Annotated in this window: 72 protein-coding genes, 1 rRNA gene and 1 other annotated feature (1 of these 74 cut by a window edge); of the genes, 3 read left to right on the top strand and 70 right to left on the bottom strand. The window is 49.0% G+C overall.

Going from position 1 to position 55642, the window contains the following annotated elements; translation table 11 throughout:
• The 3 genes from cwlD to ACZYR9_RS20920 form a co-directional block, all read right to left on the bottom strand.
• A protein-coding gene (cwlD, locus tag ACZYR9_RS20930) for an N-acetylmuramoyl-L-alanine amidase CwlD (RefSeq protein WP_488980398.1) crosses the window boundary here: on the bottom strand, positions 1-288 show its beginning. Its footprint begins 471 nt before the window's first position; only the first 288 of its 759 coding nucleotides appear in the window; it begins with the start codon at positions 286-288; its stop codon lies off the left edge, out of view.
• 71 nt (positions 289-359) lie between these two features.
• Positions 360-1535 carry a sulfate adenylyltransferase gene (gene sat, locus ACZYR9_RS20925; protein WP_488980397.1) on the bottom strand — a complete coding sequence of 392 codons (1176 nt, stop codon included), beginning with the start codon at positions 1533-1535 and terminating at the stop codon, positions 360-362.
• A 35-nt stretch (positions 1536-1570) separates the two neighbouring features.
• The gene (locus ACZYR9_RS20920; protein ID WP_488980396.1) at positions 1571-2263 is read right to left on the bottom strand and encodes a phosphoadenylyl-sulfate reductase; all 693 of its coding nucleotides are present in this window, start codon (positions 2261-2263) and stop codon (positions 1571-1573) included.
• 228 nt (positions 2264-2491) lie between these two features.
• On the opposite strand from ACZYR9_RS20920, the gene ACZYR9_RS20915 reads away from it, so the two are divergent.
• Positions 2492-3412: a mechanosensitive ion channel family protein gene (locus ACZYR9_RS20915; protein WP_488980395.1), complete on the top strand. Its 921-nt coding sequence runs from the start codon at positions 2492-2494 to the stop codon at positions 3410-3412.
• A gap of 65 nt (positions 3413-3477) precedes the next feature.
• On the opposite strand, the gene rpsI is transcribed toward ACZYR9_RS20915, so the two are convergent.
• From rpsI to cysE, 55 genes are all read right to left on the bottom strand, one after another.
• On the bottom strand, positions 3478-3870 hold the full coding sequence (rpsI, locus tag ACZYR9_RS20910) for a 30S ribosomal protein S9 (protein WP_488980394.1): 393 nt from the start codon (positions 3868-3870) through the stop codon (positions 3478-3480).
• Between the two features lie 18 nt (positions 3871-3888).
• Positions 3889-4326, bottom strand: a complete 438-nt coding sequence (rplM, locus tag ACZYR9_RS20905; protein ID WP_488980393.1) for a 50S ribosomal protein L13 — start codon at positions 4324-4326, stop codon at positions 3889-3891.
• A gap of 168 nt (positions 4327-4494) precedes the next feature.
• Positions 4495-5253: a tRNA pseudouridine(38-40) synthase TruA gene (gene truA, locus ACZYR9_RS20900; RefSeq protein ID WP_488980392.1), complete on the bottom strand. Its 759-nt coding sequence runs from the start codon at positions 5251-5253 to the stop codon at positions 4495-4497.
• A 107-nt stretch (positions 5254-5360) separates the two neighbouring features.
• A complete protein-coding gene (rplQ, locus tag ACZYR9_RS20895) occupies positions 5361-5726 on the bottom strand; it encodes a 50S ribosomal protein L17 (RefSeq protein ID WP_010498832.1) in 366 nt (121 codons plus the stop codon).
• Between the two features lie 47 nt (positions 5727-5773).
• A complete protein-coding gene (locus tag ACZYR9_RS20890; protein WP_488980391.1) occupies positions 5774-6718 on the bottom strand; it encodes a DNA-directed RNA polymerase subunit alpha in 945 nt (314 codons plus the stop codon).
• Between the two features lie 127 nt (positions 6719-6845).
• A complete protein-coding gene (rpsK, locus tag ACZYR9_RS20885) occupies positions 6846-7241 on the bottom strand; it encodes a 30S ribosomal protein S11 (RefSeq protein WP_013921137.1) in 396 nt (131 codons plus the stop codon).
• Positions 7242-7260: 19 nt separating this feature from the next.
• Positions 7261-7629 carry a 30S ribosomal protein S13 gene (gene rpsM / locus ACZYR9_RS20880; RefSeq protein ID WP_488980390.1) on the bottom strand — a complete coding sequence of 123 codons (369 nt, stop codon included), beginning with the start codon at positions 7627-7629 and terminating at the stop codon, positions 7261-7263.
• A gap of 16 nt (positions 7630-7645) precedes the next feature.
• Complete coding sequence (rpmJ, locus tag ACZYR9_RS20875; protein ID WP_003333770.1) at positions 7646-7759, bottom strand: 50S ribosomal protein L36; 114 nt, start codon at positions 7757-7759, stop codon at positions 7646-7648.
• An 89-nt stretch (positions 7760-7848) separates the two neighbouring features.
• Positions 7849-8067: a translation initiation factor IF-1 gene (gene infA / locus ACZYR9_RS20870; protein ID WP_009676800.1), complete on the bottom strand. Its 219-nt coding sequence runs from the start codon at positions 8065-8067 to the stop codon at positions 7849-7851.
• Between the two features lie 2 nt (positions 8068-8069).
• Positions 8070-8378, bottom strand: a complete 309-nt coding sequence (locus ACZYR9_RS20865) for a hypothetical protein (RefSeq protein ID WP_488980389.1) — start codon at positions 8376-8378, stop codon at positions 8070-8072.
• A gap of 8 nt (positions 8379-8386) precedes the next feature.
• Complete coding sequence (map, locus tag ACZYR9_RS20860) at positions 8387-9139, bottom strand: type I methionyl aminopeptidase (RefSeq protein ID WP_488980388.1); 753 nt, start codon at positions 9137-9139, stop codon at positions 8387-8389.
• On the bottom strand, positions 9139-9789 hold the full coding sequence (locus ACZYR9_RS20855; RefSeq protein ID WP_488980387.1) for an adenylate kinase: 651 nt from the start codon (positions 9787-9789) through the stop codon (positions 9139-9141). The genes map and ACZYR9_RS20855 overlap by 1 nt, the downstream gene beginning before the upstream one ends.
• 87 nt (positions 9790-9876) lie before the next feature.
• Positions 9877-11178 carry a preprotein translocase subunit SecY gene (gene secY, locus ACZYR9_RS20850; protein ID WP_488980386.1) on the bottom strand — a complete coding sequence of 434 codons (1302 nt, stop codon included), beginning with the start codon at positions 11176-11178 and terminating at the stop codon, positions 9877-9879.
• Entirely contained in the window at positions 11178-11618 is a 441-nt protein-coding gene (gene rplO, locus ACZYR9_RS20845) for a 50S ribosomal protein L15 (protein ID WP_488980385.1), read from the bottom strand. Before rplO ends, secY begins: the two co-directional genes overlap by 1 nt.
• A gap of 33 nt (positions 11619-11651) precedes the next feature.
• Positions 11652-11840 carry a 50S ribosomal protein L30 gene (gene rpmD, locus ACZYR9_RS20840; RefSeq protein WP_488980384.1) on the bottom strand — a complete coding sequence of 63 codons (189 nt, stop codon included), beginning with the start codon at positions 11838-11840 and terminating at the stop codon, positions 11652-11654.
• Positions 11841-11850: 10 nt separating this feature from the next.
• Complete coding sequence (gene rpsE / locus ACZYR9_RS20835) at positions 11851-12348, bottom strand: 30S ribosomal protein S5 (RefSeq protein WP_488980383.1); 498 nt, start codon at positions 12346-12348, stop codon at positions 11851-11853.
• Positions 12349-12378: 30 nt separating this feature from the next.
• The gene (rplR, locus tag ACZYR9_RS20830) at positions 12379-12747 is read right to left on the bottom strand and encodes a 50S ribosomal protein L18 (RefSeq protein WP_488980382.1); all 369 of its coding nucleotides are present in this window, start codon (positions 12745-12747) and stop codon (positions 12379-12381) included.
• Positions 12748-12809: 62 nt separating this feature from the next.
• Entirely contained in the window at positions 12810-13352 is a 543-nt protein-coding gene (rplF, locus tag ACZYR9_RS20825; RefSeq protein ID WP_488980381.1) for a 50S ribosomal protein L6, read from the bottom strand.
• A gap of 31 nt (positions 13353-13383) precedes the next feature.
• Positions 13384-13782, bottom strand: coding sequence for a 30S ribosomal protein S8 (gene rpsH, locus ACZYR9_RS20820; RefSeq protein ID WP_488980380.1), 399 nt, complete (start codon positions 13780-13782; stop codon positions 13384-13386).
• A gap of 33 nt (positions 13783-13815) precedes the next feature.
• The gene (locus ACZYR9_RS20815) at positions 13816-14001 is read right to left on the bottom strand and encodes a type Z 30S ribosomal protein S14 (RefSeq protein WP_010498863.1); all 186 of its coding nucleotides are present in this window, start codon (positions 13999-14001) and stop codon (positions 13816-13818) included.
• A gap of 57 nt (positions 14002-14058) precedes the next feature.
• A complete protein-coding gene (rplE, locus tag ACZYR9_RS20810) occupies positions 14059-14601 on the bottom strand; it encodes a 50S ribosomal protein L5 (RefSeq protein WP_488980379.1) in 543 nt (180 codons plus the stop codon).
• A gap of 30 nt (positions 14602-14631) precedes the next feature.
• Positions 14632-14985, bottom strand: coding sequence for a 50S ribosomal protein L24 (rplX, locus tag ACZYR9_RS20805; protein ID WP_488980378.1), 354 nt, complete (start codon positions 14983-14985; stop codon positions 14632-14634).
• 75 nt (positions 14986-15060) lie between these two features.
• Entirely contained in the window at positions 15061-15429 is a 369-nt protein-coding gene (rplN, locus tag ACZYR9_RS20800) for a 50S ribosomal protein L14 (protein WP_054818720.1), read from the bottom strand.
• Between the two features lie 41 nt (positions 15430-15470).
• On the bottom strand, positions 15471-15734 hold the full coding sequence (gene rpsQ / locus ACZYR9_RS20795) for a 30S ribosomal protein S17 (protein WP_488980377.1): 264 nt from the start codon (positions 15732-15734) through the stop codon (positions 15471-15473).
• 24 nt (positions 15735-15758) lie between these two features.
• Positions 15759-15959 (bottom strand): 50S ribosomal protein L29, encoded by a 201-nt coding sequence (gene rpmC / locus ACZYR9_RS20790; protein ID WP_488980376.1) that lies wholly within the window; start codon positions 15957-15959, stop codon positions 15759-15761.
• Positions 15949-16383 carry a 50S ribosomal protein L16 gene (gene rplP / locus ACZYR9_RS20785; protein WP_488980375.1) on the bottom strand — a complete coding sequence of 145 codons (435 nt, stop codon included), beginning with the start codon at positions 16381-16383 and terminating at the stop codon, positions 15949-15951. Before rplP ends, rpmC begins: the two co-directional genes overlap by 11 nt.
• Before the next feature lie 2 nt (positions 16384-16385).
• Positions 16386-17051 (bottom strand): 30S ribosomal protein S3, encoded by a 666-nt coding sequence (gene rpsC / locus ACZYR9_RS20780; RefSeq protein ID WP_488980374.1) that lies wholly within the window; start codon positions 17049-17051, stop codon positions 16386-16388.
• A gap of 13 nt (positions 17052-17064) precedes the next feature.
• A complete protein-coding gene (gene rplV / locus ACZYR9_RS20775) occupies positions 17065-17400 on the bottom strand; it encodes a 50S ribosomal protein L22 (RefSeq protein WP_488980373.1) in 336 nt (111 codons plus the stop codon).
• Between the two features lie 48 nt (positions 17401-17448).
• Complete coding sequence (gene rpsS / locus ACZYR9_RS20770; protein ID WP_488980372.1) at positions 17449-17733, bottom strand: 30S ribosomal protein S19; 285 nt, start codon at positions 17731-17733, stop codon at positions 17449-17451.
• 39 nt (positions 17734-17772) lie between these two features.
• Positions 17773-18603, bottom strand: a complete 831-nt coding sequence (gene rplB / locus ACZYR9_RS20765; protein WP_488980371.1) for a 50S ribosomal protein L2 — start codon at positions 18601-18603, stop codon at positions 17773-17775.
• A 31-nt stretch (positions 18604-18634) separates the two neighbouring features.
• A complete protein-coding gene (rplW, locus tag ACZYR9_RS20760) occupies positions 18635-18925 on the bottom strand; it encodes a 50S ribosomal protein L23 (protein WP_488980370.1) in 291 nt (96 codons plus the stop codon).
• Positions 18925-19548 carry a 50S ribosomal protein L4 gene (rplD, locus tag ACZYR9_RS20755; protein WP_488980369.1) on the bottom strand — a complete coding sequence of 208 codons (624 nt, stop codon included), beginning with the start codon at positions 19546-19548 and terminating at the stop codon, positions 18925-18927. Before rplD ends, rplW begins: the two co-directional genes overlap by 1 nt.
• Positions 19549-19572: 24 nt before the next feature.
• On the bottom strand, positions 19573-20199 hold the full coding sequence (gene rplC / locus ACZYR9_RS20750; protein WP_488980368.1) for a 50S ribosomal protein L3: 627 nt from the start codon (positions 20197-20199) through the stop codon (positions 19573-19575).
• A 54-nt stretch (positions 20200-20253) separates the two neighbouring features.
• Positions 20254-20562, bottom strand: a complete 309-nt coding sequence (gene rpsJ / locus ACZYR9_RS20745; protein WP_062410373.1) for a 30S ribosomal protein S10 — start codon at positions 20560-20562, stop codon at positions 20254-20256.
• Positions 20563-20862: 300 nt separating this feature from the next.
• Complete coding sequence (gene tuf, locus ACZYR9_RS20740) at positions 20863-22053, bottom strand: elongation factor Tu (RefSeq protein WP_488980367.1); 1191 nt, start codon at positions 22051-22053, stop codon at positions 20863-20865.
• A gap of 34 nt (positions 22054-22087) precedes the next feature.
• Positions 22088-24163, bottom strand: a complete 2076-nt coding sequence (fusA, locus tag ACZYR9_RS20735) for an elongation factor G (protein WP_488980366.1) — start codon at positions 24161-24163, stop codon at positions 22088-22090.
• A 35-nt stretch (positions 24164-24198) separates the two neighbouring features.
• Positions 24199-24669: a 30S ribosomal protein S7 gene (gene rpsG, locus ACZYR9_RS20730; protein WP_488980365.1), complete on the bottom strand. Its 471-nt coding sequence runs from the start codon at positions 24667-24669 to the stop codon at positions 24199-24201.
• Positions 24670-24714: 45 nt separating this feature from the next.
• A complete protein-coding gene (gene rpsL, locus ACZYR9_RS20725; RefSeq protein ID WP_210019539.1) occupies positions 24715-25134 on the bottom strand; it encodes a 30S ribosomal protein S12 in 420 nt (139 codons plus the stop codon).
• Between the two features lie 130 nt (positions 25135-25264).
• On the bottom strand, positions 25265-25516 hold the full coding sequence (locus ACZYR9_RS20720; protein ID WP_488980364.1) for a 50S ribosomal protein L7ae-like protein: 252 nt from the start codon (positions 25514-25516) through the stop codon (positions 25265-25267).
• Positions 25517-25668: 152 nt separating this feature from the next.
• Positions 25669-29289 (bottom strand): DNA-directed RNA polymerase subunit beta', encoded by a 3621-nt coding sequence (gene rpoC, locus ACZYR9_RS20715; protein ID WP_488980363.1) that lies wholly within the window; start codon positions 29287-29289, stop codon positions 25669-25671.
• Between the two features lie 116 nt (positions 29290-29405).
• The gene (gene rpoB / locus ACZYR9_RS20710) at positions 29406-32960 is read right to left on the bottom strand and encodes a DNA-directed RNA polymerase subunit beta (RefSeq protein ID WP_488980362.1); all 3555 of its coding nucleotides are present in this window, start codon (positions 32958-32960) and stop codon (positions 29406-29408) included.
• 341 nt (positions 32961-33301) lie between these two features.
• Entirely contained in the window at positions 33302-33898 is a 597-nt protein-coding gene (locus tag ACZYR9_RS20705; protein WP_488980361.1) for a class I SAM-dependent methyltransferase, read from the bottom strand.
• A gap of 84 nt (positions 33899-33982) precedes the next feature.
• Positions 33983-34345: a 50S ribosomal protein L7/L12 gene (rplL, locus tag ACZYR9_RS20700; RefSeq protein ID WP_488980360.1), complete on the bottom strand. Its 363-nt coding sequence runs from the start codon at positions 34343-34345 to the stop codon at positions 33983-33985.
• A 44-nt stretch (positions 34346-34389) separates the two neighbouring features.
• Positions 34390-34899: a 50S ribosomal protein L10 gene (gene rplJ, locus ACZYR9_RS20695; protein WP_488980359.1), complete on the bottom strand. Its 510-nt coding sequence runs from the start codon at positions 34897-34899 to the stop codon at positions 34390-34392.
• A 119-nt stretch (positions 34900-35018) separates the two neighbouring features.
• Positions 35019-35181: a sequence feature (ribosomal protein L10 leader region), on the bottom strand.
• Positions 35182-35234: 53 nt separating this feature from the next.
• A complete protein-coding gene (gene rplA / locus ACZYR9_RS20690; RefSeq protein ID WP_488980358.1) occupies positions 35235-35927 on the bottom strand; it encodes a 50S ribosomal protein L1 in 693 nt (230 codons plus the stop codon).
• 83 nt (positions 35928-36010) lie between these two features.
• Complete coding sequence (rplK, locus tag ACZYR9_RS20685) at positions 36011-36436, bottom strand: 50S ribosomal protein L11 (RefSeq protein ID WP_488980357.1); 426 nt, start codon at positions 36434-36436, stop codon at positions 36011-36013.
• 45 nt (positions 36437-36481) lie between these two features.
• Positions 36482-37015 carry a transcription termination/antitermination protein NusG gene (nusG, locus tag ACZYR9_RS20680; RefSeq protein WP_488980356.1) on the bottom strand — a complete coding sequence of 178 codons (534 nt, stop codon included), beginning with the start codon at positions 37013-37015 and terminating at the stop codon, positions 36482-36484.
• A 27-nt stretch (positions 37016-37042) separates the two neighbouring features.
• The gene (secE, locus tag ACZYR9_RS20675) at positions 37043-37255 is read right to left on the bottom strand and encodes a preprotein translocase subunit SecE (protein WP_488980355.1); all 213 of its coding nucleotides are present in this window, start codon (positions 37253-37255) and stop codon (positions 37043-37045) included.
• 18 nt (positions 37256-37273) lie between these two features.
• Positions 37274-37423, bottom strand: a complete 150-nt coding sequence (rpmG, locus tag ACZYR9_RS20670; protein WP_025851018.1) for a 50S ribosomal protein L33 — start codon at positions 37421-37423, stop codon at positions 37274-37276.
• Between the two features lie 293 nt (positions 37424-37716).
• On the bottom strand, positions 37717-38361 hold the full coding sequence (gene sigH / locus ACZYR9_RS20665) for an RNA polymerase sporulation sigma factor SigH (protein WP_488980354.1): 645 nt from the start codon (positions 38359-38361) through the stop codon (positions 37717-37719).
• A 115-nt stretch (positions 38362-38476) separates the two neighbouring features.
• Complete coding sequence (locus ACZYR9_RS20660) at positions 38477-38992, bottom strand: NYN domain-containing protein (RefSeq protein WP_488980405.1); 516 nt, start codon at positions 38990-38992, stop codon at positions 38477-38479.
• A 26-nt stretch (positions 38993-39018) separates the two neighbouring features.
• A complete protein-coding gene (gene rlmB, locus ACZYR9_RS20655) occupies positions 39019-39762 on the bottom strand; it encodes a 23S rRNA (guanosine(2251)-2'-O)-methyltransferase RlmB (RefSeq protein ID WP_488980353.1) in 744 nt (247 codons plus the stop codon).
• Positions 39763-39794: 32 nt separating this feature from the next.
• The gene (locus tag ACZYR9_RS20650; RefSeq protein ID WP_488980352.1) at positions 39795-40232 is read right to left on the bottom strand and encodes a Mini-ribonuclease 3; all 438 of its coding nucleotides are present in this window, start codon (positions 40230-40232) and stop codon (positions 39795-39797) included.
• Between the two features lie 9 nt (positions 40233-40241).
• The gene (cysS, locus tag ACZYR9_RS20645; protein ID WP_488980351.1) at positions 40242-41639 is read right to left on the bottom strand and encodes a cysteine--tRNA ligase; all 1398 of its coding nucleotides are present in this window, start codon (positions 41637-41639) and stop codon (positions 40242-40244) included.
• 2 nt (positions 41640-41641) lie between these two features.
• Positions 41642-42298 (bottom strand): serine O-acetyltransferase, encoded by a 657-nt coding sequence (cysE, locus tag ACZYR9_RS20640; protein ID WP_488980350.1) that lies wholly within the window; start codon positions 42296-42298, stop codon positions 41642-41644.
• Between the two features lie 172 nt (positions 42299-42470).
• On the opposite strand from cysE, the gene ACZYR9_RS20635 reads away from it, so the two are divergent.
• The gene (locus ACZYR9_RS20635; protein ID WP_488980349.1) at positions 42471-42695 is read left to right on the top strand and encodes a hypothetical protein; all 225 of its coding nucleotides are present in this window, start codon (positions 42471-42473) and stop codon (positions 42693-42695) included.
• Between the two features lie 33 nt (positions 42696-42728).
• Here the strand turns inward: ACZYR9_RS20635 and gltX are convergent, their stop codons facing one another.
• From gltX to ACZYR9_RS20580, 11 genes are all read right to left on the bottom strand, one after another.
• The gene (gene gltX / locus ACZYR9_RS20630; protein WP_488980348.1) at positions 42729-44180 is read right to left on the bottom strand and encodes a glutamate--tRNA ligase; all 1452 of its coding nucleotides are present in this window, start codon (positions 44178-44180) and stop codon (positions 42729-42731) included.
• Positions 44181-44265: 85 nt separating this feature from the next.
• Positions 44266-44751: a 2-C-methyl-D-erythritol 2,4-cyclodiphosphate synthase gene (gene ispF, locus ACZYR9_RS20625; RefSeq protein WP_488980347.1), complete on the bottom strand. Its 486-nt coding sequence runs from the start codon at positions 44749-44751 to the stop codon at positions 44266-44268.
• On the bottom strand, positions 44748-45455 hold the full coding sequence (ispD, locus tag ACZYR9_RS20620) for a 2-C-methyl-D-erythritol 4-phosphate cytidylyltransferase (protein WP_488980346.1): 708 nt from the start codon (positions 45453-45455) through the stop codon (positions 44748-44750). Before ispD ends, ispF begins: the two co-directional genes overlap by 4 nt.
• A 108-nt stretch (positions 45456-45563) precedes the next feature.
• A complete protein-coding gene (locus ACZYR9_RS20615) occupies positions 45564-46661 on the bottom strand; it encodes a PIN/TRAM domain-containing protein (RefSeq protein ID WP_488980345.1) in 1098 nt (365 codons plus the stop codon).
• A 156-nt stretch (positions 46662-46817) separates the two neighbouring features.
• The gene (pssA, locus tag ACZYR9_RS20610; RefSeq protein WP_488980344.1) at positions 46818-47561 is read right to left on the bottom strand and encodes a CDP-diacylglycerol--serine O-phosphatidyltransferase; all 744 of its coding nucleotides are present in this window, start codon (positions 47559-47561) and stop codon (positions 46818-46820) included.
• Between the two features lie 90 nt (positions 47562-47651).
• Positions 47652-48731, bottom strand: coding sequence for a DNA integrity scanning diadenylate cyclase DisA (gene disA, locus ACZYR9_RS20605; protein WP_488980343.1), 1080 nt, complete (start codon positions 48729-48731; stop codon positions 47652-47654).
• An 18-nt stretch (positions 48732-48749) separates the two neighbouring features.
• Positions 48750-50117 carry a DNA repair protein RadA gene (gene radA / locus ACZYR9_RS20600; RefSeq protein WP_488980342.1) on the bottom strand — a complete coding sequence of 456 codons (1368 nt, stop codon included), beginning with the start codon at positions 50115-50117 and terminating at the stop codon, positions 48750-48752.
• 152 nt (positions 50118-50269) lie between these two features.
• On the bottom strand, positions 50270-52714 hold the full coding sequence (clpC, locus tag ACZYR9_RS20595) for an ATP-dependent protease ATP-binding subunit ClpC (RefSeq protein WP_488980341.1): 2445 nt from the start codon (positions 52712-52714) through the stop codon (positions 50270-50272).
• 66 nt (positions 52715-52780) lie between these two features.
• Complete coding sequence (gene mcsB / locus ACZYR9_RS20590) at positions 52781-53848, bottom strand: protein-arginine kinase McsB (RefSeq protein WP_488980340.1); 1068 nt, start codon at positions 53846-53848, stop codon at positions 52781-52783.
• 31 nt (positions 53849-53879) lie between these two features.
• Complete coding sequence (gene mcsA, locus ACZYR9_RS20585) at positions 53880-54398, bottom strand: protein-arginine kinase activator protein McsA (protein ID WP_488980339.1); 519 nt, start codon at positions 54396-54398, stop codon at positions 53880-53882.
• A 12-nt stretch (positions 54399-54410) separates the two neighbouring features.
• Positions 54411-54872 (bottom strand): CtsR family transcriptional regulator, encoded by a 462-nt coding sequence (locus ACZYR9_RS20580; protein ID WP_488980338.1) that lies wholly within the window; start codon positions 54870-54872, stop codon positions 54411-54413.
• Between the two features lie 406 nt (positions 54873-55278).
• On the opposite strand from ACZYR9_RS20580, the gene ACZYR9_RS20575 reads away from it, so the two are divergent.
• Positions 55279-55464, top strand: coding sequence for a hypothetical protein (locus ACZYR9_RS20575; protein WP_488980337.1), 186 nt, complete (start codon positions 55279-55281; stop codon positions 55462-55464).
• Positions 55465-55527: 63 nt separating this feature from the next.
• Here the strand turns inward: ACZYR9_RS20575 and rrf are convergent.
• A 5S ribosomal RNA gene (gene rrf / locus ACZYR9_RS20570) occupies positions 55528-55642 on the bottom strand; the annotation flags it as partial.

Raw genomic sequence — 55642 nt, 5'->3', positions numbered from 1 at the left:
TCCCGCCTGCTGCAAATAATCCCGCAAATACTTCGTGATTGCCAGATTTACGTCCTTTTCATCCAGACCGTCTTTACTTCGGGCGCCACCATCGACCCCTCCGTGTCCTGCATCCAAAGCTATGATTTTACCTGAAAGAGGCATTGTCCAGTAAGTCCATGTTTTTGTAGAGGGGAGCTCATAAGTCAACATGAACATCATAAGAGCGACCAGTATAGCGGACATTACAATTTTGATTCCGCCGTGCATGGTCATCCATATCACAACCCTCTTTCTTCTTCGGAACATGAAAAATCCACCTCGCATCCCATAGACTCACTTTCATCTTATGGGACGAGGTGGATATTTAGACCAGCCGCTTATACCTGATATTCAGGTTCTTTCATACCTTCGATGAGCACTTGTGCCACTTCCGGGCGCGTGAATTGCGGCGGCGGGCATTCACCGTCGCGCAGAAGCGCGCGCACTTTGGTTCCCGACAAATGAAGGTGGTCTTCTTTGCCGTGCGGGCAAGTTTTACTCGAAGCCATATTGCCGCATTTGGTACAGAAAAAGCTGTGTTCAAAGAATAACGGTGTAATTCCAAGCTCTTCTACGGTGAAGTTGCTGAAAATTTCCTGCGCTTCATAAGTACCGTAATAGTCGCCTACGCCTGCATGGTCGCGTCCAACGATGAAATGCGTGCAGCCGTAGTTTTTGCGGACCATCGCATGGAAGATGGCTTCACGAGGGCCTGCATAACGCATAGCCGCAGGGAATACCCCCAAAAATGTACGATCCTTCGGATAGTAATTTTCAAGCAAAACCAAATAGCTGCGCATCCGAACATCAGCCGAAATGTCATCCGATTTCGTTTCGCCTACAAGGGGATTCAAGAACAGCGCATCAACGATTTCCATCGCGCTTTTCTGGATATATTCGTGTGCACGGTGAACCGGATTACGTGTTTGGAAGCCTACTACCGTCTTCCAGCCCTTTTCAGAGAAAATTTTACGCGTCTCGGCCGGGTCAAAATAAAACTCCTCGAACTTCTCAGGCTTCGGACGGTTTAGAACCTGTACAGGCCCTCCGACATAAGTGGCAGGCTTCGTGTACAGCTTCTGTACGCCCGGATGCTCTGTATCGTCGGTTTTAAATACCTTGACGGCCTCATACTTCTGGTCTACTTTATAGATGCTCTCCACTTTGATAATCCCGTAAATAACGCCGTCCTTATCGCCTACGAGAGCGACCTCTTGCCCCAGCTCCAGCTCCTCCGTAACGGCGTCCTCGATACCCAGCGTGATCGGGATGCTCCATACTGTCCCGTCGGCTAGCCTCATCCGTTCCACAACCGATTGATAATCCTGCTCCCCCATAAATCCGGTCAACGGGGAAAAAGCGCCTACGCCGATCAAATCCAGGTCTGAAATCGTCCATGCGTTGATTTTTAGCGGAAACAAGCTCTTGGCATGCTCAAGCAGCCGTTCTCTTTGCTCTCCCTCTACGATGCGGCTAATTAACGTACCGCCGTGCGGTTGAATGGTTTCTCCCATTGCTTACGTTCCTCCTATGATCCGAAAGATCTGTCTTATTTATGCAGTCCGCATTCCGTTTTCTCAAAGCCCGCCCAGCGACCTGCTCTCGGGTCTTCACCCGGCGCTACCTGACGTGTGCAGTGCTCGCATCCGATACTTGGGTAATTACGGTCATGCAGCGGGTTATAAATAATATTGTTATTACGAATATAATTCCATACATCCTCGGAAGTCCAGCTTGCCAGCGGGTTGAATTTGACCAACCCGAACTTCACATCGTACTCTACTTTTTTAGAGTTGGCACGGGTAGGTGCCTGGTCACGGCGAATTCCCGTAATCCACGCATCATAATTTTTAAGGATATCGGTGAGCGGATCAACTTTACGAATATTGCAGCATTGAGTCGGCTCGCTCTTCCACAATTCTTCACCAAATTTCTCCGCTTGCTCTTCCAGAGTCAATTTAGGAAGTACTTGTACGAATTCTAAGCCGTAATGCTGCTGCAAACGATCACGGGTCTCATACGTCTCTTTAAAATGTACATTCGTATCAAGATAGAAAATATCGGTTTTCGGGCTAACCTTCTGGAGCAGGTCGACAAGGACTACATCTTCCGCTCCGAAACTACAGGCAAGAGTGATATTCGGGAATCTTTCTACCGCAAAGGCTAAAAGTTCCTCAGGGCTTTTATTTTCAAATTCTTCCGCAGCTTGGCGAATAAGCTCTTCTTTCTCAAATAGATTCATAGTATAAGTGCCTCCTAAAAATTAATTCCGAGTAAATTAATGCGCTTTATTGTATTTGATTTTTATTATAACTCTTCGTGACTTTTTGTCAAATTAATTTTTTCTTTTGCTATGGGCGTATACCCTATTTTATTACCAAAAGACCTATTCTGTGAAAGAAGTTTGAGCATTTTCGTCAACTCAAGTACAATTTAGAAGAGATTTCTATACTGGGAGGTATGATACGACTTGTCTTATGAAACTGTTGAAAATCTGGAGAAGTATTGGAGCTGGAGTTTTTGGGAGCCTAATCTGCTGCTGCTTTTAAACAAATCGGGTATTCTCTTGCTAATCATCCTGATGACCTGGTTCATGCTGAAGATACGCAAAATTGTAATTTCACGCATTTTTATTCTAAGCCGATTGGAGTTAAGGCAAAGAAACACCCTAGAATCCCTGCTGCTCTCATTCACCAGATATGTGTTGTTTATCATCGCCGTCCTTATGTGTCTAAGTAATGTAGGATTGGAGGTAGGTCCCATTATTGCCGGTGCCGGGGTGATTGGATTGGCCGTTGGCTTCGGCGCCCAAACGCTTGTGAAGGATTTGATTACCGGTTTTTTTATTATCTTCGAGGATCAATTTTCTGTAGGAGATTATGTAACGATTAATAACGGCCAAATTAACGGGACGGTTGTCAGCGTAGGATTAAGAGCGACCAAAATTCGCACCTGGGCACAGCATGTCGTAGTCATTCAAAATTCAGAAATCCGCATCAGTCAAAACTATAACCGGGAACGCATGCGGGCCATTGTCAACATTACGGTTCCCTACGAGACAGACACGGCGGATATTGAAAAAGCCGTTTATGCCATTTCTACACGCCTCATCGCAACCATGCCTCAGATGTTTCTGTTAGATGACAAAGGTCAGGCCGTCGAGCCGCCGCAGCTATATGGAATTACGGATGTAGAAAATAATGCTCTTGGAGCTAAATATACCGTCACAAGCCTGGTGAAAGATGATCACTATTGGACGGCCTGCAAAGAGATCCGTAAGGCTCTCATCAATGAATTGAAATTGTCCGGGATTCACATTTCCTATCCACGCCGTGTAGAACGCAAAGAATGGGAATACGAGCCGAAACACATTCAGTCCACAATGAGCTAACTGATTATCTATCATCATACAAAAACCTCTCCAAATGAATGGAGAGGTTTTTGTATACGCAAATATTAACGTTTCGAGAATTGAGGAGCGCGACGAGCGGCTTTCAAGCCGTATTTCTTACGCTCTTTCATACGAGGGTCGCGAGTCAGGAATCCGGCTTTTTTCAAAGTGCCGCGATATTCAGGGTCTACTTTGAGCAAAGCACGGGAAATTCCGTGACGGATAGCTCCGGCTTGTCCGGAAATACCGCCGCCGTGTGCCAATACTACCACATCGTATTTTGTCAAAGTATCCGTGAGGTTCAGAGGCTGCTTCACGATCAGTTTCAATGTCTCCAAACCAAAGTATTCATTCAAATCACGCTTATTGATAATGATACGGCCTTCGCCCGGTACCAAGCGAACGCGTGCTACCGAATGCTTACGACGACCAGTGCCATAATATTGTACTTGTGCCACAAGACAGTCCTCCCTTTATTAACCGCGAAGTTCCCAAACTTCAGGTTGTTGTGCTTGATGCGGATGCTCCGAACCGGCATATACTTTCAGCTTCAGCTTAATGCGGTTGCCCAAACGATTCTTTGGAAGCATACCGTGAATTGCCAATTCCAACATGCGCTCCGGCTTGTTCTTCAGCATATCTCCTGCGGAGGTTACTTTCAAACCGCCCGGATGCAGGGAGTGACGGTAGTACATTTTGTTCTGCAGCTTCTTACCTGTCAGAACGATTTTCTCTGCATTGATGATGACGACGAAATCGCCGGTATCAACATGCGGAGTGAATTGAGGCTTATGCTTTCCGCGCAGGATACTTGCCGCTTCGCTGGCCAGACGTCCAAGCGTCTTGTCCGTAGCGTCGATAATGTACCATTTGCGTTCAACTTCATTTGGCTTCGCCATATATGTGGTACGCATGTAATTGTTCCTCCTAAATCTATCTTCATCACAATCAATCGTTTATCATTCGTATATTCAATCGTCAAATGGTCGTTTGCATGACCCGGGGCCGTGGGGTAGCCAGTCAAGAAACACCAATAGTTATTGTACTACATTTAGCTGCAGTAATCAAGGCCGCAATGGGTCTTATTCGTAAAAAACTTTCCACAGCATCAACCCGTGCGGCATAGCGGTAGGTCCCGCCAATGAACGGTCTTTGCCCTCCAGGATGCTTTGCATCATAGAGCTTCGCCGCTTGCCTTCCCCGATATCGATGAGCGTTCCGGCGATGATCCGTACCATGTTATATAAAAAACCGTTGCCGGTTAAATAGATATGCATAGCGAATGATTGCAGGTCCGAATCCATCGGTTCACATTCGATCCAGGCATCATAAATCGTCCTGACATGGCTTGGAGCCACGGTTCTGGTAGAACAAAACGATGTAAAATCATGTTCGCCTATCAACTGAAGTAAGCCTTCACGCATCGAATCGACGCACAGCGGGGTCGGATGGTGCACTTCCAGGTGGCTTTTGAAGATATCGACATATTTGCCGCACCGGATCGTATACCGGTATGTCTTTCGCTTGGCAGACCTCCTGGCATGAAACCTATCCTCTACCTGCTTTGCCTCCCATACAAGAATATCCCGCGGAAGCCAAGAATTTATTGCAAGGCAAAGGCGTTCAATCGGTATGCGGGAATGGGTGTGGAAGTTGAAGACTTGACCCTTTGCATGAACCCCTGCATCCGTCCGGCCTGATGCGATAATTTTCAGTTCTTCCCCTGTCAATCGCAGCAATGCATATTCAAGACGGTCTTGAACCGTGTTTTTTCCCGGCTGCGTCTGAAATCCACTATACGCGGTACCGTCATAGCTGACGGTCATGCAAATGTTCCTCACGGTCAAGCCCTCCGTGCGTAATTCCGTTTACCTTTACCTGACTACAAAAAAAAGGGTTTCATCAGAATCATAAGATCCCGTCCACCCTTTCCCATCCTTTTTTTCTCTTAAGCCCGGTCTACAAGTTCCAAGTAAACCATTGGTGCTGCATCGCCGCGGCGAGGACCCAGCTTCAAAATGCGGGTATACCCACCTTGACGTTCTGCATAGCGAGGAGCCAAATCGGAGAAAAGCTTCTGAATGGCATCTTGATTCTCGTTCGCTGCTTCACGGCGAACGAAAGAAGCTACTTGACGACGCGCATGCAGATCTCCGCGCTTAGCCAATGTGATCAGCTTCTCTGCGATCGAGCGAAGCTCTTTCGCTTTTGCTTCCGTCGTTTGAATACGTTCATGTATGAATAAGTCGGTTACCAGGTCACGAAACAAAGCTTTACGCGCACTGGAATCACGACCCAACTTTTGGTATGCCATGTGTGCAACCTCCTTCTGTTCAATTAGTCACAGTCGCCTGCTTGGGATTAATCTTCCATGCGGAGTCCAAGGCCAAGCTCTTCGAGCTTCTCTTGCACTTCCTCCAAGGATTTGCGGCCCAAGTTACGAACCTTCATCATATCTTCTTCCGTTTTCGTGATCAATTCCTGCACCGTGTTGATGCCGGCACGCTTCAGGCAGTTGTAGGAGCGCACAGAAAGATCAAGTTCCTCGATCGTCATCTCAAGAACCTTCTCCTTCTTGTCCTCTTCCTTCTCAACCATAATTTCCGCATCTTTCGCCTCATCGGTCAAGCCCACGAACAGCATCAAATGCTCGGTTAAGATTTTCGCACCCAAGCTAACGGCTTCTTCAGGTCTGATACTTCCATCGGTCCATACTTCGAGGGTTAGTTTATCATAGTTGGTGACTTGACCGACGCGAGTATTTTCCACGCTGTAATTGACACGGGTGATCGGAGTATAGATCGAATCAATCGGAATTAGGCCGATCAGTTGGTCCTCGCGCTTGTTCTTATCCGCCGATACGTATCCGCGGCCACGGTTCGCATGAATTCTCATATGAAGCCGGGCATCGGAGGAAAGCGTAGCAATGTGCAAATCCGGATTCAGAATTTCCACATCGCTATCGCCGCGAATATCGCCAGCCACAACAGCACCTTCACCTTCGGCATCGATCTCAAGAACCTTCTCCTCATCGGAATGAATCTTTAACGATAGCCCCTTAAGGTTAAGGATTATCTCCGTAACATCTTCCATGACACCCGGAACCGTGGAGAACTCATGCAGAACCCCGTCGATTTGCACGGATGTTACAGCCGCACCCGGCAACGACGAAAGCAGAATTCTGCGAAGAGAGTTGCCCAGTGTAGTTCCGTAGCCTCTTTCCAAAGGCTCAACGACAAACTTTCCGTAGGTGCCGTCATCGCTTGAATGTACGGTCTCTATTTTCGGCTTTTCGATTTCGATCATTGGTTAACCCTCCTTCAAACGTCGTTTCCATCTGGATAACTTAAGACGTATAAGACGTGCAGTATGCCTATCCAAATAGTATTCACAGCTTTTGGATAATTATACCACCATGCTTAGCAATCCTGAATTAGACACGACGGCGTTTCGGAGGACGGCAGCCGTTATGAGGAATCGGAGTCACGTCTTTGATCAGGTTAACTTCGAGCCCAGCGGCTTGAAGAGAACGAATCGCAGCTTCACGGCCTGCGCCCGGTCCTTTAACCATGACTTCAACAGCTTTCATCCCATGCTCCATAGCGGCTTTCGCAGCGGACTCAGCAGCCATTTGAGCGGCAAACGGAGTGCTTTTACGCGAGCCTTTAAAGCCAAGATTACCGGCGCTAGCCCAAGAAATCGCGTTCCCGTGCGGGTCTGTAATAGTAACAATCGTATTGTTAAACGTGGAGCGGATATGTGCCACTCCGGAGTCGATATTTTTCCGGTCACGACGTTTAGTACGAACAACTTTTTTTGGTTTAGCCATTTATACGCTACCTCCTTTACTATTTTTTCTTGTTAGCTACCGTACGACGAGGACCTTTACGCGTACGAGCGTTTGTTTTAGTCCGTTGACCGCGAACAGGCAGGCCGCGACGATGACGAACACCACGATAGCATCCGATCTCGATAAGACGCTTAATGTTCAATGCGATTTCACGACGCAGATCGCCTTCCACTTTCAGTGTTTTGTCGATCACGTCACGGATTTTGCTTACTTCATCCTCTGTCAGATCGCGAACGCGAGTGTCAGGATTAATACCGGTTTGAGCAACAATTCTCTGAGCGGTAGTGTTACCGATGCCGAAAATGTAAGTCAAAGCGATGATTACCCGCTTGTCACGAGGTAAGTCTACACCAGCAATACGTGCCATTTATACCTGCACCTCCTTAACCTTGTTTTTGTTTGTGCTTCGGATTTTCACAGATTACCATAACGTTCCCTTTGCGGCGAATGACTTTGCATTTTTCGCAAATCGGCTTGACCGATGGTCTAACCTTCATGGTGGTTACCTCCTAAGAGTTTGCCTAGCAAACTTTCTTCGTAAGCAATACTGAGCTTGCACAGCAAACTTTCTTCGTATGGATTACATTTATTTAAAACGATAGGTTATACGGCCTCTGGTCAAATCATAAGGCGATAGTTCAACCGTCACCTTATCCCCGGGCAGGATCCGGATAAAGTGCATTCTGATTTTCCCGGATACATGAGCAAGTATCTTATGACCGTTCTCCAGTTCAACTTTAAACATTGCATTCGGAAGAGGTTCAATCACTGTACCTTCAACTTCAATCACATCTTCTTTGGCCACAGTCATTCTCCTTTCTCTAGCGCTTCTGCAGATAAATTGTCCACAATCTTGTGGAGCGCAAAACGTAATTTGCCATTCGTGACTCGTCCGGTCTCACGCAGACTATCAGCTACCTCTGAGCTGACCGCCGGAAGGAGATCGAGATGAATGATATTTTTCTTCTTGGGTTCATCGAATTTCCGTTTGTCGCCGTCTGCAATCCACACGTATCGTTGGTCTACGACGCCGATAATGACGGCGTACTTCCCGGAATCACGTCCCCGATTCACCCTTACCATTTGTCCGATGCAAGGCATATTCAATGGTTCCATCGCAAAGCCTACTTACCGGGAAGCGTCAAAATTTCGTAACCGTCTGCCGTAATCGCTATGGTATGCTCGAAATGAGCGCACAGTGTGCCATCCACCGTGACGACCGTCCAATCGTCTTCCAAGGTTCGAACATATCGTTCCCCTACATTGACCATCGGTTCGATCGCAAGCACCATACCGGGCTTAAGCCGCGGGCCGTGACCGGCCGGGCCATAGTTAGGAATTTGCGGCTCCTCGTGAAGCTCGGTACCAATCCCATGTCCTACATACTCTCGGACAACTGAAAAACCTTCATCCTCAATGCACCTTTGAATGGCGTTGGAAATCGTGTACAGCCGGGCATCCGGTTTAGCCTCGGCAAGCCCTGCATACAGCGACCTTTCGGTCACCTCCAGAAGCTTCCGTGCCGTATCGGAAATGGTTCCGACACCGTATGTCCATGCCGAATCCCCATGATATCCCTTATATTGCGCACCGATATCGATACTAATAATGTCGCCATCCTTCAGCTTTCGTTGACCGGGTATGCCGTGAACCAATTCATCGTTGACAGAAGCACAGATACTTCCGGAAAAACCATTGTAACCTTTAAAAGACGGAATAGCGCCTTGACTCCGGATATATTCTTCAGCGATTTGATCGAGCTCTTTGGTTGTAATATCGGGCTGAATGTGTTTTTGAAGCAGCCGGTGGGTATCCGCAACAATGCGGCCAGCCTCCCGCATCAATTCCAATTCAGCTGCTGACTTACAAATGATCATTACGCTTGCCCTCGCAATAGTGAACTGATTTGTGCAGTAACCGTATTTATCTCTTGCTCACCGTTAACCTCACGCAATATTCCCTTGTTACGATAGTACTCCAAAAGAGGAGCGGTTTTATTGATATACTCGTCCAAACGAGTCCCTACTTTTTCTTCGTTATCATCCGAACGTTGATACAATTCACCAGAACATTTGTCGCAAACATTCTCACGTGCAGGGGGGTTAAACAAGATATGATACGTAGCTCCACAAGATTTGCAGATTCTGCGGCCCGTTAAACGGGCAAGCAGTAAATCCCGGTCCACTTTCAGGTTAATCACATGCTCGATGCTTTTACCCAGCGATTGTGCAATACCGTCCAGCGCCTCCGCTTGGGAGATGGTCCGGGGAAATCCGTCAAGCAAAAATCCTTTACTGCAGTCCGGCTGCCCAAGTCTTTCACGAACAATCCCGATCGTAATTTCATCCGGGACGAGCAACCCTTGATCAACATATTTCTTCGCCTCAACTCCAAGCGGCGTCTCCTGCTTCATCGCCAGCCTGAACGCATCACCGGTCGAAATATGCGGGATTTGAAACTCGTCAACGATTCGTTCCGCCTGAGTGCCTTTGCCTGCACCAGGAGGCCCCATAAAGATGATGTTCATCACGACTTCCTCCCCTACTGCATCATTCGATGCTAACAGCACAATAGGTGCCGATAGCTCTAGAAGTCAGCTATCAGTACCTATTCACTATTTGTTAATGAAACCTTTGTAGTGGCGTTTGATTAACTGGCTTTCGATTTGCTTCATCGTTTCCAATCCTACACCGATGACGATCAGCAAGGAAGTGCCGCCGATCTGTACGGATTGCGGCAAGCCGGCCAAAGAACCGAACAAAATCGGAAGAATGGAAATGGCAGCCAGGAAAAGCGCCCCGGATAAAGTAATTCTCGTCATTACCCGCGTCAGATAAGCAGATGTCGTTTTGCCTGGTCGAATTCCCGGAATGTATCCGCCGTTTTTCTTCATTTGGTCCGCCATTTGTACAGGGTTAATCTGTACAAAGGTGTAGAAGTAAGTGAATCCGATGATCAGCAAAACATACAGCACCATCCCGAGCGGATGAGTATAGCTCATATTCGTGATGATCCAATCGGCAACCGGATTGCCTCTCCAGAAGCTCGCGATTGTCGGCGGAAACACCAAGAGTGAAAGTGCGAAGATAACCGGAATGACACCTGCCGCATTAACCTTAAGCGGAATATGCGTCGATTGACCTCCGAACATTTTACGGCCAACTACTCTCTTAGCGTATTGAACAGGGATTTTACGAACGCCCTGTTGGACGAAAATTACACCCGCAATCAATGCAATGATCACGAGCACAATGATCGCAACCTTCACTACATTAAGGAAGAGCGCACCGCCGGCATCAACAAATTGCGTTTGATAAATTTGCTGAATACCTGTCGGAATTGCAGCCACGATGCCTGCAAAGATGATAATGGAAATACCATTTCCAATGCCATTCTCGGTGATTTGTTCCCCTAACCACATCAGAAAAGCAGTGCCCGCCGTGAGGACGATCGCAATCAAAGCATAGGTCGCAAAGGTCGGATTGATTACCAATCCCGTGTATAGGCGATTAAACCCGATCGCAAGCCCGAATGCTTGAATGATCCCCAGCACGATGGTCCCGTAACGGGTAATTTGCCCTAACTTCTTCCGGCCTACTTCTCCTTCTTTCGCCCATTGGGCGAATCTAGGAATGACATCCATGGAGAGCAGTTGCACAATGATCGATGCCGTGATATAAGGCATGATCCCCATCGCAAAGATAGAGAATTGGAACAAAGCGCCGCCCGAAAAAGTATTAAGCAAACCGAACACGCCGCCTTGGCTGGCATGGTCTTGGAGCTTCAGAATGTCTGTGTTGATGTTAGGTACCGGAATAAAAGCACCAATTCTGTAGACGATCAGCACAAGTAAGGTGAAAATGATTCGCTTGCGCAGATCCTCTACTTTCATAATATTGGATATGGTACGAAACATTAAATCACCTCGGTTTGACCGCCTGCAGCCTGAATTTTTTCTACCGCAGATTGGGAGAATTTGTTGGCCTTGACGTTCAATTTAACCGTGATTTCACCGTTACCCAAGATTTTGATGCCGTCTCTTGGATTTTTCACGATGCCGGATTCAAGTAAAGTCTCCGGAGTAACTTCCGTACCCGCTGCAAATTTGTTCAAATCCTCAACGTTAACAACAGCAAATTCCTTGCGGAATTGGTTGTTGAATCCACGTTTTGGCAAGCGACGATAAAGCGGGTTTTGACCGCCCTCAAATCCCGGACGAACACCGCCGCCGGAACGCGCATTTTGACCTTTGTGACCGCGAGTTGCTGTTTTCCCCATACCGCTACCCACACCGCGTCCTACACGCTTGCGGGAACTGCGAGAACCGGGAGCAGAAGTAAGCTCATGCAATTTCATCGTTTGCACCTCCTCTAGCTATATGGTAAGCTGTTACGCTTCGATTTCTTTCACTTCTACCAAGTGACTTACTTGGTTAACCATACCGCGAATCGCGGCATTGTCTGCTTGTGTTACAGTTTGATGCAGCTTGCGAAGTCCCAAAGCCGTAACTGTACGACGCTGAGTCTCAGGACGACCGATCAGGCTGCGCTTGAGGGTAATTTGCAATTGCTTAGCCATGGTATCCCTCCTAACCTAAGAGTTCTTCAACGGTTTTACCGCGAAGCTTAGCCACTTCTTCCGCACGTTTCAGACGGCTCAAGCCTTCCAGGGTTGCGTTGACCATGTTAATGGAGTTCGAAGATCCGAGGGACTTCGTCAAAATGTCGCCTACGCCAGCCAGCTCGAGTACGGCACGAACCGGGCCGCCTGCGATTACTCCTGTACCTTTGGAAGCAGGTTTAAGAAGAACTTTACCTGCGCCGAAGTGTCCGGTCACCAAATGAGGAATTGTAGTTCCGACGATAGGAACGTGAATCAGGTTTTTCTTTGCATCTTCAATACCTTTGCGAATCGCATCAGGTACCTCGGAAGCTTTACCGATTCCAGCGCCTACCCAACCTTTGCCGTCGCCTACAACCACGAGTGCGCTAAAGCTGAAACGGCGACCGCCTTTTACTACTTTAGCAACGCGGTTAATATGAACGACTTTTTCAGTCAGCTCTAAAGTATTGGGATCAATACGCAAGTCCTTTACCTCCTTATGTGTAAATTTAGATTAGAATTCAAGACCTGCTTCACGAGCAGCGTCTGCGAGTGCTTTAATACGTCCGTGATACAAATATCCGCCGCGGTCGAAAACAACTTTCTCGATACCGGCTTTTTTGGCGCGTTCTGCAATCAGTGCGCCGACCTTTGTAGCAGCTTCGACGTTGCCGCCGTTAGCGATGCCCTCTCTTAGTTCCTTATCTTGCGTGGAAGCGGAAGCGATCGTTACGCCTTTTACGTCATCGATCAATTGGGCATATACATGCTTAGAGGAACGAAAAATGTTGAGACGCGGACGCTCAGTCGTTCCTTGAATTTTCTTACGAACGCGAAGATGTCTTTTCAAACGCGCTTTATTTTTATCGCCTTTGGTAATCATTCTTGGGTCACTCCTTTCGAGTTGGATCAGAAGTATTATCACGCAATAGGAATTACGCGGCCTTACTTCTTCTTACCGGCTTTACCTTCTTTACGAAGAATACGCTCGCCTTCGTACTTAATACCTTTACCTTTATACGGTTCAGGCTCACGAACGGAACGAACTTTAGCGGCAGTTGCGCCTACCAGCTCTTTATCGATTCCTTTGACGATGATTTTCGTGTTCGAAGGAACTTCGAATTCAATGCCGTTTTCCGGCTCGATTTCTACCGGATGCGAGTAACCTACGTTCAAGACCAGCTTGTTGCCGGACTTGTTCGCACGGTAACCTACGCCAACCAAGTCGAGATTCTTGGCAAATCCGTCCGTTACTCCGCTCACCATGTTTTGCACAACACTGCGTGTCGTACCATGAAGAGAACGGTGCAATTTATTATCAGAAGGGCGTTCTACCGTAAGGACATTGTCCTCAACGCTGATCTTCATATCTTTGTGCAGCTCACGGCTCAAAGTGCCTTTAGGGCCTTTTACCGTAATCAATGTGTTATCAATAGTCACGTCTACTCCGCTTGGGATCGTGATCGGTTTGCGACCAATACGGGACATGTTTTGCACCTCCGTTCATTCAAAATCAATATTACCAAACGTAGCAGATAACTTCTCCGCCGGCTTTGGATTGACGAGCTTCCTTATCCGTCATCACACCTTTGGATGTGGACAGGATTGCGATTCCCAAACCGCCCAGTACGCGAGGCACCTCTTGGCTCTTCGCGTATACGCGCAGACCTGGCTTGCTGATTCTTTTCAAACCAGTGATGACGCGCTCGTTGTTAGGGCCGTATTTCAAGAATACGCGGATAATACCTTGCTTGCTGTCTTCGATATATTCAGCGTCACGAATGAAGCCTTCCTTCTTGAGGATCTCAGCGATTTCTCTTTTGACCTTCGAAGCCGGAATTTCCACAGTCTCGTGACGAACGACGTTAGCGTTGCGAATGCGTGTAAGCATATCTGCAATTGGATCGGACATAACCATGTGTTGTAAACCTCCTTCCCGAAACTATGAGTTTTACCAGCTTGCTTTCTTTACGCCAGGAATCTGGCCTTTGTATGCCAATTCGCGGAAGCAAATTCTGCAAATTTTAAATTTCCGAAGCACGGAATGCGGACGACCGCAGCGTTCGCAGCGCGTATAGGCCTGCACCTTAAATTTAGGAGGACGCTGCTGCTTAATCTTCATCGAAGTTTTTGCCACTTCAGTTTACACCTCCAAGGGTTTCCGTGGGAACCGGCACTCGAGTGCCCGCCCCAATTATTTGGAAAACGGCATGCCTAATTGTGTCAACAATTCACGGGATTCTTCATCCGTTTTTGCTGTAGTTACAATTACGATATCCATACCGCGGACTTTGTCCACTTTATCGTATTCAATCTCAGGGAAAATCAACTGCTCTTTCAAACCGAGCGTATAGTTACCGCGGCCGTCAAATGCTTTGGTAGATACGCCGCGGAAGTCGCGCACGCGAGGAAGAGCAACGTTGAACAATTTGTCTAAGAAATGATACATACGCTCGCCACGGAGTGTTACTTTCACGCCGATCGGCATATTTTCACGCAGTTTAAAGCCTGCGATCGATTTTTTTGCTTTGGTGATTACCGGTTTTTGACCAGAAATCATTTGCAGATCTTGAACAGCAGTATCGAGCACTTTGGAGTTGGAAACCGCTTCGCCAACACCCATGTTGATCACTACTTTTTCAATCTTAGGAACCTGCATTACCGTTGTGTAATTGAACTTCTGCATCAAAGCAGGAGTAATTTCGTTCAGAAAACGATCCTTCATTCTTGCAGCCATGAATCCGAGTACCTCCTTTCTTACCAATTATTAATCGATAATCTCGCCGGATTTTTTCGCGACGCGAACTTTTTTGCCGTTATCAAGCACTTTGTAACCTACACGAGTAGGCTCGCCTGTCTTTGGATCAACCAGCATCACGTTGGATACGTGAATCGGAGCTTCCTGAGTAAGGATGCCTCCTTGCGGGTTTTGCTGAGAAGGCTTGGCATGCTTCTTGATCATGTTCACACCTTCGACCAGCACGCGGTTTTCGCGAGGGTAAGCTGCGATAACGCGACCCGTTTTCCCTTTATCCTTACCGCTAATAACGAACACTTTGTCTTCTTTTTTAACGTGAAGTTTATTGTTATGGGACTCGAGTTTCTTCGGTTGTTTTGGCATTGTGTTTCCACCTCCTAAGGGCATTCGGAAGAATGCTTTCCTCGTAAGCATCCTTATTGAATGTCAATTACGACATTAGATAACTTCTGGAGCCAGAGATACGATTTTCATGAAGTCTCTGTCGCGAAGTTCACGAGCTACCGGTCCAAAGATACGAGTGCCCCGTGGGCTCTTGTCTTCTTTTACGATAACCGCTGCATTCTCGTCAAAGCTGATGTAGGATCCGTCCTTACGGCGCGCACCGCGTCTCGTACGTACAACTACAGCTTTAACCACATCACCCTTTTTGACAACGCCGCCTGGTGTTGCTTCTTTCACCGAGCAAACGATCAGATCACCGATGTTAGCGGTACGACGTCCGGTACCACCCAACACGCGGATACACATCAGCGATTTTGCACCAGAGTTGTCAGCTACTTTCAATCGAGTAAATGGTTGAATCATTGTGTATTCCCTCCTTCCGGAATTGATGCCAAGTGCTTATATTAAACGATAACCGCTTTTTCGACCACTTTGACCAATCTCCAGCGCTTGTCTTTGGAGAGCGGACGGGTTTCCATGATTTCAACAACATCGCCGATTTGAGCTTCATTGTTTTCGTCATGAGCTTTGAATTTTTTCGTGTATTTAATGCGCTTATGGTAGAGGTCGTGCTTTTTGTAAGTTTCAACGGCGACGACGATGGTTTTGTCCATTTTGTCGCTGACGACTTTACCCTGCTGCGTTTTACGCTCGTTGCGTTCAGCCATTTTTAAATCCTCCTCTCTCATTCATTAACTAGTGATTCCCAATTCTCTTTCACGCAAAACCGTCTTGGCCCGGGCAATATCTTTGCGGACTTTTTGAATTTGTACGGGATTTTCCAGTTGACCTGTAGCTAGTTGAAAACGGAGGTTAAAGAGCTGCTCTTTAAATCCGGAAACTTTTTGTTCGATCTCAGCAGTGGTTAAGTTGCGAAATTCACTAGCTTTCATTTGCTTCACCACCCAATTCTTCTCTTTTCACAAACTTCGTCTTGATTGGCAGCTTGTGAGAGGCGAGACGCATAGCTTCACGGGCGATCTCTTCGCTGACGCCGGCAAGTTCAAACATAACCTTACCCGGTTTAACGACAGCAACCCATTTTTCTACGTTACCTTTACCGCTACCCATCCGGACTTCAAGCGGCTTTTGGGTAATAGGCTTGGCAGGGAAAATTTTGATCCAAACCTTACCGCCACGCTTAATGTAACGGGTCATGGCGATACGTGCAGCTTCGATTTGACGGTTGGTTACCCAAGCCGGCTCCATCGCCTGCAAACCATATTCACCAAAATGTACTTCTGCTCCGCCTTTTGCACGGCCGCGCATGTTGCCGCGGTGCTCTTTGCGGTGTTTTACACGTTTAGGGACTAACATGATTAGTTGCCTCCTTCCGTAGCAGCCTTTTTCTTAGCCGTTGGAAGAACTTCGCCACGATAGATCCATACTTTTACGCCGATTCGACCATAAGTGGTATGAGCTTCTGCTGTACCATAATCGATATCCGCACGCAAAGTATGAAGAGGAACTGTACCCTCACTGTATCCTTCGGTTCTGGCGATTTCCGCTCCGCCTAAACGACCGCTAACCGATGTTTTGATTCCTTTTGCTCCGGCTCTCATCGATCTTTGAATGGCTTGTTTCAATGCACGGCGGAACGATACACGGCGCTCCAGCTGTTGTGCAATGCTTTCAGCTACAAGAATCGCATCCAGATCCGAATTTTTAACTTCCGAAATGTTGATATGAACTTTCTTGCCGTTAGTCAGCTTGGACAGGTAGCCGCGGATAACCTCGACTTCCGAACCGCCCTTACCGATAACCATACCAGGCTTAGCTGTATGAATCGTTACGTTCACGCGGTTTGCCGCACGCTCGATTTCAATGCGGGACACAGCGGATTCTTTCAACTTTGTTTTCAAATATTCGCGGATTTTAACGTCCTCCATAAGCAGATCGCCGAAATCTTTGCCAGCGTACCACTTGGATTCCCAGTCGCGAATAATACCAATTCTAAGTCCTACCGGGTTTACTTTTTGACCCACACGTTATCCCTCCTTATTTCTCAGATACCACTAATGTAATGTGGCTGGTACGTTTATTAATGCGGCTCGCACGACCCATAGCGCGAGGACGGAATCTCTTCAAGGTTGGCCCTTGGTTCACATAAGCTTGCTCAACTACCAGGCTGTTTACATCCAGGGAGTAGTTGTGCTCTGCATTGGCAATAGCCGAGTTCAAAAGCTTCTCAACGATCGGGGAAGCAGACTTTGGCGTATGACGCAAAATTGCGATCGCTTCGCCTACCTTCTTACCGCGGATCAAATCAACAACCAATTGAACTTTACGGGGAGCAACACGAACATATCTTGCAATGGCTTTAGCTTGTTGCATGGAAGTACCTCCTCTCATTCACAACTCAATCTCATTCACGATCATTTATTAGCGCTTGCCCGTTTTCTTATCGTCACCGGCGTGACCTTTATAAGTACGGGTTGGAGCAAATTCACCAAGCTTATGTCCGACCATATCCTCAGTCACATAGACCGGAACATGCTTCTTGCCGTCATATACAGCAAAGGTGTGGCCGATGAACTGCGGGAAAATCGTGGAACGACGGGACCAAGTTTTGATTACTTGTCTTTTCGTACCCTCACCGCTCATTGCTTCCACTTTCTTCAAAAGATACCCATCAACAAATGGACCTTTTTTCAAACTGCGACCCATGCTTCATTCCTCCCTTCTTTAACCGAACCGAATAACGAATTATTTCGTGCGGCGACGAATAATATATTGATTGGAAGCCTTGTTCTTCTTCCGTGTCTTGTAACCAAGTGTCGGCTTGCCCCAAGGAGACATCGGGGATTTGCGGCCGATCGGGGAGCGACCTTCACCACCACCGTGAGGGTGATCGTTCGGGTTCATAACGGAACCGCGAACTTCAGGTCTTTGACCCAACCAACGAGAACGTCCGGCTTTACCGATTTTCACGAGCTCGTGATCTTCGTTACCTACAGAACCTACCGTTGCGCGGCAAACCTTCAGGATTCTTCTCATTTCACCACTGGACAGACGAACAATAACATATTGCTCTTCTTTACCAAGCAGCTGCGCTTCCGTACCGGCAGCGCGTACCAATTGACCGCCTTTGCCAGGCTTCAACTCGATGTTGTGAATCACAGTACCTACAGGGATGTTTTCCATCGGCAAAGCGTTACCGATCTTGATGTCCGCTGTTGGACCGGATACGATTTGATCGCCAACTTTCAAACCTTTAGGCGCGAGGATGTAACGCTTCTCGCCATCCACGTAGTGGATCAATGCAATGTTAGCAGAACGGTTCGGATCATACTCGATTGTAGCAACGTTACCGGGTATTCCATCTTTGTTCCGTTTGAAATCGATAATACGGTATTTACGCTTGTGTCCGCCGCCTTGATGACGAACCGTAATTTTACCTTGGTTATTGCGTCCTGCTTTTTTGCTCAAAGGAGCCAAAAGCGATTTCTCCGGTGTCGATGTAGTGATTTCTTCAAATGTAGATACCGACATCGCACGTCTTGCCGGAGACGTTGGTTTATATTTTTTGATTGGCACGTGGGTTCCCTCCTTACTTCAAAAATTAATCTTATACTGTTTCAAAGAATTCCAGATCTTTGCTGTCTGCGCTGAGCTTCACGATCGCTTTTTTCCATTCGGAAGTATATCCGGAATAGCGGCCGTAGCGTTTTGGCTTCGCCGGCATTCTGAGCGTATTTACATTCGCTACTTTCACTTTAAAGATTTGTTCGATCGCTTGCTTGATTTCCGTTTTGTTGGAACGAAGATCCACCTCGAACACGTATTTCTTTTCGGCCATCATTTCGCTGGAGCTTTCAGTAATGATTGGTCTTTTAATAATATCGCGAGGGTTTTTCATTACGCAAACACCTCCTCTACCTTTTGCACCGCGTCCTTCGTAATGATCAGCTTGTCATAAACCATAACATCAAGCACGTTAATTCCTTCGGCAGCCACAAACTTGACTCCTGGAATGTTGCGTGCGGACAATGCTACGTTCTCGTCATAAGCAGCTGTCACGACCAAAGCCTTACGATCCACTTTAAGGTTATTCAAAATGGTTACAAATTCTTTTGTTTTCGGCTGAGCCAACTGCAATTGATCCAGCACGATGATTTCGCTTGTCTTCACCTTAGAAGACAACGCGGATTTAATCGCCAAACGGCGAACCTTCTTAGGCAGCTTGTAAGAATAGCTGCGTGGTGTCGGACCAAATACGGTACCGCCGCCTTTCCATTGTGGAGAGCGGATGCTACCTTGACGGGCACGACCTGTACCTTTTTGCTTCCAAGGCTTACGACCACCGCCGCGCACTTCAGAGCGACCTTTCGTTTTATGAGTTCCTGCACGAAGGGATGCACGCTGCATCAAAACCGCTTGATTCAATACATGAACATGCGGTTCGATTCCGAACACGCTGTCGGCCAACTCCACTTCGCCTACTTGTGAACCACTCACGTTAAACACTGCAACTTTTGGCATTTGTTATCCTCCTTTCCCGCTTTCTTACTTCTTCACCGAAGATTTCACGGTAACATAGCTGTTTTTAGGACCTGGAATGGAACCTTTAACCAGAAGAACGTTCCGTTCTACATCAACTTTAACCACTTCAAGCTTTTGAAGTGTAACCGTCTCTGTTCCCATGTGACCCGGAAGCTTTTTACCTTTTGGAACACGGTTAGCCTGAATCGAACCCATCGAACCAGGACCACGATGATAACGCGAACCATGGGCCATAGGACCTCTAGATTGGTTATGTCTTTTGATAACGCCTTGGAAACCTTTACCTTTGGATGTACCCGTTACGTCAACGAACTCGCCTTCTGCGAACAAGTCAGCCTTAATCTCCTGGCCAACTTCATACTCAGAGATTTGTACATTGCGAATTTCTTTAACGTAGCGCTTAGGTGTTGCGCCTGCTTTCTTGGCGTGGCCCAACTCAGGTTTGTTCGCATTCTTTTCCTTTTTGTCGGCAAAACCGATTTGGATGGCTTCGTAACCGTCGTTCTCCGCGTCCTTCTTTTGCAGCACTGTGCAAGGACCTGCTTCAATTACGGTAACCGGAATAACCAATCCCTCAGCAGTAAATACTTGAGTCATCCCAAGCTTTTTACCTAAGATACCTTTTGTCATCGTTGACACCTCTTTTCCTTTTTAACATGTTGTTATTTATCCACAGTGTGTATATTACAGTTTGATTTCGATGTCCACACCGGACGGCAGATCCAAACGCATCAAGGCATCAACCGTTTGCGGCGTTGGATTCACGATATCGATCAAACGCTTATGCGTACGCATCTCGAACTGTTCACGAGAATCTTTGTACTTGTGAACCGCACGAAGAATCGTGATGATTTGCTTCTCTGTCGGAAGCGGAATCGGACCAGACACTCCTGCGCCGGAACGTTTTGCAGTGTCCACAATTTTCTCGGCGGATTGATCCAGAATTCTGTGATCATAAGCCTTCAAACGAATACGAATCTTTTGCTTTGCCATAGTATTCCCTCCTTCTATCGCCCAATTTAGTATCGGACATACTCCGTGAAAATCTCCTGACCCCGTCCCTATGGCAAAGGAGCCGGGTGTGTCAGCAACCTCTCACTTCATCGCAACGTCACAGACCAACGTTCACTATTATATTAAATATCCTAAAGAAAAGCAAGCAAAAAAAACTCTAAACGCCTAAAAATTTAAAACCCTTCATCTATATAGATGAAGGGTTGCATCGGAACAGTACAAAATGCTTAGGCCTTACTTCGGAACAGTACGTGATTCTATAGGATTCGGTATACCGAATTACTTGCTGATTGTTGCAACGGCGCCTGCACCAACAGTACGGCCGCCTTCACGGATCGCGAAACGAGTACCTTCTTCGATAGCGATCGGCGCGATCAGTTCAACGGTAACGGTGATGTTGTCACCAGGCATAACCATTTCAGAACCTTCTGGAAGGTTGATGATACCAGTTACGTCCGTTGTACGGAAGTAGAACTGTGGACGGTAACCAGTGAAGAAAGGCTTATGACGTCCGCCCTCTTCTTTAGTCAGAACGTAGATTTGAGCGCTGAAGTTTGTGTGAGGCTTAACGGAGCCCGGCTTCGCCAAAACTTGTCCACGCTCGATATCTTTACGGTCTACACCACGAAGCAGTGCACCGATGTTGTCACCAGCTTGAGCGGAATCCAGAAGCTTACGGAACATTTCTACGCCCGTAACAACGGATTTGCGAGTTTCTTCAGCCAGACCGATGATTTCGATCTCGTCACCGACTTTAACTACACCACGCTCTACACGACCTGTAGCAACGGTACCACGACCAGTGATCGTGAACACGTCCTCTACCGGCATCAAGAAAGGCTTGTCAGTGTCGCGCTCAGGTGTTGGGATGTAGCTGTCGATTTGCTCGAACAACTCAACGATTTTGTCAGCCCAAGGACCGTCTGGGTTTTGCAGAGCTTCACGAGCTGCACCGCGGATGATCGGAGTGTCATCGCCTGGGAATTCATATTCGTTAAGAAGGTCGCGAACTTCCATTTCAACCAGTTCAAGAAGCTCATCGTCTTCAACCATGTCGCACTTGTTCAAGAATACAACGATGTAAGGTACGCCTACCTGACGGGACAACAGGATGTGCTCGCGAGTTTGCGGCATTGGGCCGTCAGCTGCGGATACAACCAGGATCGCTCCGTCCATTTGCGCAGCACCAGTGATCATGTTTTTAACATAGTCAGCGTGGCCTGGGCAGTCAACGTGTGCGTAGTGACGGTTAGGAGTTTCGTATTCAACGTGTGCAGTGGAGATGGTGATACCACGCTCGCGCTCTTCTGGAGCTTTGTCGATTTGGTCGAAAGCTACAGCGGCACCGCCGTATTTTTTGGACAATACTGTAGTGATTGCCGCAGTCAAAGTTGTTTTACCATGGTCAACGTGACCGATCGTACCAATGTTAACGTGCGGTTTATTACGCTCAAATTTTGCTTTTGCCATGAGTGGATAGCCTCCTTAAAATAATGTAATTATATTAAGCGCCTTTGTTCTTTGCAACGATTTCTTCTGCAATCGACTTAGGCACTTCTTCATAGTGCGAAATTTCCATCGAGTACACGCCCCGGCCTTGCGTACGGGAGCGCAATGTCGTGGAATAACCGAACATTTCGGAAAGAGGTACTTTTGCACGGATGATTTGCGCACCGAAGCGAGAATCCATACCTTCGATTCTGCCGCGGCGGGAGTTCAGGTCGCCCATAACGTCGCCCATGTACTCTTCCGGCACAGTAACTTCTACTTTCATGATCGGCTCAAGGAGCGCTGGACGGCATTTGTCAGCAGCAGCTTTGAGTGCCATGGATCCGGCAATCTTAAACGCCATTTCACTGGAGTCAACATCGTGGTAAGAACCGTCAACAACAGTTGCTTTGATGTCCACAAGCGGGAAGCCTGCGTATACACCATTCTTCATGGACTCTTCAATACCAGCTTGGATCGGACCGATGAACTCTTTTGGAATCGCACCACCGACGATTTTGCTTTCGAACTGGAATCCGGTTCCCGGCTCCAAAGGCTCAAACTCAACCCAACAATGTCCGTATTGACCGCGGCCGCCGGATTGGCGAACAAACTTACCTTCAACTTTAGCCGCTTGACGGAACGTTTCACGGTAGGCAACCTGCGGTTTACCCACATTGGTTTCTACCTTGAACTCGCGAAGCATGCGGTCTACGATGATCTCAAGGTGAAGCTCACCCATACCGGAGATGATCGTTTGGCCTGTTTCTTCGTCTGTATGCGCACGGAAAGTCGGATCTTCTTCAGACAATTTGGCGAGAGCAATACCCATTTTGTCTTGGTCGGCTTTTGTTTTTGGTTCAACAGCCAACTGGATAACCGGCTCTGGGAAGTTCATGGACTCCAGAATAACCGGATTCTTCTCATCGCACAGCGTATCACCGGTAACGGTATCCTTCAGACCTACGGCAGCTGCAATGTCACCAGCATAAACTTCGCTGATTTCTTGACGGCTGTTTGCGTGCATTTGGAGAATACGCCCGATACGCTCACGCTTGCCTTTAGTTCCGTTCAATACGTACGAACCGGAGTTCAGAACCCCAGAGTATACACGGAAGAATGTCAGCTTACCGACAAACGGGTCAGTCATGATTTTGAAAGCCAATGCAGAGAACGGCTCGTCATCGGAAGACTTACGTACTACTTCGGAACCGTCTTCGAGGGTACCCTTGATGTCCGGTACGTCGATTGGCGACGGGAGGTAGTCAATAACGGCATCCAGCATCAACTGTACGCCTTTATTACGGTAAGAAGATCCGCAGATAACCGGGAAGATTTTAACGGCTACAACCCCTTGACGGAGCGCTCCTTTAATTTCTTCGATCGTCAGCTCTTCGCCTTCAAGGTATTTCATCATGAGCTCTTCGTCAAGCTCCGCTACTTTCTCTACAAGCTCAAGGCGAAGTTCTTCCACCTTGTCTTTGTACTCAGCAGGGATTTCGGCTTGCTCAGGATCTTTGCCCAAGTCGTCCTTGTAGATATAAGCTTTACGCTCAACCAGGTCAATAACGCCTTTGAAATCATTCTCAGCGCCGATCGGCAGTTGAATAGCAACTGCGTTTGCGCCGAGCTTATCGCGCATCGATTGAATAACCTGCAGGAAATCCGCACCGATGATATCCATTTTGTTAACATAAGCGATCCGAGGAACGCCATAACGGTCGGCTTGTCTCCAAACCGTTTCCGATTGTGGCTCAACGCCTTCTTTAGCGCTGAATACGCCTACTGCTCCGTCCAATACGCGGAGGGAACGCTCAACTTCTACTGTGAAGTCAACGTGTCCCGGGGTGTCGATAATATTGATGCGGTGACCTTTCCATTGAGCGGTTGTAGCAGCGGAAGTAATGGTGATTCCGCGCTCTTGCTCCTGCTCCATCCAGTCCATCGTAGCAGCACCCTCGTGAACTTCACCGATTTTGTGCACGCGGCCAGTGTAGAACAAGATACGTTCCGTCGTGGTAGTCTTACCGGCATCAATATGCGCCATGATCCCGATGTTACGCGTATCTTTCAAGGAGAATTCTCTTGCCATCAGGAACACTCCTTCCTATTAATAGGAATTTAATTTTACCAACGATAGTGCGCGAACGCCTTGTTGGCTTCTGCCATTTTGTGCGTATCTTCGCGTTTTTTCACGGATGCGCCTGTATTGTTGCTGGCGTCGATGATTTCTTGAGCCAGTCTTTCTTCCATCGTCTTTTCACCGCGCAGGCGGGAATAGTTGACGAGCCAACGCAGACCTAAAGTCGTACGGCGGTCAGGTCTTACTTCTACCGGCACTTGATAGTTGGCACCCCCTACACGGCGAGCTTTAACTTCAAGAACAGGCATAATGTTTTTGATTGCTGCTTCAAACACTTCCATAGGCTCTTTGCCCGTACGATCTTGAATCAGGTTGAAGGCATTATAAAGGATCGTTTGAGCTGTTCCTCTTTTACCATCAATCATGATACGGTTGATCAAACGGGTAACAAGCTTGCTATTGTAAATCGGATCTGGCAATACGTCTCTGCGAGTAACTGGACCTTTACGAGGCATAGTTATCCCCCTTTCTCATAAAATCATTCAATTTAAAAAGCAATATTACTTTTTCTCTTTCGGGCGTTTTGCGCCGTACTTGGAACGTGCTTGCTTACGGTTTGCTACACCGGAAGTATCAAGTGCACCGCGAACGATGTGGTAACGTACCCCTGGAAGGTCCTTAACACGACCACCGCGAATCAGAACAACGCTGTGCTCTTGCAGGTTGTGTCCGATACCTGGGATGTAAGCAGTAACCTCAACACGGTTTGTCAAACGAACACGTGCATATTTACGAAGAGCCGAGTTCGGTTTCTTCGGAGTCATTGTACCTACACGAGTGCAGACACCACGCTTCTGAGGGGAGCTCAGATCCGTCGCTTCTCTTTTCAAGGCGTTGAAACCTCTTTGAAGAGCCGGGGATTTGGATTTTACAACTTTTGCTTCGCGTCCTTTACGAACGAGCTGGTTAATTGTTGGCATATTGGCCACCTCCTTTAATATGAATGGTTCTTGCTTTTCAAGCCCACAGATCCAGGCGAATCGTAAATGAACAAAGGAAAAGTTTTTACCTTAGACCTTTAACAGATTTTCAGGCAAAAACATTACTACATCATTCATTCACTACCGCAGCCACAGCTGCGCCTACTTCGATTCCACACGCTTTACCTAACATGGTCATAGAGTCCACGTATGTCACTTTAACCCCCATGTTCTTGCAGAGGTTAACTATTTTTATCGTAATTCGCGGATCTGCATCTCTAGCAACGAAAACTTCGGCGGCATGTCCCGTCTCTACCATCTTCGTCGTTTGTTTCGTGCCGATAATCAGCTTCGCTGCCTGTTTCACTTTATCATAAGACATAGATCATATCCTCCAAAAGGACAGGTACTAGGCTTATAAAATGGCACACTTTGATATATTAGCACTTCGGTTTTCCCGTGTCAAGAATGAACGCCTGCCTTCAAAAAGATTTTACAATCCATTTTTTGAAGGCAAGCGCCGGGTATTCTTCGTTACTCTACGGTTACCGCTTCTGCTTCAGTCAATTCTTCATCGATCGGCTCGGCATTCGGATCTGTAATCCGGATGTTACGGTATCTTGCCATGCCCGTACCTGCCGGAATCAGCTTACCGATAATGACATTTTCTTTCAAGCCGAGCAGCTGGTCCACTTTCCCCTTGATTGCCGCATCCGTAAGAACACGTGTCGTTTCTTGGAACGACGCTGCAGAGAGGAAGGAATCTGTCTCGAGTGATGCTTTGGTAATACCCAGAAGCACCGGTTTTGCAACAGCAGGTTCCTCGTTGGCAAAGAGCGCCACTTTGTTTGCTTCTTCATATTCATGAATATCGACAAAGGATCCCGGAAGCAGCGTTGTATTCCCGGCATCGACGATACGAATTTTGCGCAGCATTTGGCGAATCATCACTTCAACGTGTTTGTCGTTGATTTCTACACCTTGGTTCCGGTATACGCGCTGAACTTCCTGAAGGATATAGTTCTGCACGCCGCGGATCCCTTTAATGCGCAGCATTTCTTTCGGATCGATAGAGCCTTCCGTCAACTCGTCTCCCGCCTCGACGTTCTGGTTCACCGTTACGCGAATCCGTGAACCGTAAGGTACGGAATACACTTTGGATTCGGCTTCGCCTTGAACCTCGATCTCACGACGATCCTTGGCTTCGCGAATTTCCTTGATTACACCGTCAATCTCGGAAATTATCGCCTGCCCTTTTGGATTACGGGCTTCGAAAAGCTCCTGTATCCGCGGCAAACCTTGCGTGATGTCATCGCCCGCAACGCCCCCGGTATGGAACGTACGCATGGTCAGCTGCGTTCCCGGTTCACCGATGGACTGCGCCGCGATAATACCTACGGCTTCGCCAATTTCTACGTGCTGGCCTGTTGCCAGGTTACGGCCGTAGCATTTTTTGCAGACGCCATGTCTGGAACGGCAGCTAAGAACGGAACGAATTTGCACCTTTTCGATTCCAGCTTCAATAATTTGGTCGGCAATGGTTGCTTCAATCAACTCATTACGGTTAACAATAACTTCACCGGTCTGCGGATTGCGAATCGTTTCGAAGGCATAACGACCTTCGATACGGTCGTATAGATCCTCAATGACTTCTTTGCCGTCCTGAATTCTGCTGACAAGGAACCCTTTATCGGTACCGCAATCTTCATCACGGACAATAACATCTTGGGCTACGTCGACAAGACGACGGGTCAAGTAACCTGAGTCTGCCGTACGAAGAGCCGTATCCGCCAAGCCTTTCCGCGCACCGTGCGTGGAGATAAAGTACTCCAATACGGTCAAGCCTTCACGGAAGTTCGATTTGATCGGGAGCTCGATAATTTTACCGGACGGGTTGGCCATCAGACCGCGCATACCGCCCAGCTGGGTAATCTGCGATTTGTTACCCCGTGCTTTGGATTCCACCATCATGTTGATGGAATTGTATTTATCCAGCGACTTCATCAGAATGTCGGTGATTTCATCCTTGGCTTTACTCCAGATCGCAATGACGCGGTCGTAACGCTCGTCATCGGTGATTAAGCCGCGGCGGTATTGATTCGTAACCACACGCACTTTTTCATCGGACTCTTTAAGGATTTCATCTTTCTCCTTTGGAACCGTCACATCGGCTACGGCAATCGTAATACCGGCACGTGTGGAGTAAGTAAATCCTAGCTGCTTGATATTATCAAGCGTGATCGATGTTTGTGTCGTATGGTAACGGCGGAAGCATTCTGCAATAATTGTACCCAGGTAATCTTTCCCAACCGCTTTGGTTTCAGGCAGCTCCGCCATTTTCTTGCGGATGTCTACACCCTTTTCGAATACAAAGTAGTCATTCGAAGGTCCGTTAAGCAAGTTAGCCTTTGTGGCCTCATTAATATACGGGAAGTCCGCTGGATAGATTTCATTGAAAATGATTTTACCGATCGTTGTAATCAGCACAGCTTCCTGCTGTTCCGGCGTGAAGCTGGTTTTATTCAACGCCTTGGTCGGAATCGCAACCCGTGCATGAAGGGATGCATCCCCACGGTGGTAAAGCGACACGGCTTCCTTAATCGAACGAATAATGGTGCCTGAGCCTTTGGATTCCTTGTTTTCGGTCGTCAAATAGAAGCTTCCCAAAACCATATCCTGAGACGGTGTAACAACCGGTTTGCCGTCCTTCGGATTGAGGATATTCCCGGCCGCGAGCATCAGCAAGCGGGCTTCAGCCTGTGCTTCTGCAGACAACGGAACGTGCACGGCCATCTGGTCTCCGTCAAAGTCGGCGTTATATGCCGTACAAACGAGCGGATGCAGCTTGATGGCCCGGCCTTCGACCAGAATCGGTTCGAAAGCCTGAATACCCAAACGGTGAAGCGTGGGGGCACGGTTCAGCAGAACCGGATGTTCCTTGATGACTTCCTCAAGAACATCCCATACCTCCGGACTAACGCGTTCCACTTTGCGTTTTGCGCTCTTAATGTTATGCGCAAGGCCTTTATTTACAAGCTCTTTCATGACGAAAGGCTTAAACAGTTCCAACGCCATTTCCTTTGGAAGACCGCACTGATACATCTTCAGACTCGGTCCTACCACGATAACGGAACGGCCGGAGTAGTCAACCCGCTTACCCAAGAGGTTTTGACGGAAGCGTCCTTGCTTACCTTTCAGCATATGGCTGAGAGATTTGAGCGGACGGTTACCCGGTCCTGTAACAGGACGGCCGCGACGGCCGTTATCGATCAATGCGTCCACTGCCTCTTGGAGCATCCGCTTCTCGTTTTGTACGATAATATCGGGTGCGCCCAGGTCGAGCAGACGTTTAAGACGGTTGTTCCGGTTAATAACCCGGCGGTACAAATCGTTCAAGTCGGAGGTCGCAAAGCGGCCGCCGTCGAGCTGCACCATCGGACGAAGCTCCGGAGGGATAACCGGCAGCACATCGAGTACCATCCACTCCGGCATATTTTTGGAGTTACGGAATGCTTCCATAACCTCAAGACGCTTAATGGCACGGTTACGGCGTTGCCCTTGTGCGGTTTTGAGCTCTTCCTTCAACATATCGACTTCTTTCTCGATGTCGATGTCTTGAAGCAGTCTCTTTACCGCTTCCGCACCCATGCCGGCTTGGAATGCATAGCCGTACTTTTCCCGGTAGCTGCGGTATTCCTTCTCGGAAAGCAGCTGTTTTTTCTCCAGGGGCGTATCTCCCGGATCAGTCACGACATAGGACGCAAAGTAAATGATCTCTTCCAGAGACCGAGGAGACATGTCGAGCGCAAGTCCCATACGGCTTGGAATCCCTTTGAAATACCAGATATGTGAAACCGGTGCTGCCAGCTCGATGTGACCCATGCGCTCTCGGCGTACTTTTTGACGTGTAACCTCTACGCCGCAGCGATCACAGACAACGCCTTTGTAACGAACCCGTTTATATTTACCGCAGTGACATTCCCAATCCTTGGTCGGTCCAAATATTTTCTCACAGAACAATCCTTCTTTTTCAGGTTTCAGCGTCCTGTAGTTGATCGTCTCCGGCTTTTTCACTTCGCCTCTGGACCATGAACGGATTTTGTCGGGGGAAGCCAATCCGATTTTCATGAATTCAAAATTGTTGACGTCGATCAAGGAGCAACCCTCCTCCAAGTTTGTGTGGGCAAAACTACACCGGAAGCATCCGTTGTAAGCATGTGCTGTCTGTGCGCATCAATCACCCATGGCTTACGCCAGTCTGGCCCAATATATTACTCGACTCCTATTTCCGCGCCTTCAAGGTTCAGGTTAAGCTTGTCGCTTGTAACCTCATCCTCATCATCGATTTCCTTCATCTCGATCTCTTCTTCGTTCTCGGACAAGATTTTCACATCCATGCCCAAGCTCTGAAGCTCCTTGATCAATACCTTGAAGGATTCCGGTACGCCAGGCTCCGGAACGTTCTCACCTTTGACAATCGACTCATACGTTTTGACACGTCCTACCACGTCGTCGGATTTGACTGTCAAAATTTCCTGCAGTGTATAGGCCGCTCCATAAGCCTCGAGTGCCCATACCTCCATCTCACCGAAACGCTGTCCGCCAAACTGGGCTTTACCGCCGAGCGGCTGCTGCGTAACGAGCGAGTATGGTCCTGTCGAACGTGCATGGATCTTATCGTCAACCATGTGCGCCAGCTTGATCATATACATGACGCCCACCGTTACTTCACGTTCGAACGCTTCACCTGTTCTGCCGTCGTACAAGAGCGTCTTGCCGTTGCGCTGCATGCCGGCTTCTTCCATCGTATCGAACACGTCATATTCACGGGCTCCGTCGAATACCGGCGTAGCCGTATGAATACCCAGATACTTGGCCGCCATACCCAAATGCACTTCCAGCACCTGTCCGATGTTCATACGTGAAGGAACGCCCAGAGGGTTCAAAACAACTTCAACCGGTGTACCGTCCGGCAGGAACGGCATGTCCTCTTCCGGTAAAATCCGGGCGATAACCCCTTTGTTCCCGTGACGTCCCGCCATCTTATCACCCTCGGAAATTTTCCGTTTTTGAGCGATGTAGACGCGAACCAATTGATTTACGCCAGGAGGCAGCTCGTCGCCGTTCTCACGGGTAAATACCTTTACATCGACTACAATGCCGTCCGTACCATGCGGAACGCGCAAAGAAGTATCGCGAACCTCGCGGGCCTTCTCACCGAAGATCGCATGAAGCAAGCGTTCTTCCGCCGTGAGCTCCGTAACCCCTTTAGGAGTAACTTTACCAACCAGAATATCGCCCGCAGCGATCTCCGCGCCGACACGGATAATTCCGCGCTCATCCAGGTTTTTCAGCGCGTCTTCACCGACGTTTGGAATATCGCGGGTAATTTCTTCCGGTCCGAGCTTGGTATCCCGAGCTTCAGACTCATATTCTTCAATGTGAATGGAAGTATATACATCTTCCTTCACCAGTTTTTCACTAAGCAGGATTGCATCCTCGTAGTTGTAGCCTTCCCACGTCATAAACGCAACTACCACGTTACGGCCGAGCGCAAGCTCTCCCATCTCCGTCGACGGGCCGTCAGCCAGGATGTCCCCTACGCGAACCTGTTCGCCTTTATGGCAAATCGGACGCTGATTGATGCATGTTCCCTGATTGGAACGTAAAAATTTGTGTAATTTATGTTTAACGATATCGCCGTTTACCAGGCGGCCGTCCACCATTTCTTGACGACGCACCCAGATCTCGTTAGCCGATACCCGTTCTACCACGCCGTTCACCTTGGAAACGATACATACGCCCGAATCCTTGGCTGACTTGTGCTCCATGCCCGTTCCTACGAGCGGAGCCTTAGGAATAAGAAGCGGAACGGCCTGCCGCTGCATGTTCGATCCCATGAGCGCACGGTTGGAGTCGTCGTTTTCCAGGAAGGGAATCAACGCCGTCGCCACCGACACAACCTGCTTAGGGGAAACGTCCATATAGTCGACACGTTCTTTAGGAAGCGTCAGAATATCGTCTTTGTAACGAACAATAACGGAATCATTCGCAAATCTGCCTTCCTCGGTCAGCTTCGCATTCGCCTGCGCGACCACATAATTATCTTCTTCATCGGCCGTCAGATACGAAATGTCGTCCGTAACGACGCCTGTATTCGGATCAACCCGGCGGTACGGAGCTTCGATAAAGCCGAACTCATTCACACGCGCAAAGGTGGAAAGAGAGTTGATCAAACCGATGTTCGGACCTTCCGGCGTCTCAATCGGACACATCCGGCCATAGTGGGAGTGATGCACGTCCCGTACTTCGAAACCAGCGCGTTCCCGCGTCAGACCACCGGGTCCGAGTGCGGACAAACGGCGTTTATGCGTCAGCTCGGCAAGCGGATTGGTCTGATCCATAAACTGCGACAGCTGGGAGCTGCCGAAGAACTCCTTGATCGAAGCAATGACCGGACGTATATTGATCAATTGCTGTGGAGTGATCGTGTTTACGTCCTGAATCGACATGCGCTCACGAACGACACGCTCCATACGGGATAATCCGATGCGGAACTGGTTCTGCAGCAGCTCTCCCACGGAACGCAGACGGCGGTTGCCCAAGTGGTCGATATCATCCGTGCTTCCGATCCCATGCAGCAGATCAATGAAATAGTTGATCGATGCAATAATATCAGCCGGTGTAATGTTCTTAACCGACTTGTCAATTTTACCGTTGGCAATAATTTTTACGACTTTCCCGTCTTCAATCGGGGAGTAGACGTTAATATGCTGCAGCGGAATTTTATCCATTTCAGTCACGCCGTTAACAACGGAATATTCCTTGAAGCCGACACTATCTTCCAAATAAGGGATGATCGTGTCCAGCAAACGGCGGTCGAGCTGCTGCCCAGCCTCTGCAATAATCTCGCCCGTGTTCGGATCAATCAGCGTTTCAGCCAAGCGCTGATTAAACAGACGATTTTTGATATGCAGTTTTTTGTTGATTTTGTAACGTCCCACATTGGCCAAATCGTAACGCTTTGGATCGAAGAATCTAGCGATCAGCAAGCTTCTTGCGTTATCCAGCGTCGGCGGCTCACCTGGGCGAAGGCGCTCATAAATCTCAATCAACGCCTTGTCCGTCGAATCGGTGTTATCCTTGTCCAACGTGTTGCGGATGTACTCGTCGTCACCCAGCAAATCTATGATTTCCGCATCGCTACCGAAACCGAGAGCACGCAGCAGTACGGTTACAGGAATTTTTCTTGTACGGTCAATACGCACATAGATAATGTCCTTCGCATCCGTTTCGAGCTCCAGCCAAGCGCCCCGGTTCGGAATAACGGTAGCCGTATAGGCTTTTTTACCGTTTTTATCGACTTTCGTACTAAAATAGACGCTCGGGGAACGAACCAGCTGGCTGACAATAACCCGTTCAGCGCCGTTGATAATAAAAGTTCCCGTTTCGGTCATCAGAGGGAAATCTCCCATAAAGACTTCCTGCTCTTTGACTTCTCCAGTCTCCTTATTGATCAAACGTACTTTTACACGAAGCGGTGCAGCGAAGGTGACGTCGCGTTCCTTGGATTCATCCACCGAATACTTGGGCTCTCCCAAGCTGTAATCGATAAATTCCAACACCAAATTCCCCGTAAAATCTTGGATTGGGGAAATATCTTGAAACATTTCACGCAATCCCTCATCCAAAAACCACTGATATGATTTTTGTTGGATCTCAATCAGGTTTGGAACCTCCAACACCTCATGAATCCGCGCGTACGACCTGCGTTTACGTCGACCTAATTGAACAAGATGTCCCGCCAACTTAGATTCACCCCTCATGTCTACTCAATAGAACAAAATAAAAGCCTCTTGGCGAAGCCTTCTCGAGTAAATACTGCGTGAAGTTTAACTTCTTCAGGAAGCTTGTTATTACGATTCACGAATCGCACAACGAACAGGTGACTTTTTCTCCATCTTACCATATATTTCCTCATACCTAGTAGGGTTTACCTAAAATTTTAACATTATACGTCAAATAAGAAAACCTTATTCATCCCGGCACGAAAAAATATCTTGACATTTTAGTGAACTAAAGAGAAAAAGCCCAACCATAATACTGACATTTTATTATAATATCACGTATCGAAATTCAAGTCAACATTTTTTCCAAAAGCTATTCATCATTTCACAGCCTTGATAATCCAGTAGCCTTTATCCCGTTCCACCAGTTCTACACGGTTGTAGAGAGATTCCAATTTATCATAGGCTGAAGGAGCGCCTTGTTTCTTCTGAATGACGACCCAAAGCGCACCGCCCGGTACAAGAACTTCATGCGCCTGTTCAAAAATTCGATGAACCGTTTCTTTCCCCGCTCTGATCGGAGGATTGGTCAGCACCACATCAAATGTCCGTTCCTTCAGCACCGACAACAGGTCGCTTTGCAGTATTTCTACATTATTCACGTTGTTCCGATTGGCATTCTGCTTAGCCAGTGCTACTGCGCGTTCATTGATATCCACCATGGTGACCGTCCCCTTAGGCGCCAGTGCAGCAGCCGTCAGACCGATCGGCCCGTAGCCGCACCCTACGTCAAGAATCCGGGCATCGATAGGGAGAGCCATCGTTTCTACGAGCAGCTTTGATCCGTAATCAACCCCCTTTTTTGAGAACACCCCGGCATCCGTTACAAAAATAAACCTGCGTCCGCGCAACGTCTCTTCAATCGTGTGCAAGTCATGTTCAACGCTGGGTTTTCTGGAGTAATAATGCTCCGACACTTCCGGCCGCCTCCTTGTTTTATGAATTGAAAAGGAAAACCCCTTGATGAGGATCGCCTCTTCAAGGGGTGCTTGACCATAAAATTACTTCACTTCTACGGAAGCGCCTGCTTCTTCCAGCTTCGCTTTGAGGGATTCAGCTTCTTCCTTAGAAACTTTTTCTTTCAATGGCTTCGGTGCGCCGTCAACAAGGTCTTTTGCTTCTTTCAAGCCAAGGCCTGTGATTTCACGAACAACTTTGATAACGTTGATTTTGGACGCGCCTGCGCTTGTCAGGATTACGTCGAATTCGGATTGCTCTTGTGCTTCTGCTGCGCCGCCGCCAGCTACTACTGCTACTGGAGCTGCTGCTGTTACGCCGAATTCTTCTTCGATTGCTTTAACCAGGTCGTTCAGTTCCAATACAGTCATGCCTTTAATGGCTTCCAAAATTTGCTCTTTGCTCATGGTTTAAACCTCCATTATATGAATATATCAATTTGTTAAAAAAATTACGCTTGCGCGCCGCCTTCTTGCTTTTCGGATACAGCCTTAACCGCAAGGGCGAAGTTGCGAACCGGAGCTTGAAGCACGCTGAGCAACATGGACAGAAGACCTTCTCTGGAAGGCAGTTCCGCCAGGGCTTTGATTTGGCTGTAATCAACCACTTTACCTTCAACAACGCCGGCTTTGATGTTCAGGCTTTCGTTTTTCTTAGCGAAGTCGGCCAAGATTTTAGCCGGAGCCACAACATCATCTTTGCTGAATGCGATCGCCGTAGGACCAGTCAGATACTCATCCAATTCGGACAATTCTGCATTCGCAGTAGCACGACGCACCAAAGTATTTTTCAATACTTGAAATTCTACGCCAGCTTCACGCAATTGCTTGCGGAGCTCTGTTACTTGAGCTACGTTCAAACCGCGGTAGTCCGCAACGATCGCGCAAGAACTTTCTTTCAGCTTCTCAGCTACAGCCGTAACCTGCTGAGCTTTTTGCTCGATAATTTTTGCGTTTGCCATTTTTGCACCTCCTATAAGTTTTCGTGAGAAAACTGCTGCGAAAGAAAAACTTAACTCGTAAACAAAGTCCGCCCGAGGCCTTCATTCCGATTCGCGCCGTCTGCAAAAGCCATTGGTTCGCTTAAATGCGAAAATGCCTTCGCAGACGGGCGAAGGCATGATGATTCACATATTCTTAAGCGTTACAGCAAAGAATATCGAACTTATATCATAACACCTCGGCAGGGAATTAAGCTCATTTAAACGAGCACCTGCTGTCTACGGTAAGCATATTCATTTGTTAACCTAAAACAGATTAGCACGGATGACTTCAAAAGTCAAATTCCAAGCTATTCCTATCTCAGGGCTGCTGCATTCACACGAGCGCTCGGACCCATTGTCGAGGATACCGCAACGTTCTTCAGGTATACCCCTTTAGCTGCGGCCGGCTTCGCTCTGTTGAGCGCATCGATCAAAGCTTTGAAGTTTTCAGCAAGCTTCTCGGCTTCGAAGGAAACTTTCCCGATCGGCGCGTGAATTTGTCCAGCTTTATCCAGACGGTATTCGATTTTACCAGCCTTGATCTCCTGAACGGCTTTCGCTACGTCAAACGTAACTGTGCCTGCTTTCGGATTCGGCATCAAACCTTTACCACCGAGGATACGACCGAGTTTACCCACTTCGCTCATCATGTCCGGCGTAGCTACGCAGACATCGAAGTCGAACCAGCCTTGCTGGATTTTGTTGATCATGTCTTGATCGCCTACGAAATCGGCTCCTGCCGCTTCCGCTTCTTTAGCTTTTTCGCCTTTGGCGAAGACAAGAACGCGTTTTGTTTTACCTGTGCCGTGAGGCAATACAACCACACCGCGAACGGCTTGGTCTTGTTTTCTAGGGTCTACGCCCAAACGTACAGCCACTTCAACGGTTTCGTCGAATTTGGCGCGCGCTGTTTTCTTCACGAGCTCGATCGCTTCGAGTGTCTCGTAGAAAGCTTCAGCGTCGATTTGCTTGGCAACTTCCAAGTATTTCTTGCCGTGTTTAGCCACTGTTTTGTCCTCCTATGTGGTATTAGCGGAATATCCTCCCACTTGGTGACTCTCCGTATATTACGGGGAGCCTAAAGCATGGATTAGTCTACGATCGTAACGCCCATGCTGCGAGCAGTACCTTCAACCATACGCATAGCAGCCTCTACGGATGCCGCATTCAGGTCAGGCATTTTTTGCTCAGCGATTTCGCGAACTTTCGAACGCTTAACCGTCGCAACCTTCTTCTTGTTCGGTTCGCCGGAGCCTTTTTCGATCCCTGCAGCTACGCGCAGCAATACGGCAGCCGGAGGCGTTTTGGTAACGAACGTGAAGGAACGGTCTTCGAATACCGTAATTTCTACAGGAATGATAAGACCAGCTTGGTCGGCTGTACGAGCATTAAACTCTTTACAGAACGCCATGATGTTAACACCGGCTTGACCAAGTGCAGGACCGATCGGCGGAGCCGGATTCGCTTTTCCTGCAGGAACCTGCAATTTCACCATTTTGATGACTTTTTTTGCCATTGTGTACACCTCCTCGCCTTAGTATGGCAGATTTGTTTACAGCAGTTACAGCTTTTCCACCTGATGGTAGTCAAGCTCCAACGGCGTCTCTCTGCCGAACATGTTGACATGAACCTTCAGCTTGCTTTTGTCGAGTAGAATTTCTTCCACCGAACCGACGAAATTGGCAAAAGGTCCGACTTTCACGCGCACGGTCTCTTTGAGCTCGAAATCGATCTTCGGCTTCGGCTCTTCCATACCCATGTGCTTCAGAATCGCATCGACTTCGTCAGGAAGCAATGCCGTCGGCTTCGAACCCGATCCGGTCGATCCTACAAACCCGGTGACTCCAGGAGTGTTGCGCACGACATACCACGAATCGTCCGTCTGGATCATCTCCACCAGAACATATCCGGGATACACCTTACGCATAACCGTCTTCTTCTTGCCGTCCTTATTCACAAGCTCTTCTTCCATGGGAACGAGCACGCGAAAAATCTTGTCCTTCATATCCATGGATTCGACGCGCTTTTCTAGATTTGCCTTCACCTTGTTTTCATACCCGGAATAGGTATGTACGACGTACCATCTTTTTTCCATTTCCATAGTGCCACCCACCAGCCTAGATTATTGAAACACGAGGCGAAGCAGCTCTGAAATTCCCAGGTCCAGAACGTAGAAGTACACCGTTACTAAGGTGACCGTAAATAATACGACCAGCGTGTAGCTAATCAGCTCTTTACGGCTAGGCCATTTTACTTTTTTCAGTTCGGACCAGCTGTCCGCAAAAAAAGAAAATGTGTTGCCGAATCCCTGCTTCATTTTAGCCAAAAAGGACACAACTACACCTCCAAAAAACTAGCGTGTTTCGCGATGAGCTGTCTGTTCATTGCAAAACTTGCAATATTTCTTCAACTCCATGCGGTCGGGATGGTTGCGCTTGTTTTTGGTGGATGTATAGTTTCTTTGCTTGCAGTTTGTGCACGCTAAAGTGATGATCACCCGCATGATGTACACCTCCTACGGACCAGCCTCAAGATTTACAGCCTTAAAAGATCAGCAAAAAAACGCCTTTCAACTAAGGCCACCCAAATACTTTAGCATACGCCATAACTTGTGTCAAGAAAAACTGACCATCGGGCTGTCCGCCCCCCCCGTCACAATCCATTATTGACCAAGCCAACAGCTATTAAACGAAACCCATATCATTTTTATCCAGAAAACGCTTGTCCAACAGGAACATTTGTTCTATAATAATAAATAAAAAAAGCACCCTCACATATGCTAAAGGCGCTTTACAATCATGCATCGCGTACTTCCAAATACCTTTCGAGCTTGCGTTTCACCCGTTGAAGCGCATTGTCAATCGACTTGACATGGCGGTCCAAATCAACAGCAATTTCCTGATAGGAGCGTCCGTCCAAATATAACATCAGCACCCTGCGTTCGAGATCACTTAAGATCTCACCCATCTTGTCTTCAAGTCCGCTAAATTCCTCTTGATTGATGATCAGCTCCTCCGGATCGGACACCCGGGAGCCGCAGATCACATCAAGCAGCGTACGATCTGAATCTTCATCATAAATGGGCTTATCCAGCGAAACATAAGAATTCAGAGGTATATGCTTTTGCCGCGTGGCGGTTTTGATCGCTGTGATGATTTGGCGGGTAATACACAGTTCGGCAAAGGCTTTAAAAGAGGCTAGCTTGTCTCCGCGGAAATCACGGATCGATTTATAGAGACCGATCATACCTTCTTGAACGATATCTTCCCTGTCTGCGCCGATCAAAAAATAAGAACGTGCTTTGGCGCGGACGAAGTTTTTGTACTTGTTGATCAAGTATTCCAATGCATCGCTATTTCCTTCACGGACCGCTTCGACAAGATCTTCGTCTGCCTTGAGGTCGTATTCGTCCATTCTCAACTCTCTGAAGTCGACACTCACTACAATCCCTCCGGCCCAACGCTTGAAAGATAGGATTAGTATACATTATGTAATCTATTATCGTCAACCGGATTCCCCGCAGAAAAAGCTGTATTTGCTAGATTCGCAGTGCCGGCTACCGCCCTCTTCGCCACTTTTCGAACATCGCCCGAACATCTTCGCTGAGACGTTTATCGAAGGTATTACGCTGCCCCGCAGCCTCCTCTTCAATTTTACGGCGGATCTCGATACGCGCCTGCCGCAGCTTGACTAGAAGCTCGCCGGCCGGCACCCGGAAAGCGCCCTTGCCGAAAATCACATGCTGCTCCGTCATATCTGAAGTCGCCACATACACCTGCTTTCGCCGGCCGATGTGCGCTGTAACCAATCGCTCGATCAGCTCATCCGCCGTTTCCTTCTCTTTGGTGTAATAAACGGGGAGCTTGCTTTGCACATATTTACCGCCAAGCCCCGGGACATAGTAAGCGTCAAAAACAACGATCACCTTCATCCCCGAGAACGATTGATATTCCGCCATCAACTCAATCAGCCGGTCCCGCGCTTCCTCGAGCTTGATTTCTTTCAGCGCCTTAAGCTCAGGCCAGTCACCAATGATATTGTATCCGTCTACGATTAAGATCTCCTGTATCATCAAGCATCGCCCTGCTGTACAGCGCGCTAGCGGGCTGCCGTCCGCTGCCGAACGACTTCATACATGAAGACCGATGCGGCAACGGAGGCATTCAGCGAATTGATTTGACCGAACATCGGGAGCTTAAGCAGAAAATCGCACTTTTCCTTAATCAATCGGCCGATCCCTTTACCTTCATTGCCGATCACAATTGCCAAAGGCAGATCAAGGTTGGTCTGGTACACGGGCTGCTCAGCCCCGACATCCGCTCCGGCTACCCATACCCCGCGCTCCTTTAACAGCTCGATGGTCTGCGCCAGGTTCGTCACGCGTGCTACCGGGACATACTCAACGGCACCCGCAGACGTCTTCGATACCGTAGCCGTCAATCCGACGGAACGTCTTTTGGGGATAATAACCCCATGTACGCCGGTGCAGTCCGCCGTACGCAGAATAGAACCCAGGTTATGCGGATCTTCGATTTCATCAAGCAGCAGCAGGAACGGCATCTCACCGCGCTCCTCCGCTCTTGCCAGCAAATCCTCCACCTCGGCGTAGGCATACGCCGCCACTTGAGCGACAATCCCTTGATGCTGCAGCCCCGGTGCCATCTGATCCAGCTTCCGCTTGTCGGCAAACTGAACAATCACCCCGTTTTGCTTCGCTTCTGCAATAATGGGCTGAGTAAGCTGCTTTTGCGCCTGCTCGGCAATCCAAATTTTATTAATCGTCCGCCCCGAGCGCAGCGCTTCTAGAACGGAGTGCTTTCCCCCAATAAATTCTTCTTCCATGCTCAAGCGCCCCCTTTCTTTTTTTGCAAATGTTATTTATCCTCTTCCAACGACAGCAGCAGCAAATACTGAAGTCGCTCCCATTGCTGCGTATAATATAAGTAGCCGATCAAGCATTCAAACGCGGTGCTGTGCCGATACTCCAGCACATCCGCATTCTTTGCGGTCGTCCCCGATTTGGCATTGCGCCCCCGCTTAACGACATCCCGCTCCTCTTCCGTGAGATGCGGCAGCCAACGCTGCAGCGATTTCGCCTGAGATTTAGCCGAAACATACCGGGTAGCCATCCGATGCAGATAGTTCGGTTTATGGTTGGTTTGTGCCACTACATACTGCCGCACAAACACCTCATAGACAGCGTCTCCCATGTAGGCGAGCACCAGCGGATGAAGCTGGCTCGCCGCGCGGGCAGGCGGAAAAGAAAATAAATTGGTCTTGATCTCCTGAGCCGACTGTTCGTCCCATTCCATAAACTCGCCCTACTTCCGCCGCCAGCGTATGCCTTGAGGCGTATCTTCCAGCAGAATGCCGCGTTCGGTCAGCAGATCCCGGATTTCATCGGCACGGGCCCAATTTTTCGCTTTTCGCGCTTCGGTCCTTTCGGCAATAAGCTGCTCCACCTCTTCATCCAGCAATTCCTCCGCATCAGAAGCCAAGAGGCCCAATACGTCGTCCATTGCTGTAAACTGCTGCACGAACAGCTCCAGGGAACCGGACGTTACCCGTTCCGAATTTAAATAAGTATTCGCTGCGCTGACAAGCTCGAACACCGCCGTAATCGCATCCGGAGTGTTGAAATCGTCATTCATCTTCGCTTCAAACTGCTCCTTTGCCGAACGGATCGCTTCAACCACCGAAGCGTCTGCATCTCCCGCTTCAGCCGATTGCAGCCTATGCTTCAGCGCAGCAATACAGTTGTCCAAACGGGCTAAGCTTCCTTTGGCCTGCTCCACCGCATCCACACTGAAATTCAATGGATTGCGGTAATGGCCGGAGAGCATAAAATAACGGATTACCTGGCCCGGCATTTCCTTAAGCAGCTGATGCACTTGAATGCCGTTTCCAAGCGATTTGGACATCTTTTCATTATTGATATTCACAAAACCGTTATGCATCCAAACATTGGCCATCCGGCGGCCGGTTAATCCCTCGGACTGGGCGATTTCACATTCATGATGCGGAAAAGTCAGGTCCTGGCCTCCGCCATGAATATCGATCGTATCTCCCAAATATTTGCGAACCATTGCCGAGCATTCGATATGCCATCCCGGGCGACCTTCCCCCCAAGGGCTCGACCAGCTGATTTCACCCGGCTTCGCCGCCTTCCAAAGCACGAAGTCTTGAGGATTTTCCTTGCGTTCGTCCACGTCCACCCGAATGCCGTACTGCAGCTCCTCCAGGTTTTGGCGGGAAAGCTTGCCGTACTCGGAGAATTTCGACGTCCGGAAATAAACGTCGCCTCCGTCCTCATAGGCATAATCTTTGTCTGCCAGTCCCGAAATAAACGCAATGATTTCCGTCATATTCTCCGTCACACGGGGATGCACCGTCGCCTCGCGAACACCCAGGGCCGCCGTGTCCTCACGGTATTTTTGCACAAACAGGTCCGCCACCTCCGGAACCGTGTTGCCCATCTCCGCGGCCTTTTTGATCAGCTTGTCATCTACATCGGTAAAATTCACGATGAAGGTCACCTCATAGCCGACCGACTCCAAATAACGGCGAACCACATCGAAAAATATCACCGGTCTGGCATTGCCGATATGAATATAATCATACACGGTCGGACCGCACACATACATTTTTACTTTACCCGATTCAAGCGGTATGAAGTCTTCTTTCGCTCGGGTCATCGTGTTATAGATTTTAAGCGGCATCCTCAATCGTTTCCTCCGATCTTTGTTTTCACTGGTTCTCTGTTCTGCGCCGCCTTCAGATCGTCAATCTGCTGCTGCAGCTGTTTGAACATATCGACGACCGGATCAGGAAGCTTATCATGCTCTAACCGTCCCACACGAACGCCGTCCCTCTTGACGATGCGTCCCGGAATCCCCACCACTGTACTGTTCGGGGGCACCTCGCTCAATACAACCGCATTCGAACCGATCCGGGAGTTGTCTCCCACAGTGAAGGAACCCAGCACTTTAGCGCCGGCTGAAATGACCACATTATTGCCGAGGGTCGGATGGCGCTTCCCTCGTTCTTTGCCCGTACCCCCCAGCGTTACACCGTGATACAGCAGTACGTCGTCGCCGATTTCGCAGGTTTCTCCAATGACGACACCCATCCCGTGATCGATAAAGAATCTCCGGCCGATCACCGCACCCGGATGGATCTCAATGCCCGTCATAAACCGGCTGACTTGAGAAATGACCCGCGCCAAAGTGTACCAGCGCTGCTTATAAAACCAATGGGCGACCCGGTGTGCCCAAAGTGCATGCAAACCGGCATAAGTAAAGACAACTTCGAACCACCCCCTTGCCGCAGGGTCGTTCTCGAAGATCGTATTGATGTCTTCTTTCATCCGTTTCAACATCTTGTTTCACCGCTTTCCTTTCCTGGTAACCAAGCAAGTGTAAGAACGATGCGCAAAAAACGCCTCCGCAGCCGAATCGGCTGCAGAGGCGTTCAAATATCGCGGTTCCACTCTGCTTGGATAACTATAACCCCTTCCCTACAGCCGTCATCGGCCAGGAAGCTTATCCATCTTGTATCGTTCGTATCGTGAACGTCACGGTAAAGGCTACCCTGCCGCTGCAGCCGGAGCGCTCGCAGGCAGATCGTCTTTACGGCTCCCGGGTGCACTTCCGGATAAAGAGGAATGGACAACTCGCAGCCAGCGTGCTTCCACGCCGATTGTCCTCTCTGTGAATCCCGCATTTTTCCGTACTTTCCCGTTCGTCGCCACTAGGGTATATGATAAAGCAGCATGATGATCTTTTTAGTATATCGAAAAACCCGAGGGTTTACAATAACTTCTTGATCCGTTGAATCACCGTTTCTTTGCCCAGCAAGTATAGGGTCATATTCAGGTCAGGCCCATGCATTTGACCCGTTAAGGCCACGCGCACCGTCATAAAGAGCTGCTTCCCTTTATAGCCGGTTTCGGTTTGTACGGCTTTGAGCATCGCCTTCATCGCATCTACTTGAAACTCCTCCGCCTGCTCCACTTGCGTTAAGAAGCTGCTCAATACAACGGGCGCATGCTCTTCAGCGAGCATCGCTTCGGCTTCTTCATCGTAGCTGACGTCCTCACGGAAGAACAGCTCTGACAAGTCTACAATTTCAGCGGCAAACCGCAGCTGCTCCTGATAGAGCCCGATCAGGGAATGCGCCCACTGGCGCTGCTCATCAGTCAGCTCCTGGGGCAGTCTGCCCGCTTTTTGCAGGTGAGGCAGAGCGAGAGCAACCATTCGCTCCGTATCCGCCTTTTTAATATAGACGTTGTTCATCCAATTGAGCTTGTCCATATCGAATACCGCAGGACTCTTGGACAGCCGGTCGAGATCAAAGCCTGCAATCAGCTCTTCCCGGGTGAAGATTTCTTCTTCTCCCTTCGGAGACCAGCCCAGCAGCGCGATGAAATTCATTACCGCTTCCGGCAAATAACCCAGATCTCTGTACTGTTCGATGAACTGAATGATCGATTCGTCCCGTTTGCTCATTTTTTTGCGGTCCTGATTCAGAATCAGCGCCAAATGCGCGAATTCCGGCACCGGCAGTCCGAGAGCTTCATACATCATGATCTGCCGCGGCGTATTGGTCAGATGCTCCTCTCCGCGGATAACGAGGGTGATGCCCATCAGGTGGTCATCCAGAATGACCGCAAAGTTATACGTCGGGATGCCGTCCGGGCGGACGATGATGAAATCACCGATCCCGTTCGTATCGAATTCGACGCGCTCGCGAATCCGGTCCTCAAACGCGATTGTCCGGTCTGCCGGAACGCGGAAGCGGATCGACGGCTTGCGTCCTTCCGCCTTGTAGGCCTCCGCCTGCTCCGGCGTCAGATGGCGGCACTTGCCCGAATACATCGGCATCTGGCCGGCAGCCTCCTGCTTAGCCCGCTCCTCCTCCAGCTCTGCTTCAGAGCAGTAACAGTGATAGGCGCTTCCTTCCTGCAGCAGCCGGTTAATGAACGGCCGGTACAGACCCAACCGCTCGGTTTGGCGGTACGGACCGTACGGTCCGCCTACGTCCACACTTTCATCCCAGTCGACACCCAGCCACTTCAATCCGTTCAACTGGCTGTCAACGCCCGTTTCCACGTGCCGGGTCTGGTCCGTATCTTCAAAACGGATTATGAACTGTCCGCCTTCCTTACGGGCGATCAAATAGTTAAACAACGCCGTACGCGCTCCCCCGATATGTAAATGCCCCGTCGGGCTCGGCGCATACCTTACACGAAACTGTGCCATACTTTGTTCTCCTCCCCTGGTCTGCAGTCCTTCCTCCAAGCTTGAACGAGCCCTGCAGGCCGATCATCCGTCAAAATAATATGTGTTATGATAGCACACCTTGGACAAGACAAACAACCGCCTGGGCCGCTATGCCTTCTCCTCGTCCCGTAAAGCCCAGCTGCTCGGTCGTCGTTGCTTTCACATTCACTTGACTCGTGTCCGCCTCCAGCGCCTGAGCGATGCGCTCTACCATTGCCGGAATATAAGGTGCCATCTTTGGTTTTTGCGCAATGATGGTGCAATCCGCATTCCCCAACCGGTATCCCGCTTCTTTGGCCATCCTCCATACGTCCACCAGCAGCTTGTAGCTGTCCGCATCTTTAAAAGCGGCATCCGTATCCGGATAATGCTTGCCGATATCGCCCAGCCCGAGCGCTCCCAAAATGGCATCGCTCAGCGCGTGCAGCAGTACGTCCGCATCTGAATGCCCCAACAGTCCCTTCTCATATGGAATGTCCACTCCGCCGATGATGCACTTGCGCCCCTCTACTAATTGGTGTACATCGAACCCTTGCCCTACTCGAATCATCGTTTCTTCTCTCCCCTGACATTGCGTATAATCCACTCCGCCCAAGGCAGATCCTCGGGAGTCGTGATTTTAATATTGTAATAGTCCGCTTCCACCACCGACACGCGGAACCCCATCCGCTCCACAAGCATGGCATCGTCCGTGCCCGTAAACTCCTGCTGCCGGGCGCGTTCATGCGCCTGAAGCAGCAAGGAATAACGAAAAGCCTGCGGGGTTTGAATCGCCCACAAGCTGCTCCGATCAGGAGTGGATTGGATCACGCCTTCGCCGTCCACGACTTTGATCGTGTCCTTCACGGGCACGGCCAGCACCGCCGCCTCCGTCTTCATCGCTTGATGCAGACAGGCGGTGAGGTGCTCTACTGCCGCGAACGGCCTTACGCCGTCATGCACCATGACCCAATCGACAGCCCCGTCCAAAGCCAGCAAGCCTTGATAAACGGAATCCTGCCGTTCTTTTCCACCCTGTAAAATATGGTTCACTTTGCCCAGTCCGTATTCCCTGACATATTGCTCGCAGCGCTGCACATCGTCCGCTCCGGTAACGAGCGCGATGCTGCTCACCGCATCGAAGCGTTCAAACAGCTCCAGCGTATGTACGAGAATCGGTCTATTATCAAGAAGCAAATACTGCTTACTTTCTTTTGTGCCCATCCGCGATCCCTTGCCCGCGGCCACAACGACTACTCCAAGTCTGATCGTCAACTTGTCCACCTGCCACAACATATCGGCTTCGAGGCCTGACTTGCGCGAAAGCTGCCGCTTCCGGCCGCAAACGGCTCCCGATTAGCGCATCTATACTATCATACCGCTTTAGAGCGCTTTTTCCAATAGCTTGGGCTTAGCAAAAATCATCCGTCCCGCTGAGGTCTGCAGCACACTCGTAACCAGAACATCCAGCGTCGTACCGATAAAGTCACGTCCGCCTTCCACCACAATCATCGTGCCGTCATCTAAATAAGCTACGCCTTGACCGTGTTCTTTGCCGTCCTTGATCACCTGCACGAGGATTTCTTCTCCCGGCAGCACGACCGGCTTCACCGCATTGGCCAAATCGTTAATGTTCAAAACCGAAACGCCCTGAAGCTCGCATACTTTATTCAGGTTGAAATCGTTCGTGATGACTTTGCCTTGCAGTACCTTCGCCAGCTTGACCAATTTGCTGTCCACCTCGGAAATCTCGTCGAAATCCCCTTCGTAGATCAGCACCTTCACGTCGAGCTCCTTCTGAATTTTGTTCAAAATGTCGAGTCCCCGGCGTCCGCGATTTCTCTTCAACAGGTCGGACGAGTCGGCAATATGCTGCAACTCTTCCAGCACGAATTCCGGAATGACCAGTGTGCCTTCAATAAAACCCGTCTTGCAAATATCTGCAATTCTTCCATCGATGATGACGCTCGTATCCAGAATTTTATGCTCCTCAAAGCCTTTGGCTTCACCTGGAGCGCCGCGTTTACGATCCGACCGCCGCTTATCGAGCCCAGCTAACAGCTCTTCCTTTTTCAACAGCCCTATCCGGTAACCCGCATACGATAGAATCGCAATACACAGCATATGAAGCAGAGGATTGAACAGACCCGCCCGTTCCAATGGGTTCAGCAGAGCAGAGGAGATCAACAGTCCCATCACCATTCCCGCCGCGCCGGCAAGCATATCCGCTACCGGCATACTGGCTGCACGCTCTTCTCCTTGAACCATCGCTTTAAGCAGGAAGTTCAGCGCCCAGGAGCTCATCGAGTAAAAAAGGAGTGCGCCCAGTCCAAACATCCAACCTTCCTGCCCTTTCATTTCATTTATACCCGTTACTGTACCTATGACTTCAAATAATGGTTTACCTATCGTATCACTCCATTGTAACCCAAGCGTACCGCCGATAACTGCGAATAGAAGCTGGAACCATTTTTTCATCATAGACTTCACCTCCATCAAAATCTGGCACATGGCCCTTTACGTTACAATTATGAACCAAAACTTCCCTGCCTAATCGTGCCTCATAAAAAAAACAAAAAAAGCATTCATTTCCCTTAAGGAAAACAAATGCTTTTCATTTTCACGGCATCGCTATTGTTAAATTGTCGTCGTTTTCGATTCCGGTTCATCCATCGTATTCGTTTTCTTTTTCTTCAGGCGGAGAAAGACGAATAAACGGTCAACGTTTTTTTTTAGGCCATACAACGCATACAAGAGCAGCGGTACAAAAATCATTTTGGACAGCGTGCCCGGGAATTGGACGGCTATCACAACAGCAATGATCACCACAATCGGCGTTACCCATATCGCCGCTCTCGGAATGCCTACCTTCTTGAAGTTCGGATATTTCACCGTACTTACCATCAGATAGGACAGAAGAAGCGTAGACAAGACAAGGACCATGGTGCTCAGCTCGTTATGAAACAAAGCGAGCGTACAAAGAACACCGCCGGCTGCCGGGATCGGCAGACCGATAAAGTAGCCTGGCGTACCGGCAATAACATTGAATCGAGCCAACCGCAGGGCTCCGCAAATCGGGAAAATGGCTGTGACAATCCACGCCCCTGCCGCGTTCATCTCGGTAAAAGCCATGACGTACATAATAAACGCCGGAGCCACCCCGAACGAGATGACATCGGACAGCGAGTCGAGTTCCTTACCGAATTCACTTTGCGCATTGAGCGCGCGGGCCACCCGTCCGTCCAGACCGTCAAGCAGCATGGCAACAAGCACCATAATGGCCGCCAGCTCGGGTTTATTGTTGAAAACCATAATGATCGAAATGATGCCGAGAAACAAGTTCCCTACGGTAAACAAATTGGGGAGGGATTTCGTTATCATGTTTAATCCACCTCTGGTTATACTGTACCCTATTCAAAATCAGCCTAACCTAAATTCAATATACTAAGTTACCTTATGATTGTATGCAAGTTAGATATGTCTGTCAATGAGGACCTGATCCTGAATTCGTTTCAGACCTTCTTTTATCGTCCGGGCCCTCACTTCTCCGATGCCGTCCACTTCATCCAACTCTTCGATCGTGGCCATCATCAGATGAGGAAGCTGCTCGAAGCGCTCGACCAGATTATGAATGATCACCGACGGCAGCCGCGGGATTTTATTCAATACCCGGTAGCCGCGGGGAGATACCGTTTCCTCGGCGCTGTTGGTCGCATGCGGAAATCCAAGCACTCGGGCAATGTGTGAATGGTCGAGCATTTCATCTGTCGCCAGCCGTTTGAGTGAGTTCATCACTTCTTTGACTTTCTCATCGCTAGGATCTCTGACATAATCTTTGACCAGTAAATAGGATTCATATTCCGTATTGCCGACCAATTCATGCAGCTGCATACTGATCAGGCGGCCTTCGTTGCCCAGCTCGTTGATGTAGCGGTTTATTTCCGCTTTAATGCGCAGCACCATCTCAACGCGCTGAATGACTCCCGTTACATCATGAAGCGTGACAAGCTCTTCGAATTCCGAAGCGCCAAGATTCGTCAAATCCTGATCAAGTACGGACTTGTATTTTTCTAGCGTTTGAATCGCCTGATTCGCCTTGGTAAGTATTACGCCAATGTCTTTAAGCGCATAACGCAAATTGCCTTGATATAGCGTAATGACGTTTCGCCGCTGTGATATAGACACTACCAGCTTGGAGGTTTGCTTCGCGACACGCTCTGCCGTCCGGTGACGGATACCCGTTTCAATGGATGGGATCGAGGAATCCGGTATCAGCTGTGTATTGGCATAAAGAATGCGCTTGACATCCTCGCTGAGAATGATGGCGCCGTCCATTTTGGCTAGTTCATATAAATAGTTTGGGGAAAAGTCGCAGTTAATGGAAAATCCTCCGTCTACAATTTCCATCACTTCCGGACTATATCCTACGACGATCAGGCCGCCTGTTTTGGCACGCAGTACATTTTCCAGGCCTTCCCGAAAAGGGGTTCCCGGCGCTACCAACTGCAGCAGCTGGCTCATCACGTCGCGTTTCGCTTCTTCCTTGCTCAAAGGTGTCCCTCCTGACGGTTAAACTAAAGCTGCTGAAAGTGCTTCGGCTACGGTATTTACGCCGATGATTTCAATTCCTGCGGGCGGCGTCCACCCCTTCAGGCTCTTGTGCGGGAGAATGACCCGCTTGAAGCCCAGCTTCTGGGCCTCGCGCACCCGCTGATCCACACGGGATACGCCGCGGACCTCACCGGTCAGGCCCACCTCGCCGAAGACCACGTCAAACGGCTGTGTAGGCTGATCGCGGAAGCTTGAGGCGATGCTCACCGCCACAGCCAGGTCTACCGCCGGTTCGTCCAGCTTGACACCTCCTGCGACGTTGAGGTAAGCATCCTGATTTTGCAGGAACAGCCCCATCCGTTTCTCCAGAACAGCGATAATCAGCGAAAGCCGGTTGTGATCATATCCGGTGGCCATCCGCCGGGGAGAAGGAAAATTCGTGGTTGATACAAGCGCCTGCAGCTCGACCAAAACCGGTCGGGTGCCCTCCATGCTCGCCACCACGGTTGAGCCGGATACCCCCATCGGCCGTTCCGACAAGAACAGCTCCGACGGATTGCTCACCTCGACCAGCCCGCTCTCCCGCATCTCAAAAATACCTATCTCATTCGTCGAACCGAACCGGTTCTTGACGGCGCGCAGCAGCCGGTAAGAATGATGGCGCTCTCCTTCGAAATAAAGCACGCAATCGACCATATGCTCAAGAAGACGCGGTCCGGCGATGGCCCCTTCCTTAGTAACATGGCCTACCAGCACGGTAGCAATGCCTCTCCCTTTAGCAATACGCATAAAATGCGCGGTGCATTCTCTAACCTGCGATACGCTGCCTGGTGCCGAAGCTACTGAGGGATGAAACACCGTCTGAATGGAGTCAATGACGACAAAGTCCGGCTCCATCTCATCAATAGCCGCTTCGATATACTCCACGTTCGTTTCACTCAGTACAAAGAGTTGAGGAGAGACCGCCTGCAGCCTGTCGGCTCGCAGCTTGGTCTGCCTGACCGATTCTTCACCGGAAATATACAGCACCTTGAGATCCTGCTGCGTCAAGGCATAAGAGGCTTGCAGCAGAAGCGTGGACTTGCCGATGCCGGGATCTCCGCCTACCAGGATTAGCGATCCCGGGACTACACCTCCGCCCAACACACGGTTCAGCTCCCGATTGTCCGTAACAATACGCTCTTCCTGGCTGCTTTCTATATTTATGATGGAAACCGCTTTTTCTTTCTTATTTGAAAAAGAGGCATGACCCCCCCTGCTCTTAACGGAGGTTTCCACTTCTTCCACAAATGTATTCCAAGCCCCGCAGCCCGGGCATTTACCCAACCATTTCGGCGTTTCATAGCCGCATTGCTGACAAAAAAACTTTGTTTTCGTTTTGGCCATTGCGCCTCCTAATCCAACTTCAAGCCCAACCTTGTTTCTCAGTGCTTCTTATCAAAGTTTACCATGATGCAACACCCTTGAAAACCCTCCCACCCAAATCCTTACAAAGAAAAATCCGGCCAGCCGGAAAAAGGCAGCCGGATTTATTTAAATTATGCTTGTGAGGCGACGCCTTGATTGCGTTCCACAATCAACTCGCCTTCCCTCTCATCAATCGTGAGTGTATCTCCTTTGGAGATGTTGCCGCGAAGCAATTCTTCGGACAAACGATCTTCAATATGCTTTTGAATCGCTCTGCGAAGAGGCCTTGCGCCGAATGCCGGATCGTAGCCTTCCTTAGCCAGGAACGCTTTGGCTGCATCGGTCAATACGAAATCCACTTCCTGCTCCTTCAGACGCTTACGCAGTTCTTCGGCCATCAACGATACGATTTCGCCGATATGCTTTTCGTCCAGCGAGTGGAATACGATAATTTCGTCGATCCGGTTCAAGAACTCCGGACGGAAGCTCTTCTTCAGCTCGCCCATCACTTTGTCCTTCATGTTGCCGTAATCTCTGCCCGCATCTTGTACTGCGGTAAAGCCCAACGTCGAGTTTTTCTTGATCAAATCCGCCCCAACGTTAGATGTCATGATAATCAGCGTATTACGGAAGTCCACGGTACGGCCCTTGGAGTCTGTTAAACGGCCGTCTTCAAGCACTTGAAGCAGAATATTGAATACTTCCGGGTGCGCTTTTTCAATTTCGTCCAGAAGAACGACGGAGTACGGCTTGCGGCGTACTTTTTCGGTCAGCTGTCCGCCTTCTTCGTATCCGACATAGCCCGGAGGCGCTCCGACCAGACGGGAGGTGGAGTGCTTCTCCATGTACTCGGACATGTCAATGCGGATCACCGCGTTTTCGTCACCGAAAAGCGATTCCGCCAGAGCACGGGCCAACTCGGTTTTACCGACCCCTGTCGGTCCGAGGAAAATGAATGACCCCATCGGACGCTTCGGATCCTTCAGCCCCGCTCTTGCACGACGGATCGCGCGGCTTACAGCTTTCACCGCTTCATCCTGTCCGATCACGCGATCATGCAGAATGGATTCCATTTTGAGCAGCCGCTCGGTTTCTTCCTCAGCCAGCTTGACAACCGGAATACCGGTCCAGCTCGCTACCACTTGAGCGATATCCTCCGGCGTTACCTCGGAGTCGGTGCGACCTTGCTTTTCTTTCCACTCGTTCTTGGTCGTATCGAGCTCTTCACGCATCTTCTGCTCCGTATCGCGAAGCGAAGCGGCTTTCTCGAACTCTTGGCTCTGTACGGCGGCATCCTTTTCCTTACGGATATCCTCCAAACGGCTTTCCAGCTTTTTCAGATCCGGCGGTACCGTGTAAGAACGAAGCCTTACTTTGGAGCTCGCCTCATCGATCAAGTCAATAGCTTTGTCGGGAAGGAAGCGGTCTGTGATGTAGCGGTCGGACAGCTTCACCGCCTGCTCAATCGCCTCATCCGTAATTTTCACACGGTGGTGCGCTTCATAGCGGTCACGCAGTCCGTGCAAAATTTGAATAGCTTCCTCCGGCGAAGGCTGATCGACTGTAATCGGCTGGAAGCGTCTTTCCAACGCTGCATCCTTCTCAATATATTTGCGGTATTCATCAAGCGTCGTCGCTCCGATACACTGCAGCTCGCCGCGGGCCAGCGCCGGCTTCAAAATATTCGAAGCATCAATTGCGCCTTCCGCTCCCCCTGCACCGATGAGCGTATGCAGCTCGTCAATGAACAGTATGATGTTGCCGGCTTGACGAATTTCGTCCATGATCTTTTTCAAACGGTCTTCAAATTCACCGCGGTATTTGGTGCCGGCCACGACAGAACCCATATCCAGCGTCATTACCCGCTTGTCGCGCAGCGTTTCCGGAATCTCGTTGGCTACAATTTTCTGGGCCAGCCCTTCAGCAATGGCCGTTTTACCAACCCCCGGCTCACCAATCAGAACCGGATTGTTCTTTGTTCTGCGGCTGAGCACCTGGATGACGCGCTCGATTTCTTTGCTTCGGCCGATGACCGGATCGAGGTTGCCTTCTTTGGCATAGGCGGTCAAATCACGCGCCAGACCATCCAGGGTCGGAGTATTTACATTAGCGGGGCTACCATGGTTCGGCGAGACCACCTCGCTGCTGCCAAGCAGTTGAAGCACTTGTTGACGGGCCTTATTCAAGCTTACGCCCAAATTACCCAGCACACGCGCCGCAACGCCCTCGCCTTCGCGAATCAAACCGAGCAGAATATGCTCTGTTCCGACGTACGTATGTCCGAGCTTTCGCGCTTCATCCATGGACAGCTCAATGACCTTCTTAGCTCGAGGAGTATAAGCAATATTTGTCGGCTGCTCTTGCCCTCTGCCGATAAGTGATTCCACTTCGTCTTGAATCTTCTCCAAACCAAGCCCCAATGCGATCAAAGCCTTGGCGGCAATGCCTTCCCCTTCGCGAATCAATCCGAGCAGGATATGCTCTGTTCCAATATTATTATGACCCAAACGAACGGCTTCTTCCTGGGCCAAAGACAGCACTTTCTGCGCACGTTCCGTAAATCTGCCAAACATCATGTGTAACACCTCCAAAAATTAGTAAGAGTATATTGGTTTCTACATTAACACTAACCTGGCCGGGCTTCAATCCGTTTGTGATATTTTGTCCCGAATCAGCTGCGCCCTTCTAATGTCTCTTTCTTCAGGCGTAAGCTTTTCTCCTGCTGATTGCTGTAAAAAACCAGGTTGAGTCATCACAAGAAGCTCATTGAGTACATGTGGCGATACATTTTTGATAAACCCCAAATCGATGCCCAACCGCACATCCGACAACCTCTGCGCCGCTTCCTTGGAGTCCATAATCGCCGCGTAGGAAAGAATTCCATACGAACGGCTCACTCGGTCGATAATCTTGGCCTTGGTTTCATACACCAGCTTCTGTCTGGCCGCCCGTTCATGCTCAATGATCTGTCTGACTACGCTGTAAAGATTATCGATGATTTCCTCTTCCGATTGGCCAAGCGTGATTTGGTTGGATATTTGGAACAGGTTGCCCAGCGCTTCGCTGCCTTCGCCATACAGCCCCCGAACTGCCAAGCCCACCTGTGTAATGGCTGACAAAATTCGATTGATCTGCTGCGTAAGCACCAGTGCCGGAAGATGAATCATTACGGATGCGCGAATTCCTGTGCCGACATTAGTCGGACAGCTTGTCATATATCCTCTCTTTTCGTCAAAGGCGTAGTCCAGCTGCACTTCAAACTTATCGTCAATGTCGCTGGCCAAATCCCACGCTTCTTTGATTTGAAAGCCCGGGAATAAGCATTGTATGCGCAAATGATCTTCTTCATTCACCATAATGCTGATCGCTTCATTATCACTTAAAAGGACCGCTCCGTTTCGGGATTCGTTGGCCAGGGCCGGACTGATCAAATGCTTCTCAACCAGCACCCGTTTTTCCAATTCATTCATTTCTGAGAGCGGCAGCAGCGTGAATTTGCTGACGGTATCCAATACATCAGTATGAAGCACCTGAGATGCTTGATCCAAAACCTCTTTTGACTGTTGGTTGGTCGCCAACATCGGAAAAGGATAGGTCCGTAAATTTCGGGCAATGCGGATTCTACTGCTCATTACGATATCCGAATCAGGACCTTCCGCCTTCATCCAATCGCTCAGCGCATGCTTTGTAAAACGGCTCGCCTCTGTCATAAGCATTTCCCTCCAGCAACCTGTCTCTAACTCAGCCTTCGGCTACTTTCTTTTCCAACTCTCGAATCTGATCCCTAAGCTTGGCAGCTTGTTCAAATTCTTCATTATCGATGGATACCAGCAATTCCTTTTTTAACTGATCGATTTCGCGCTTATATTTTATTAACCCGCCGGATCGCTTAGGAACCTTTCCGGTATGGATTATATTACCGTGAACTCTTTTGAAAAGCGGGTCCAGCTTCTCACCGAAATGTTTATAGCATTCGCTGCAACCGAATCTTCCTACTTTACTGAATTGACTATAAGTGAGCCCGCAGTGCTCGCAGCGGCTTGGTTGAACTTTATTGGCCAGGGCTCCGTGCGCCGAGGGTTCAAAGTCAAGCAGGCCGCTTAACAGGTTGTGAATGGAAAAGCCGTTAGGGGTACCCGGTATCAGCTCTCCCTTTTCTCGGGCACAGGACTCACAGATGTGAAACTCTGTTTTCTCGCCATTCAAGATTTTAGTAAAATGCAGCGTTGCCTGTTTCTTACCACATTCTTGACATAACATCCGGTTCCCTCCTTATTTGTTAAGCAAGGAGATCAGCATGGCTCTGAGAAGCTTCGCTCGTATCTCATCACGAAGCGGCAGTTTCAAGGTGAGTACTTCTCTTGCCATCGCTGCCTTCATTATGGCCGCTTCCCTTGCGGTAATGAAGCCGCCCTCCTCAAGCTGGTACAGCAGTCCTTCCGAAGCGGTTTGATCCATATGCGAGCTGATCGTTCGAAAAATATGATCAAGCACGGTCCCATAAGAATGCAGCTCAATCTTCTGAATTCGAATGTACCCGCCGCCGCCTCGCTTACTTTCGACTATATATCCTTTTTCCAAAGTAAAACGGGTACTGATGACATAGTTGATTTGTGATGGAACACAGTTGAACTGATCGGCAAGATCATTACGCTGGATCTCAATCACGCCGCCCGGGCTCTGCTGCAAAATCTGCTTCAGATACTGTTCGATCATTTCTGAAACATTTCGCATCCGTTCGACCTCCAAAGGCAGATGTAAAGCCGTCTCATTAAATGTAGTTTGAGAAGTCGTTGAAAATCTTCGGATTGACTTTGACTTTCTTTGACTTTAAAAACATTATATCAGATTTTTACCATAATGCAACACCCTCTGCAGGATCACCGGATTAGCAGCAAGATTGGCTTTATTCCTAATTGGATAACTAAGTACAAGCTCCATATTGGTTCTTATGCTTATTATGTATTCTTGCCTTTAAATTATGTCTTTAAATAAACCAGAAGTGATTGAATAAAAAAAAGCAGAAAATCCAAATGATTTTGAATTTTCAAATTATTATCTTTTGCATGTATATCTTTTTGTCATATAATGAATACTACCGAAAGCGTTTTCAGTTGAGAAAATGACGGAGGTGTCAGTTATGATTCATGAAACTAAGTACAGAAAACAAGCCATGCAACTTTGGGAGACTGCTCGTAAAGAAAACGAAGATGCCCTTCAAACCGATCTAAAACCACTATCACCACATCTATTTGCTTACAAAAAGAAGTGGATTCAAAGGATCTCCTCATTCTTGCTTGCCGCTAAACGTCACCCTTACAAATAAGTTTATTTATCGTCATAGGAAAAGAGCCTCTTCGGATTATGATCCAAAGAGGCTCTTTATTTTGCTTGGCGACGTTCTACTCTCCCAGGACCCTGCGGTCCAAGTACCATCGACGCTGGAAGGCTTAACGGTCGTGTTCGGTATGGGTACGCGTGGTTCCCTTCCGCCATCATCACCA

It is taken from the genome of Paenibacillus sp. F024, assembly GCF_057814255.1.
The sequence above is the reverse complement of the archived record's forward strand: the minus strand, read 5'-3'. Positions and strand labels throughout refer to the sequence as shown.

Coding starts and splice junctions, on each gene's coding strand:
- sat (WP_488980397.1), bottom strand. CDS start 1,535: ATGGGAGAAACCATTCAACCGCACGGCGGTACGTTAATTAGCCGCATC.
- ACZYR9_RS20920 (WP_488980396.1), bottom strand. CDS start 2,263: ATGAATCTATTTGAGAAAGAAGAGCTTATTCGCCAAGCTGCGGAAGAA.
- rplM (WP_488980393.1), bottom strand. CDS start 4,326: ATGCGTACCACATATATGGCGAAGCCAAATGAAGTTGAACGCAAATGG.
- rplQ (WP_010498832.1), bottom strand. CDS start 5,726: ATGGCATACCAAAAGTTGGGTCGTGATTCCAGTGCGCGTAAAGCTTTG.
- ACZYR9_RS20890 (WP_488980391.1), bottom strand. CDS start 6,718: ATGATCGAAATCGAAAAGCCGAAAATAGAGACCGTACATTCAAGCGAT.
- rpsK (WP_013921137.1), bottom strand. CDS start 7,241: ATGGCTAAACCAAAAAAAGTTGTTCGTACTAAACGTCGTGACCGGAAA.
- rpsM (WP_488980390.1), bottom strand. CDS start 7,629: ATGGCACGTATTGCTGGTGTAGACTTACCTCGTGACAAGCGGGTAATC.
- rpmJ (WP_003333770.1), bottom strand. CDS start 7,759: ATGAAGGTTAGACCATCGGTCAAGCCGATTTGCGAAAAATGCAAAGTC.
- ACZYR9_RS20865 (WP_488980389.1), bottom strand. CDS start 8,378: ATGGAACCATTGAATATGCCTTGCATCGGACAAATGGTAAGGGTGAAT.
- map (WP_488980388.1), bottom strand. CDS start 9,139: ATGATCATTTGTAAGTCAGCAGCTGAATTGGAATTGATGCGGGAGGCT.
- ACZYR9_RS20855 (WP_488980387.1), bottom strand. CDS start 9,789: ATGAACATCATCTTTATGGGGCCTCCTGGTGCAGGCAAAGGCACTCAG.
- secY (WP_488980386.1), bottom strand. CDS start 11,178: ATGTTTCGTACCATATCCAATATTATGAAAGTAGAGGATCTGCGCAAG.
- rplO (WP_488980385.1), bottom strand. CDS start 11,618: ATGAAATTGCATGAGCTTACTTCTGCTCCCGGTTCTCGCAGTTCCCGC.
- rpmD (WP_488980384.1), bottom strand. CDS start 11,840: ATGGCTAAGCAATTGCAAATTACCCTCAAGCGCAGCCTGATCGGTCGT.
- rplR (WP_488980382.1), bottom strand. CDS start 12,747: ATGATTACCAAAGGCGATAAAAATAAAGCGCGTTTGAAAAGACATCTT.
- rplF (WP_488980381.1), bottom strand. CDS start 13,352: ATGTCCCGTATTGGTCGCAAACCGATCACGATCCCAAGCGGAGTAGAC.
- rpsH (WP_488980380.1), bottom strand. CDS start 13,782: ATGGTTATGTCCGATCCAATTGCAGATATGCTTACACGCATTCGCAAC.
- rplE (WP_488980379.1), bottom strand. CDS start 14,601: ATGGCTGCAAGAATGAAGGATCGTTTTCTGAACGAAATTACTCCTGCT.
- rplX (WP_488980378.1), bottom strand. CDS start 14,985: ATGCCAAAACAACCGAAGAAACTCGAGTCCCATAACAATAAACTTCAC.
- rplN (WP_054818720.1), bottom strand. CDS start 15,429: ATGATTCAACCATTTACTCGATTGAAAGTAGCTGACAACTCTGGTGCA.
- rpsQ (WP_488980377.1), bottom strand. CDS start 15,734: ATGGCTGAACGCAACGAGCGTAAAACGCAGCAGGGTAAAGTCGTCAGC.
- rpmC (WP_488980376.1), bottom strand. CDS start 15,959: ATGAAAGCTAGTGAATTTCGCAACTTAACCACTGCTGAGATCGAACAA.
- rplP (WP_488980375.1), bottom strand. CDS start 16,383: ATGTTAGTCCCTAAACGTGTAAAACACCGCAAAGAGCACCGCGGCAAC.
- rplV (WP_488980373.1), bottom strand. CDS start 17,400: ATGCAACAAGCTAAAGCCATTGCAAGATATGTTCGTGTTGCTCCCCGT.
- rpsS (WP_488980372.1), bottom strand. CDS start 17,733: ATGGGTCGCAGTTTGAAAAAAGGTCCATTTGTTGATGGGTATCTTTTG.
- rplW (WP_488980370.1), bottom strand. CDS start 18,925: ATGAAAAACCCTCGCGATATTATTAAAAGACCAATCATTACTGAAAGC.
- rplD (WP_488980369.1), bottom strand. CDS start 19,548: ATGCCAAAAGTTGCAGTGTTTAACGTGAGTGGTTCACAAGTAGGCGAA.
- rplC (WP_488980368.1), bottom strand. CDS start 20,199: ATGACAAAAGGTATCTTAGGTAAAAAGCTTGGGATGACTCAAGTATTT.
- rpsJ (WP_062410373.1), bottom strand. CDS start 20,562: ATGGCAAAGCAAAAGATTCGTATTCGTTTGAAGGCTTATGATCACAGA.
- tuf (WP_488980367.1), bottom strand. CDS start 22,053: ATGGCAAAAGCAAAATTTGAGCGTAATAAACCGCACGTTAACATTGGT.
- fusA (WP_488980366.1), bottom strand. CDS start 24,163: ATGGCAAGAGAATTCTCCTTGAAAGATACGCGTAACATCGGGATCATG.
- rpsG (WP_488980365.1), bottom strand. CDS start 24,669: ATGCCTCGTAAAGGTCCAGTTACTCGCAGAGACGTATTGCCAGATCCG.
- rpsL (WP_210019539.1), bottom strand. CDS start 25,134: ATGCCAACAATTAACCAGCTCGTTCGTAAAGGACGCGAAGCAAAAGTT.
- ACZYR9_RS20720 (WP_488980364.1), bottom strand. CDS start 25,516: ATGTCTTATGATAAAGTGAAACAGGCAGCGAAGCTGATTATCGGCACG.
- rpoB (WP_488980362.1), bottom strand. CDS start 32,960: ATGAGGGGTGAATCTAAGTTGGCGGGACATCTTGTTCAATTAGGTCGA.
- rplL (WP_488980360.1), bottom strand. CDS start 34,345: ATGAGCAAAGAGCAAATTTTGGAAGCCATTAAAGGCATGACTGTATTG.
- rplJ (WP_488980359.1), bottom strand. CDS start 34,899: ATGGCAAACGCAAAAATTATCGAGCAAAAAGCTCAGCAGGTTACGGCT.
- rplK (WP_488980357.1), bottom strand. CDS start 36,436: ATGGCAAAAAAAGTCATCAAAATGGTGAAATTGCAGGTTCCTGCAGGA.
- nusG (WP_488980356.1), bottom strand. CDS start 37,015: ATGGAAAAAAGATGGTACGTCGTACATACCTATTCCGGGTATGAAAAC.
- rpmG (WP_025851018.1), bottom strand. CDS start 37,423: ATGCGGGTGATCATCACTTTAGCGTGCACAAACTGCAAGCAAAGAAAC.
- ACZYR9_RS20660 (WP_488980405.1), bottom strand. CDS start 38,992: ATGATACAGGAGATCTTAATCGTAGACGGATACAATATCATTGGTGAC.
- rlmB (WP_488980353.1), bottom strand. CDS start 39,762: ATGGAAGAAGAATTTATTGGGGGAAAGCACTCCGTTCTAGAAGCGCTG.
- ACZYR9_RS20650 (WP_488980352.1), bottom strand. CDS start 40,232: ATGGAATGGGACGAACAGTCGGCTCAGGAGATCAAGACCAATTTATTT.
- cysS (WP_488980351.1), bottom strand. CDS start 41,639: ATGCCGCTTAAAATCTATAACACGATGACCCGAGCGAAAGAAGACTTC.
- cysE (WP_488980350.1), bottom strand. CDS start 42,298: ATGTTGAAACGGATGAAAGAAGACATCAATACGATCTTCGAGAACGAC.
- gltX (WP_488980348.1), bottom strand. CDS start 44,180: ATGGCACAGTTTCGTGTAAGGTATGCGCCGAGCCCGACGGGGCATTTA.
- ispF (WP_488980347.1), bottom strand. CDS start 44,751: ATGATTCGAGTAGGGCAAGGGTTCGATGTACACCAATTAGTAGAGGGG.
- ACZYR9_RS20615 (WP_488980345.1), bottom strand. CDS start 46,661: ATGATGAAAAAATGGTTCCAGCTTCTATTCGCAGTTATCGGCGGTACG.
- pssA (WP_488980344.1), bottom strand. CDS start 47,561: ATGATAACGAAATCCCTCCCCAATTTGTTTACCGTAGGGAACTTGTTT.
- radA (WP_488980342.1), bottom strand. CDS start 50,117: ATGGCCAAAACGAAAACAAAGTTTTTTTGTCAGCAATGCGGCTATGAA.
- clpC (WP_488980341.1), bottom strand. CDS start 52,714: ATGATGTTTGGCAGATTTACGGAACGTGCGCAGAAAGTGCTGTCTTTG.
- mcsB (WP_488980340.1), bottom strand. CDS start 53,848: ATGACAGAGGCGAGCCGTTTTACAAAGCATGCGCTGAGCGATTGGATG.
- mcsA (WP_488980339.1), bottom strand. CDS start 54,398: ATGTTATGTCAAGAATGTGGTAAGAAACAGGCAACGCTGCATTTTACT.
- ACZYR9_RS20580 (WP_488980338.1), bottom strand. CDS start 54,872: ATGCGAAATGTTTCAGAAATGATCGAACAGTATCTGAAGCAGATTTTG.
- ACZYR9_RS20575 (WP_488980337.1), top strand. CDS start 55,279: ATGATTCATGAAACTAAGTACAGAAAACAAGCCATGCAACTTTGGGAG.